The 53,371-nt window shown below is 63.7% G+C and carries 62 protein-coding genes and 2 pseudogenes (2 of these 64 cut by a window edge); 37 read left to right on the top strand and 27 right to left on the bottom strand.

The window, feature by feature from the left end:
- The 6 genes from KUL25_RS13685 to KUL25_RS13660 all read left to right on the top strand — a co-directional run.
- On the top strand, positions 1 to 311 hold the final stretch of the coding sequence (locus KUL25_RS13685; RefSeq protein ID WP_257893447.1) for a GMC family oxidoreductase. It extends 1,276 nt beyond the left edge of the window; the window shows 311 of its 1,587 coding nt (coding positions 1,277-1,587); its start codon lies beyond the left edge, outside the window; the stop codon is at positions 309 to 311.
- Positions 312 to 314: 3 nt separating this feature from the next.
- On the top strand, positions 315 to 1,478 hold the full coding sequence (locus KUL25_RS13680; RefSeq protein WP_257893446.1) for a dihydrodipicolinate synthase family protein: 1,164 nt from the start codon (positions 315 to 317) through the stop codon (positions 1,476 to 1,478).
- Positions 1,479 to 1,487: 9 nt separating this feature from the next.
- Positions 1,488 to 2,492, top strand: coding sequence for a LacI family DNA-binding transcriptional regulator (locus KUL25_RS13675; RefSeq protein WP_257893445.1), 1,005 nt, complete (start codon positions 1,488 to 1,490; stop codon positions 2,490 to 2,492).
- Positions 2,489 to 3,712 carry a glycerate kinase type-2 family protein gene (locus KUL25_RS13670; RefSeq protein WP_257893444.1) on the top strand — a complete coding sequence of 408 codons (1,224 nt, stop codon included), beginning with the start codon at positions 2,489 to 2,491 and terminating at the stop codon, positions 3,710 to 3,712. Before KUL25_RS13675 ends, KUL25_RS13670 begins: the two co-directional genes overlap by 4 nt.
- A 19-nt stretch (positions 3,713 to 3,731) precedes the next feature.
- Positions 3,732 to 4,040, top strand: coding sequence for a Dabb family protein (locus KUL25_RS13665; protein WP_257893443.1), 309 nt, complete (start codon positions 3,732 to 3,734; stop codon positions 4,038 to 4,040).
- 63 nt (positions 4,041 to 4,103) lie between these two features.
- Positions 4,104 to 5,027, top strand: a complete 924-nt coding sequence (locus KUL25_RS13660) for a hypothetical protein (RefSeq protein WP_257893442.1) — start codon at positions 4,104 to 4,106, stop codon at positions 5,025 to 5,027.
- Here the strand turns inward: KUL25_RS13660 and rbsK are convergent.
- Positions 4,970 to 5,920: a ribokinase gene (rbsK, locus tag KUL25_RS13655; protein WP_257893441.1), complete on the bottom strand. Its 951-nt coding sequence runs from the start codon at positions 5,918 to 5,920 to the stop codon at positions 4,970 to 4,972. The genes KUL25_RS13660 and rbsK overlap by 58 nt on opposite strands.
- A gap of 72 nt (positions 5,921 to 5,992) precedes the next feature.
- Between rbsK and KUL25_RS13650 the strand changes: the two genes are divergently transcribed.
- From KUL25_RS13650 to KUL25_RS13605, 10 genes are all read left to right on the top strand, one after another.
- Positions 5,993 to 6,811, top strand: coding sequence for a fumarylacetoacetate hydrolase family protein (locus KUL25_RS13650; RefSeq protein ID WP_257893440.1), 819 nt, complete (start codon positions 5,993 to 5,995; stop codon positions 6,809 to 6,811).
- 72 nt (positions 6,812 to 6,883) lie between these two features.
- The gene (locus tag KUL25_RS13645) at positions 6,884 to 7,684 is read left to right on the top strand and encodes a S49 family peptidase (protein WP_068359831.1); all 801 of its coding nucleotides are present in this window, start codon (positions 6,884 to 6,886) and stop codon (positions 7,682 to 7,684) included.
- Positions 7,684 to 7,881 carry a hypothetical protein gene (locus tag KUL25_RS13640; RefSeq protein ID WP_235602151.1) on the top strand — a complete coding sequence of 66 codons (198 nt, stop codon included), beginning with the start codon at positions 7,684 to 7,686 and terminating at the stop codon, positions 7,879 to 7,881. The genes KUL25_RS13645 and KUL25_RS13640 overlap by 1 nt, the downstream gene beginning before the upstream one ends.
- Entirely contained in the window at positions 7,874 to 8,827 is a 954-nt protein-coding gene (locus KUL25_RS13635; protein WP_257893439.1) for a calcium/sodium antiporter, read from the top strand. The genes KUL25_RS13640 and KUL25_RS13635 overlap by 8 nt, the downstream gene beginning before the upstream one ends.
- Positions 8,828 to 8,841: 14 nt before the next feature.
- Entirely contained in the window at positions 8,842 to 9,615 is a 774-nt protein-coding gene (locus tag KUL25_RS13630; RefSeq protein WP_257893438.1) for an SDR family oxidoreductase, read from the top strand.
- Between the two features lie 292 nt (positions 9,616 to 9,907).
- The gene (gene uvrC, locus KUL25_RS13625; protein WP_257893437.1) at positions 9,908 to 11,821 is read left to right on the top strand and encodes an excinuclease ABC subunit UvrC; all 1,914 of its coding nucleotides are present in this window, start codon (positions 9,908 to 9,910) and stop codon (positions 11,819 to 11,821) included.
- A gap of 120 nt (positions 11,822 to 11,941) precedes the next feature.
- A complete protein-coding gene (locus tag KUL25_RS13620) occupies positions 11,942 to 12,586 on the top strand; it encodes a hypothetical protein (RefSeq protein WP_257893436.1) in 645 nt (214 codons plus the stop codon).
- A gap of 204 nt (positions 12,587 to 12,790) precedes the next feature.
- Positions 12,791 to 13,468 (top strand): CDP-diacylglycerol--glycerol-3-phosphate 3-phosphatidyltransferase, encoded by a 678-nt coding sequence (gene pgsA, locus KUL25_RS13615; RefSeq protein ID WP_257893435.1) that lies wholly within the window; start codon positions 12,791 to 12,793, stop codon positions 13,466 to 13,468.
- A complete protein-coding gene (gene moaD, locus KUL25_RS13610) occupies positions 13,468 to 13,713 on the top strand; it encodes a molybdopterin converting factor subunit 1 (RefSeq protein ID WP_068359819.1) in 246 nt (81 codons plus the stop codon). Before pgsA ends, moaD begins: the two co-directional genes overlap by 1 nt.
- 5 nt (positions 13,714 to 13,718) lie before the next feature.
- The gene (locus KUL25_RS13605; protein ID WP_257893434.1) at positions 13,719 to 14,168 is read left to right on the top strand and encodes a molybdenum cofactor biosynthesis protein MoaE; all 450 of its coding nucleotides are present in this window, start codon (positions 13,719 to 13,721) and stop codon (positions 14,166 to 14,168) included.
- A gap of 60 nt (positions 14,169 to 14,228) precedes the next feature.
- On the opposite strand, the gene KUL25_RS13600 is transcribed toward KUL25_RS13605, so the two are convergent.
- From KUL25_RS13600 to ubiA, 3 genes are all read right to left on the bottom strand, one after another.
- The gene (locus KUL25_RS13600; protein ID WP_068359814.1) at positions 14,229 to 14,558 is read right to left on the bottom strand and encodes a hypothetical protein; all 330 of its coding nucleotides are present in this window, start codon (positions 14,556 to 14,558) and stop codon (positions 14,229 to 14,231) included.
- A 48-nt stretch (positions 14,559 to 14,606) separates the two neighbouring features.
- Entirely contained in the window at positions 14,607 to 16,565 is a 1,959-nt protein-coding gene (locus KUL25_RS13595; RefSeq protein WP_257893433.1) for an OmpA family protein, read from the bottom strand.
- A gap of 72 nt (positions 16,566 to 16,637) precedes the next feature.
- Positions 16,638 to 17,594 carry a 4-hydroxybenzoate octaprenyltransferase gene (gene ubiA / locus KUL25_RS13590; RefSeq protein ID WP_257893432.1) on the bottom strand — a complete coding sequence of 319 codons (957 nt, stop codon included), beginning with the start codon at positions 17,592 to 17,594 and terminating at the stop codon, positions 16,638 to 16,640.
- Positions 17,595 to 17,606: 12 nt separating this feature from the next.
- Here ubiA and KUL25_RS13585 point away from each other — a divergent pair, with 12 nt between their 5' ends.
- The 4 genes from KUL25_RS13585 to KUL25_RS13570 are packed head-to-tail and all read left to right on the top strand — an operon-like array spanning position 17,607 to position 21,083.
- A complete protein-coding gene (locus KUL25_RS13585) occupies positions 17,607 to 18,356 on the top strand; it encodes a 16S rRNA (uracil(1498)-N(3))-methyltransferase (protein WP_257893431.1) in 750 nt (249 codons plus the stop codon).
- A complete protein-coding gene (locus KUL25_RS13580) occupies positions 18,353 to 19,150 on the top strand; it encodes a hypothetical protein (protein ID WP_257893430.1) in 798 nt (265 codons plus the stop codon). Before KUL25_RS13585 ends, KUL25_RS13580 begins: the two co-directional genes overlap by 4 nt.
- A complete protein-coding gene (locus KUL25_RS13575) occupies positions 19,147 to 19,668 on the top strand; it encodes a hypothetical protein (protein ID WP_257893429.1) in 522 nt (173 codons plus the stop codon). The genes KUL25_RS13580 and KUL25_RS13575 overlap by 4 nt, the downstream gene beginning before the upstream one ends.
- Positions 19,669 to 19,712: 44 nt before the next feature.
- Complete coding sequence (locus KUL25_RS13570; protein WP_257893428.1) at positions 19,713 to 21,083, top strand: glutamate--cysteine ligase; 1,371 nt, start codon at positions 19,713 to 19,715, stop codon at positions 21,081 to 21,083.
- 84 nt (positions 21,084 to 21,167) lie between these two features.
- On the opposite strand, the gene KUL25_RS13565 is transcribed toward KUL25_RS13570, so the two are convergent.
- From KUL25_RS13565 to KUL25_RS13520, 10 genes are all read right to left on the bottom strand, one after another.
- Entirely contained in the window at positions 21,168 to 21,710 is a 543-nt protein-coding gene (locus KUL25_RS13565) for a DUF805 domain-containing protein (protein ID WP_257893427.1), read from the bottom strand.
- 202 nt (positions 21,711 to 21,912) lie between these two features.
- Positions 21,913 to 22,278, bottom strand: coding sequence for a DUF805 domain-containing protein (locus KUL25_RS13560; RefSeq protein ID WP_257893426.1), 366 nt, complete (start codon positions 22,276 to 22,278; stop codon positions 21,913 to 21,915).
- Between the two features lie 172 nt (positions 22,279 to 22,450).
- On the bottom strand, positions 22,451 to 23,059 hold the full coding sequence (gene plsY, locus KUL25_RS13555) for a glycerol-3-phosphate 1-O-acyltransferase PlsY (protein WP_257894865.1): 609 nt from the start codon (positions 23,057 to 23,059) through the stop codon (positions 22,451 to 22,453).
- A gap of 14 nt (positions 23,060 to 23,073) precedes the next feature.
- Positions 23,074 to 24,342 (bottom strand): dihydroorotase, encoded by a 1,269-nt coding sequence (gene pyrC, locus KUL25_RS13550; protein ID WP_257893425.1) that lies wholly within the window; start codon positions 24,340 to 24,342, stop codon positions 23,074 to 23,076.
- Positions 24,339 to 24,821, bottom strand: coding sequence for a hypothetical protein (locus KUL25_RS13545; RefSeq protein WP_257893424.1), 483 nt, complete (start codon positions 24,819 to 24,821; stop codon positions 24,339 to 24,341). Before KUL25_RS13545 ends, pyrC begins: the two co-directional genes overlap by 4 nt.
- Positions 24,821 to 25,324, bottom strand: coding sequence for a hypothetical protein (locus KUL25_RS13540; RefSeq protein WP_257893423.1), 504 nt, complete (start codon positions 25,322 to 25,324; stop codon positions 24,821 to 24,823). Before KUL25_RS13540 ends, KUL25_RS13545 begins: the two co-directional genes overlap by 1 nt.
- Complete coding sequence (locus tag KUL25_RS13535; protein ID WP_257893422.1) at positions 25,321 to 25,899, bottom strand: hypothetical protein; 579 nt, start codon at positions 25,897 to 25,899, stop codon at positions 25,321 to 25,323. Before KUL25_RS13535 ends, KUL25_RS13540 begins: the two co-directional genes overlap by 4 nt.
- The gene (locus tag KUL25_RS13530; RefSeq protein ID WP_257893421.1) at positions 25,896 to 26,846 is read right to left on the bottom strand and encodes an aspartate carbamoyltransferase catalytic subunit; all 951 of its coding nucleotides are present in this window, start codon (positions 26,844 to 26,846) and stop codon (positions 25,896 to 25,898) included. Before KUL25_RS13530 ends, KUL25_RS13535 begins: the two co-directional genes overlap by 4 nt.
- Positions 26,847 to 26,942: 96 nt before the next feature.
- A complete protein-coding gene (locus KUL25_RS13525) occupies positions 26,943 to 27,401 on the bottom strand; it encodes a hypothetical protein (RefSeq protein ID WP_257893420.1) in 459 nt (152 codons plus the stop codon).
- 39 nt (positions 27,402 to 27,440) lie between these two features.
- On the bottom strand, positions 27,441 to 27,881 hold the full coding sequence (locus KUL25_RS13520; protein ID WP_257893419.1) for a hypothetical protein: 441 nt from the start codon (positions 27,879 to 27,881) through the stop codon (positions 27,441 to 27,443).
- A gap of 63 nt (positions 27,882 to 27,944) precedes the next feature.
- Here KUL25_RS13520 and KUL25_RS13515 point away from each other — a divergent pair, with 63 nt between their 5' ends.
- The 6 genes and pseudogenes from KUL25_RS13515 to KUL25_RS13490 all read left to right on the top strand — a co-directional run bounded on the left by KUL25_RS13515 (position 27,945) and on the right by KUL25_RS13490 (position 35,201).
- On the top strand, positions 27,945 to 28,754 hold the full coding sequence (locus KUL25_RS13515; RefSeq protein WP_257893418.1) for a uracil-DNA glycosylase: 810 nt from the start codon (positions 27,945 to 27,947) through the stop codon (positions 28,752 to 28,754).
- The gene (locus tag KUL25_RS13510) at positions 28,751 to 29,326 is read left to right on the top strand and encodes a hypothetical protein (RefSeq protein WP_257893417.1); all 576 of its coding nucleotides are present in this window, start codon (positions 28,751 to 28,753) and stop codon (positions 29,324 to 29,326) included. Before KUL25_RS13515 ends, KUL25_RS13510 begins: the two co-directional genes overlap by 4 nt.
- 55 nt (positions 29,327 to 29,381) lie before the next feature.
- Positions 29,382 to 29,495: pseudogene (locus tag KUL25_RS13505) on the top strand (LysE family translocator); the annotation flags it as partial.
- A 229-nt stretch (positions 29,496 to 29,724) separates the two neighbouring features.
- The gene (moaB, locus tag KUL25_RS13500) at positions 29,725 to 30,267 is read left to right on the top strand and encodes a molybdenum cofactor biosynthesis protein B (RefSeq protein WP_257893416.1); all 543 of its coding nucleotides are present in this window, start codon (positions 29,725 to 29,727) and stop codon (positions 30,265 to 30,267) included.
- A gap of 80 nt (positions 30,268 to 30,347) precedes the next feature.
- Positions 30,348 to 31,805, top strand: coding sequence for an efflux RND transporter periplasmic adaptor subunit (locus KUL25_RS13495; protein ID WP_257893415.1), 1,458 nt, complete (start codon positions 30,348 to 30,350; stop codon positions 31,803 to 31,805).
- Positions 31,806 to 35,201 carry an efflux RND transporter permease subunit gene (locus tag KUL25_RS13490; RefSeq protein WP_257893414.1) on the top strand — a complete coding sequence of 1,132 codons (3,396 nt, stop codon included), beginning with the start codon at positions 31,806 to 31,808 and terminating at the stop codon, positions 35,199 to 35,201. It abuts the gene before it with no gap.
- A gap of 71 nt (positions 35,202 to 35,272) precedes the next feature.
- On the opposite strand, the gene KUL25_RS13485 is transcribed toward KUL25_RS13490, so the two are convergent.
- On the bottom strand, positions 35,273 to 36,082 hold the full coding sequence (locus tag KUL25_RS13485; RefSeq protein WP_257893413.1) for a protein-disulfide reductase DsbD domain-containing protein: 810 nt from the start codon (positions 36,080 to 36,082) through the stop codon (positions 35,273 to 35,275).
- A 107-nt stretch (positions 36,083 to 36,189) separates the two neighbouring features.
- Between KUL25_RS13485 and KUL25_RS13480 the strand changes: the two genes are divergently transcribed.
- Entirely contained in the window at positions 36,190 to 36,780 is a 591-nt protein-coding gene (locus KUL25_RS13480) for a YqgE/AlgH family protein (protein WP_257893412.1), read from the top strand.
- Here the strand turns inward: KUL25_RS13480 and KUL25_RS13475 are convergent.
- A complete protein-coding gene (locus tag KUL25_RS13475) occupies positions 36,777 to 37,700 on the bottom strand; it encodes an L-threonylcarbamoyladenylate synthase (protein WP_257893411.1) in 924 nt (307 codons plus the stop codon). The two genes, KUL25_RS13480 and KUL25_RS13475, sit on opposite strands and share 4 nt — an antisense overlap.
- 145 nt (positions 37,701 to 37,845) lie before the next feature.
- On the opposite strand from KUL25_RS13475, the gene KUL25_RS13470 reads away from it, so the two are divergent.
- The 4 genes from KUL25_RS13470 to KUL25_RS13455 all read left to right on the top strand — a co-directional run bounded on the left by KUL25_RS13470 (position 37,846) and on the right by KUL25_RS13455 (position 41,423).
- Entirely contained in the window at positions 37,846 to 39,522 is a 1,677-nt protein-coding gene (locus KUL25_RS13470; protein ID WP_257893410.1) for an acyl-CoA dehydrogenase, read from the top strand.
- 9 nt (positions 39,523 to 39,531) lie between these two features.
- Complete coding sequence (locus KUL25_RS13465; RefSeq protein WP_257893409.1) at positions 39,532 to 40,563, top strand: MBL fold metallo-hydrolase; 1,032 nt, start codon at positions 39,532 to 39,534, stop codon at positions 40,561 to 40,563.
- Positions 40,564 to 40,665: 102 nt separating this feature from the next.
- The gene (locus KUL25_RS13460) at positions 40,666 to 40,809 is read left to right on the top strand and encodes an aa3-type cytochrome c oxidase subunit IV (protein WP_068359768.1); all 144 of its coding nucleotides are present in this window, start codon (positions 40,666 to 40,668) and stop codon (positions 40,807 to 40,809) included.
- Positions 40,806 to 41,423: a hypothetical protein gene (locus tag KUL25_RS13455; protein WP_257893408.1), complete on the top strand. Its 618-nt coding sequence runs from the start codon at positions 40,806 to 40,808 to the stop codon at positions 41,421 to 41,423. Before KUL25_RS13460 ends, KUL25_RS13455 begins: the two co-directional genes overlap by 4 nt.
- A 126-nt stretch (positions 41,424 to 41,549) precedes the next feature.
- Here the strand turns inward: KUL25_RS13455 and rpsU are convergent, their stop codons facing one another.
- Positions 41,550 to 41,756, bottom strand: coding sequence for a 30S ribosomal protein S21 (rpsU, locus tag KUL25_RS13450; RefSeq protein WP_011457005.1), 207 nt, complete (start codon positions 41,754 to 41,756; stop codon positions 41,550 to 41,552).
- Positions 41,757 to 41,861: 105 nt separating this feature from the next.
- Between rpsU and KUL25_RS13445 the strand changes: the two genes are divergently transcribed.
- A complete protein-coding gene (locus KUL25_RS13445; protein ID WP_257893407.1) occupies positions 41,862 to 42,548 on the top strand; it encodes a COQ9 family protein in 687 nt (228 codons plus the stop codon).
- Positions 42,549 to 42,674: 126 nt separating this feature from the next.
- A complete protein-coding gene (locus KUL25_RS13440; RefSeq protein ID WP_257893406.1) occupies positions 42,675 to 43,658 on the top strand; it encodes an NAD(P)H-quinone oxidoreductase in 984 nt (327 codons plus the stop codon).
- Positions 43,659 to 44,047: 389 nt separating this feature from the next.
- Here the strand turns inward: KUL25_RS13440 and KUL25_RS13435 are convergent, their stop codons facing one another.
- Genes KUL25_RS13435 through KUL25_RS13425 form a run of 3 tightly spaced genes read right to left on the bottom strand, consistent with a single transcriptional unit; the run spans position 44,048 to position 46,576 of the window.
- Positions 44,048 to 44,659, bottom strand: coding sequence for a CDP-alcohol phosphatidyltransferase family protein (locus KUL25_RS13435; protein ID WP_257893405.1), 612 nt, complete (start codon positions 44,657 to 44,659; stop codon positions 44,048 to 44,050).
- A 48-nt stretch (positions 44,660 to 44,707) separates the two neighbouring features.
- The gene (locus KUL25_RS13430) at positions 44,708 to 45,868 is read right to left on the bottom strand and encodes an MFS transporter (protein ID WP_257893404.1); all 1,161 of its coding nucleotides are present in this window, start codon (positions 45,866 to 45,868) and stop codon (positions 44,708 to 44,710) included.
- A 6-nt stretch (positions 45,869 to 45,874) separates the two neighbouring features.
- Complete coding sequence (locus KUL25_RS13425; RefSeq protein ID WP_257893403.1) at positions 45,875 to 46,576, bottom strand: HAD family hydrolase; 702 nt, start codon at positions 46,574 to 46,576, stop codon at positions 45,875 to 45,877.
- Positions 46,577 to 46,672: 96 nt separating this feature from the next.
- On the opposite strand from KUL25_RS13425, the gene clpS reads away from it, so the two are divergent.
- From clpS to KUL25_RS13410, 3 genes are read left to right on the top strand one after another with little or no spacing between them, the layout of a single operon-like run.
- The gene (gene clpS, locus KUL25_RS13420; RefSeq protein ID WP_235602155.1) at positions 46,673 to 47,008 is read left to right on the top strand and encodes an ATP-dependent Clp protease adapter ClpS; all 336 of its coding nucleotides are present in this window, start codon (positions 46,673 to 46,675) and stop codon (positions 47,006 to 47,008) included.
- 30 nt (positions 47,009 to 47,038) lie between these two features.
- Complete coding sequence (locus tag KUL25_RS13415) at positions 47,039 to 48,052, top strand: class I SAM-dependent methyltransferase (RefSeq protein WP_257893402.1); 1,014 nt, start codon at positions 47,039 to 47,041, stop codon at positions 48,050 to 48,052.
- A gap of 32 nt (positions 48,053 to 48,084) precedes the next feature.
- Positions 48,085 to 48,894, top strand: a complete 810-nt coding sequence (locus KUL25_RS13410) for an SDR family NAD(P)-dependent oxidoreductase (protein WP_257893401.1) — start codon at positions 48,085 to 48,087, stop codon at positions 48,892 to 48,894.
- A gap of 9 nt (positions 48,895 to 48,903) precedes the next feature.
- On the opposite strand, the gene KUL25_RS13405 is transcribed toward KUL25_RS13410, so the two are convergent.
- The 4 genes and pseudogenes from KUL25_RS13405 to KUL25_RS13395 form a co-directional block, all read right to left on the bottom strand.
- Positions 48,904 to 49,239, bottom strand: a complete 336-nt coding sequence (locus KUL25_RS13405) for a DUF4453 domain-containing protein (RefSeq protein WP_257893400.1) — start codon at positions 49,237 to 49,239, stop codon at positions 48,904 to 48,906.
- A 28-nt stretch (positions 49,240 to 49,267) separates the two neighbouring features.
- Positions 49,268 to 49,489, bottom strand: a pseudogene (locus KUL25_RS21925) (YARHG domain-containing protein); the annotation flags it as partial.
- 46 nt (positions 49,490 to 49,535) lie between these two features.
- Positions 49,536 to 49,892, bottom strand: coding sequence for a hypothetical protein (locus KUL25_RS13400; protein ID WP_257893399.1), 357 nt, complete (start codon positions 49,890 to 49,892; stop codon positions 49,536 to 49,538).
- Positions 49,893 to 49,898: 6 nt separating this feature from the next.
- Positions 49,899 to 50,651 carry a DUF1013 domain-containing protein gene (locus tag KUL25_RS13395; protein ID WP_257893398.1) on the bottom strand — a complete coding sequence of 251 codons (753 nt, stop codon included), beginning with the start codon at positions 50,649 to 50,651 and terminating at the stop codon, positions 49,899 to 49,901.
- A gap of 169 nt (positions 50,652 to 50,820) precedes the next feature.
- On the opposite strand from KUL25_RS13395, the gene KUL25_RS13390 reads away from it, so the two are divergent.
- Positions 50,821 to 51,453, top strand: a complete 633-nt coding sequence (locus KUL25_RS13390; RefSeq protein ID WP_257893397.1) for a ribonuclease T2 family protein — start codon at positions 50,821 to 50,823, stop codon at positions 51,451 to 51,453.
- 386 nt (positions 51,454 to 51,839) lie between these two features.
- On the opposite strand, the gene recR is transcribed toward KUL25_RS13390, so the two are convergent.
- From recR to KUL25_RS13375, 3 genes are all read right to left on the bottom strand, one after another.
- The gene (recR, locus tag KUL25_RS13385; protein WP_257893396.1) at positions 51,840 to 52,439 is read right to left on the bottom strand and encodes a recombination mediator RecR; all 600 of its coding nucleotides are present in this window, start codon (positions 52,437 to 52,439) and stop codon (positions 51,840 to 51,842) included.
- Positions 52,440 to 52,455: 16 nt separating this feature from the next.
- Positions 52,456 to 52,800 (bottom strand): YbaB/EbfC family nucleoid-associated protein, encoded by a 345-nt coding sequence (locus KUL25_RS13380; protein ID WP_068359739.1) that lies wholly within the window; start codon positions 52,798 to 52,800, stop codon positions 52,456 to 52,458.
- Between the two features lie 72 nt (positions 52,801 to 52,872).
- Positions 52,873 to 53,371, bottom strand: partial view of a DNA polymerase III subunit gamma/tau gene (locus tag KUL25_RS13375; RefSeq protein ID WP_257893395.1) — the 3' portion only. 1,256 nt of this gene lie beyond the right edge of the window; only the last 499 of its 1,755 coding nucleotides appear in the window; its start codon lies off the right edge, out of view; the stop codon is at positions 52,873 to 52,875.

Below are 53,371 nucleotides of genomic sequence, written 5' to 3'. Positions count from 1 at the left end.
TTGGGCAGCAGGCCCTGTCTCACATGATCAAGGCCGAGCGTCTGCCCGGCCCGGATGTGCGCACGGATGAGGAGTATTTCAACTTCATCTGCCAGCATTCCAAGACCTCGCATCACTGCGCCGGAACCTGCGCCATGGGGGCGGGCGACAGCGCGGTCGTCACACCGCGCTTGGCATTCAACGGGGTCGAGGGGCTGCGCGTGGCCGACGCCTCCATCATGCCGCGCGTCGTGTCGTCCAACACCAATGCACCCACCATCATGATCGGCGAAAAGGCCGCCGATATGATCCGTGAAGACCAGGGGATTTAAGCCATGCGATTGCCAACCTACGCCGGAACTCTGGAAGACTACGCGCTGGTGGGAGAGCCTCTGACCCCACGCGCCCCGTCCGTGCCACTGACCCGCACCGCCTTCGCCGCCGCCCATGTCGTCAGCGATCCGCTGGCCGAACGTGACCCCTGGCAGGGGCGCCCCGCCGTGGATTGGGATGCCACGCTGAAGTTCCGCGAAGGCCTTTGGGATCAAGGGCTCGGCCTGGCAGAGGCGATGGATACCGCGCAGCGCGGCATGGGGGTGGATTGGCCCACGGCGAAGGAGTTGATCGAGCGGACGATGCGCGCCGCGAAGGCGCATCCGATGAAGCCCCGCGTGGCCTGCGGGGCCGGGACCGACCACATTCCGCTGGAAAAGCTGACCAGCCCGGCCGCGATCATCGCCGCCTACAAGACGCAGATGGAGGCGATCGAGGCCGCGGGCGGGCAGGTCATCTTGATGGCCACCCGCGCCTTGCCCGCGCTGAACGCGGGGCCGGAGGCATATTTCGAGGTCTATGACCACCTCATCACGCAGGCCGCAGCGCCGGTAATCCTGCATTGGTTGGGCGAGATGTTCGACCCCGCGCTGGCCGGATACTGGGGGGCATCGGACCTTGCCACGGTCAACGACCTCGTTCTGGACCTTGTGACCCGCCATTCCGACAAGATCGATGGCATCAAGATATCCCTTTTGGATCAATCACATGAGGAAGGCTTCCGCGCGCGCCTGCCCAAGGGCGTCCGTCTCTATACCGGGGATGATTTCAACTATGCGCCCCTGATCGAAGGGGACGGCCCCCATCATTCCCACGCGCTTCTGGGCATCTTTGCCGCCATCGCCCCCGCCGCGTCACAGGCGTTGGAGGCCCTCGCCCAAGGCGACCGGGAAACCTATCATGCGTTGCTGGCCCCCACCGTCCCGCTGAGCCGCGAGATCTTCAAAGCGCCCACGCAATACTACAAGGCGGGCATCGCGTTCCTGTCCTGGCTTAACGGCACGCAGTCGCATTTCATTATGCCGGGGGGCTTCCAATCGTCTCGCGAAATCAGCCACTTCGCGGAAGTCTTCCGCCTTGCGGATCAAGCGCGCCTGTTGACGGATCCGGGGCGCGCAACTGCCCGAATGGGCAACCTTCTGGCGCTTCACGGCATCGAGGGGTAAGCCTGAATAATGACCCGCCGCCCCACCATCCTGGATGTCGCCGCCCGTGCGGGCGTGTCGAAATCGACCGTGTCTCTCGTCTTGCAGAATTCCAAGCAAGTGAAGTCCGAGACGCGCGAAGCCGTGCGCGCCGCGATGGCCGAAATCGGCTACGTCTACAACCGTGCGGCAGCGCAGATGCGGTCACAATCGGCAGGGCTGGTGGGGTTGGTGATCAACGATCTGCGCAACCCGTTCTTCACCGAATTCGCGACGGTCCTACAGATGACACTGGCCGCGAAAGGCTATGCGACGGTGATCGCGAACAGCGACGAAGATGCTGATTTGCAAGCGAAATTGATGGGGTCCATGATTGAGCACGGCGTCTCGGCGCTGGTCGTTTCTCCGGCTTATGACGAAAGCGGCGATGCCTTTGACCAGGTGGAGCGCGCGGGCATTCCCGCGATGCAGGTCCTGCGCAAAACCGACCCGCGCACGGGCCTCTTTCCCTTCGCGTCCTTCGACTACGCGGCGGGATCCGCGCGCGCGACACGGCACCTGATGAACCAAGGAGCCAAGCGCATCGCGTTCGTTGGCGGCATGGAAGGCCGCGCGATCACGGAAGAGCGCAAGTCCGGCTACCTCGCCGAGATCAAGCGCGCAGGAGCGGAGCCGTTCACGCTGCATGGCCGTAGCTCACGCGGGTTTGGGGTGGAGGCGGTGCACGCCCTGTCCAAGGACGTCGACGCGGCCATATGTTTCAACGACTTGGTGGCCTTGGGGATGCTGTCGGGCTTTGCACGCGAAGGCGTGGAATTGGGCCGCGACTTCCGCCTCGTGGGATTTGATGACATCGAGGATTGTGCGCAGGTCTGGCCGCAACTCTCTTCGGTCGCCTGCGATATCGAGGGCTTTGCCAAGGGCGTGGCGGATGGTCTGTTGGCGTGGATGCAGGATGGCGTGACGCCGCCGCCCGAATATCGCGCCCCGGTGGATCTTGTGGCCCGGACCTCCAGCACGGGGCGAAACCCATGACGCCAGATGATTTTTTGCGAGGTCTGTTTGATCGCGCCGTAGCGGTTGCGGACCCGATGCAATCGCTCGCCAGCGCCTTGCCGCCAAAGCCCGAGGGCCGCGTCGTGGTGATCGGCGCGGGCAAGGCCAGCGCCCGCATGGCAGAGGCGGTGGAGGCAGAGTGGGGCCCCTGCGAGGGGCTGGTGATCACGCGATACGGCTACGCGCGACCCTGCCAAGGCATTGAAATCGTGGAGGCTTCGCATCCGGTCCCGGACACTGCGGGCGTGGCCGCGACGCAAAGGATGCTGGCACTGTTGGACACGGTGGGAGAGGGGGATTTCGTCCTCGCGCTGATCTCGGGCGGCGGATCGGCGCTGCTGTGCGCGCCGGTCGAGGGGGTAACTTTGGCCGAAAAACAGGACCTGACGGCTGGACTTCTGGCCTCGGGCGCGCCGATTGGCACGATCAACGGCATTCGAAAAGAGATATCCGCCGTGAAGGGCGGGCGGTTGGCGGCGGCGGCGTACCCGGCGCGGATGCTGGCGCTGATGATCTCTGACGTGCCCGGGGACGATCCCGGCGATATCGCCAGCGGGCCGACGGTCGGGCACAAGGGGAGTGCTGCCAGAGCGCTGAAGGCATTGGAAAAATGGGGTGTGACGCCTGCGCCGTCGATCAAGGCGTACTTGCAGAAGGGGGGCGACCCGGTGCTGCCGGATGACCCCCGGTTAACGCGAACAGAAAACGTGATCTACGCCGCTCCGTCGCAATCCCTGGAAGCGGCGGCGACCTTGGCGCGTGACGCCGGGTACGCCGTTGAAATGCTCGGAGATTCCATTGAGGGAGAGGCGCGGGATGTCGCGGCCGCCCATGCGGAAATTGCCATCAAGGCAGCCCCTGGCACGGTGATCCTTTCGGGCGGAGAGTTGACCGTAACGCGTCGGGGTGACGGTGTAGGTGGGCCCAACGCGGAATATGCTTTGGCTCTGGCTATCGCGTTGGACGGCCATGCAAATATCCACGCCATTGCTTGCGACACCGACGGCGTCGATGGCGCGGCAGAGGTTGCGGGGGCGGTGATCGGGCCGGATACGTTGGGCAAGGCGACCACGCTGACGCCACAGAATGCGCTGGCCACCAACGATGCGCACAGCTTTTTCGCCTTCATAGGTGATCAGGTCGTGACGGGGCCCACACTGACCAATGTGAATGACTTTCGCGCGATTTTGGTCACTTGAACCCGGAGGGGGTATACCAATGCTATATCACTTGGTGATGTTGGAGCCCGACGGGCCGGACGCAATGCCCGCGATCAAGGAGGCGATGGCGATCCTGGAAACCCTCGCGCCCGATCTTCCCGGCCTGAAAGAATTCCGCCATGGCCCCAACCGCGATTTTGAAAACAAGTCCGAGCGGTATCCCTACGGGTTTCTCTGCACCTTCACCGACAAGACCGCGCTGGACACCTATGCTGCCAACCCGACGCACCAGCGCGCGGGGGCGCTGTTGGTGGCGTCGTGCAAGAATGGCGCGGACGGGATCTTTGTCGTCGATCTGGAGGTCTGAGGCTGGCGCGATGTGCCGTTTGCGGGCAAGGTAACGCCCGAGCAGCAGATGCGGAAAACCGCCATGAGTGACCCCAAGTCCCTAGCGCTATTCTATGTCGCCGATGGCTATCGGCTGGAAAAGCAATCGTGGCTCCTGTCGGCCTCGCTTGCCAAGGCCCATGAGGGTGATGCGCGGGTCAGGCAAGTCGCCTATGCCACGGCTCCGAACCGCGCCGAGATGCGCGATATCACCCACGCGATCTATGAGGTCTGCGGGGTGGAATTGCGGACGCTGAGTGCGCCGCCGAAGTGGAAAAAGCCCTATCCTCACGGCAACAAGATCGTGGCCGCCTGCGATGACCGGGGCGCGACGCATTCGGTATTCCTCGACACGGATATGGCCTGCACGGCGTCCCTGGCGGAGTTCATGGACCTTGCGCCGGACACCTGCGCCGCCGCGCCTGAGGGGCGGCCCACATGGGGCGGCAAGAACGCCCGCTGGACAAGGGCCTATGCCCATTTCGACATGGAGGTGCCCAAGGAACGGGTCAAACTGCTGCGCGGGGCGAAACTGGAATACGTGCCCTATTTCAATGCAGGCCTTGTCGCGTTCCCCGAGGCCAAGCAGGACGATGGACGACGTTTCGGGGAACACTGGCTGGATACCGCGCTGGATTTTGACCTGAATTGCGCGATTGCCAACAAGCGCCCCTGGCTGGACCAGATCACCCTCCCGCTGACGATGAAGCGGTTTGGCTACAAGACGCGGGTACTGGACGAGCTACACAATTACTCGCTGTCACACCGGATGGATTACAGCCAGACACCGGACGCGGTGATCCTGCATTATCACCGGATGCGGTTCCTTTATCAGTCGCCGCAATGGCCGGACTTGCGCGACACGCTGGTCGACAAGATGCCAAGCGCGCACCGCGATGAATTGGACGCTCATATCAAGGATATCGAGTCGTCGCTTGACGCAGAAGACAGCAGCGCGTCGACCTGAGCGCGCGTCGGCATCGACGCGGCGGTGCCGTGTTTGGTGACGCAAAGCGCAGAGGTGGCGGTGGCGAACCGTAGCGCTTTTTCAATAGGATAGCCCTCAGCCAGTGCGGTGGCGAAGGCGCCGTTGAAGGCGTCGCCCGCCCCGGTGGTGTCGACGACGGGCCCTGCATCCATGGCCTTGGTGTGGATCGCGCGCGCCCCGTCCCAGAAAAGCGACCCGGCCTCGCCCAGGGTGATCACCACGCCCTTTCGCACCCCCACCGCAAGCAGCGCCTTTGCCGCGACAAGCGCCTCTTCCACCGACGTGACCGGCAAGCCGGAAAGTGCCTCGGCCTCTGTCTCATTCGGGGTCACGTAGTCGCAAAGCGCCAGCATGCCGTCGGGCAAGTCTGCTGCGGGCGCTGGGTTGAGGATCGTGGTGACGCCGCCCGCGCGCGCTAGTTCCAGAAAACGGACGGCGGCGTCCATCGGCTGTTCCAGCTGGGTCAGGGCGACCTTCGCGGCCGCGATGTCATTGCTGCGGGCTTCCACGTCCGTGGCGCTTAAATGCCCGGAAGCTCCCGGCGCGATGACGATGGCGTTGCGGCCCGACGTTTCCTCGATGAAGATCCCGGCCGATCCGGTGGGCACATCCGGGTCCTCCACCACAAGGGGCTGGACGCCTGCCTGCGCCCAGACATCGCGGCCCATCTTCCCGAAAGTATCAGCCCCGATCCGGCTGATGAACGCCACGTCGCCCCCCGCCTTCGCCGCTGCCACCGCCTGGTTGGAGCCTTTGCCGCCGGGGCCAAGTTGAAACCCGGTGCCCAAAAGTGTTTCACCGACCGCAGGCATCCGCGCTGTCCGGTAGGCAGCATCGGCGACGAAGACGCCCAGAATGATTATATCGGCCATGTGCTTCCCCCCTTGGCGTTCCCGCCAGAGCCAAGCATGATGCCCGCGATCAACGCAAGGGAGCCAACGGAAATGAAGTTTGTAAGATGGGGTGAGGCGGGCGCAGAGAAGCCCGGCGTTTTGGATGCAGACGGCAAGGTCCGCGATCTGAGCGGAGTTGTGGCCGATATCGATGGCACCACGCTGGCCACCATGCCCGAGATTACGCCCGAAACGCTGCCCTTGGCCGGTGACGTGCGCCTTGGGCCCTGCGTGGGCAGCGTGGGCAAGCTGGTGTGCGTGGGCCTGAATTATGCCGACCATGCCGCCGAGGGCGGATGGGATGTCCCGACGGAACCGGTACTGTTCATGAAAGCCACCACCTCGATCTCGGGTCCCAATGATCCGGTGATCCTGCCACCGGGCAGTGAAAAGACCGATTGGGAGGCGGAACTGGCCTTCGTCATCGGCACCCGCGCCAAGAACACCACCGACGGTGCCGCGCATATCGCAGGCTATTTCATCCTCAACGACATCAGTGAACGTGCGTGGCAGCAAGAGCATGGCGGCCAGTGGACCAAGGGCAAATCCCACGACACCTTTGCGCCGATGGGGCCATGGCTGGTGACACCTGACGAGTTGGGCGCGCCCACGGGGCGGGCCATCTGGCTGGAGGTGGATGGCAAGCGGATGCAGGACGGCACCACCGACACGATGATCTTCAAGCCGGATTTCATCGTCGAATACATCAGCCGTTTCATGACGTTGGAGCCCGGCGACGTGGTCACCACCGGCACGCCTCCCGGCGTCGGATTGGGCAAGAGCCCGCAGGTCTTCCTGCGTGCGGGGCAAGAGATGCGGCTGGGCATCGATGGCCTGGGCGAGCAGCGGCTTCCGGTGCAGGGGGCTTGATCCGCAACACTGGGGCTGAAAACATGGCAGCTTGCCTTGTTGCCAAGGCCCCAGCCGCCTACATCGCATTGCATGAAACGTTTTATCCCCTTCCTTTCCTCTGATCCCAAAGTTGCCGTGATCCGCCTTCAAGGCGCGATTGCGGCTAACGCGCGCGGGGGCATCAGCGATGCCACTTTCGCACCGGTAATCGAGAGGGCTTTTTCAAAGGGCAAACCCGCCGCCGTGGCGTTGGTGATCAATTCGCCCGGCGGCTCGCCGGTGCAATCGGCACTGGTCGCCGCGCGCGTCCGGCGGTTGGCCAAAGAGAAGGACGTGAAGGTCCACGCCTTCGTGGAGGATGTGGCGGCCTCGGGCGGGTACTGGCTGGCCTGCGCCGCCGATGACATTTGGGTCGACCCGTCCTCGATCGTGGGGTCCATCGGCGTGGTCTCGGCGGGTTTTGGTTTCGTGGAGGCCTTGGGCAAGCTGGGCGTCGAGCGTCGCGTTCATACCGCCGGCGAAAACAAGAGCATCCTTGACCCGTTCTCGCCGGAAAAGGCCGAGGATATCGAGCGGCTGAAAGCATTGCAGACGGATATTCACGCGTCGTTCATCGAGCATGTGAAGACGCACCGGGGCACGCGCCTGAAGGACGACCCCGAGATGTTTACCGGCGCTTTCTGGACCGGGGCCAGGGGTGTGGAGCTTGGCCTTGCCGATGGCATCGGCCACCTCGTGCCGAAGATGAAAGAACTCTACGGCGCGAAAGTGAAATTCGCGGCCTACGAGCCGAAGAAACCCCTGATCCCGCGCTTTGGGGCGCAGGTCTTGGCGGATCTGGACCAAAGCATGGAGGAGCGCGCGCTGTATGCGCGGTTCGGGCTGACGTGATGTTGAAGATCGTCACCCTTTTCCTGATCGGCATGGCGGTTCTGGCGATGTTCGGAAAGCTGCATTGGCTGGGCGGGCGCATTGGGCGCAACCGCCAGAACGGTGCGCTTCCGAAACCGCGTACCTGCCCCGACTGCGGGCGGATGAACCTGCGCGGCGGCAAGTGCCGTGTCTGCCGAGAGGGCGGGAATGATTGACGAATTCGGGTTTGCGGTCCTGGGGCTGGTGATCCTGCTTCTGGCCGGTGACGTATTGGTCAAGGGCGCGGTGAACCTTGCGCTGCGACTGGGCATCCCGGCGCTGATCGTATCGCTGACCATCGTGGCCTTCGGCACCTCGGCGCCTGAGTTGCTGATCTCGATCCAATCCATCCTCGACGGTGTGCCGGGCCTTGCGCTTGGCAACGTTGTGGGGTCGAACACCGCCAACGTGCTGCTGGTCCTCGGCATCCCCGCGTTGATGGCAGGCCTCGCCGCCACCAGCGACACCCGGCGTGAATACATGTTCATGATGGCCGCCACGGTCCTTTTCATTGCCCTCTCATTCATGGGGCCGCTGACCTGGTGGCACGGGATCATCTTGTTGGCGGGCCTCGCGTTCGTGTTGGGCGACGCCGTGCGCAAGGCCCGCGCGCACCGCAAGGCCGTGAACGGTGCGGTGGATGAACTGGACGAGTTGGAAGAGGCCGACCCGGACATGCCGTGGTGGAAGATCGGTCTTTACCTGGTGCTGGGTCTGGTTGGCCTGCCGCTGGGGGCGAGCCTGCTGATCGACAGCGCGACGGCGATTGCGACGGAATACGGCATCAGCGATGCGGTCATCGGCCTGACGCTGGTGGCGGTGGGCACATCGTTGCCGGAACTGGCCACCACGGTCATGGCCGCGCTGCGGCGTCAGGCGGACGTGGCGATCGGCAACGTGATCGGGTCGAACGTCTTCAACCTTCTGGCAATCATCGGTGTTGCGGTCTTCGTGGGGCCCATTCCCGTCGACCCGGAAATCCTGCGCTTTGATCTGTGGGTCATGCTGGCGGCGTCCCTTATTCTGGCGCCGTTCGTCTTTTTCCGCTGGGGCATGGGCCGCGTGGTCGGTCTGGCTTTCACTGCGCTTTATGTGGGCTATATCTTGCTGCTCTTGGCTTAGGGAGCTTCCGAGACATGACAGCATTGGTAACAGGGGCGGCCAAACGCCTGGGTCGCGCGATTGCGTTGGAACTGGCCGCCCAGGGTCACGACGTGGCGATCCATTACAACAGTAGCGCAGAGGCCGCCGAGGCCACCGCCGACGAGGCCCGCGCCTTGGGTGTGCGGGCCGTGGCGTTGCAAGCGGACCTGCTGGACGAGGACGCCGTGGCGGGCCTGATGCCCCGTGTCATCGACGCGCTCGGCCCGGTGCAGGTGCTGGTCAACAACGCCTCGGTCTTTGACTACGACAACATCGAAACCGCCACGCGGACCACGTGGGATGCCCACATGATGTCCAACCTGCGCGCGCCTTTCGTGCTGACCCAGGCCTTGGCGGCGCAGCTGCCAGACCCGGTGATGGATGAGGGCGCAGAGCCCGTGGCCCAGGGCCTTGTGGTGAACATGGTGGACCAGCGGGTTCGCAAATTGACGCCCGAGTTCATGACCTACACCCTTGCCAAGATGGGCCTGTGGACCTTCACCCAAACCGCCGCGCAGGCCCTTGCGCCGCGCTGCCGTGTCAATGCCATCGGCCCCGGCCCCACGATGCAGGGCGCCCGCCAATCGGCCAAACACTTCGCCGCACAGCGCGCCGCGACCGTTCTGGAGCGCGGCGCAGGCCCGGTCGAAATCGTGGAGGCGCTGCGGTATTTTCTGTCGGCAAAAGCGGTCACGGGGCAACTTTTGTGCGTGGATGGGGGCCAACATCTGACGTGGCAAACGCCGGATGTCCTGGGCGTAGAGTGATTTGGGATACTAGTGTTCTCCACCGGAGCCCCTATTTTGGTAACCTTCATGAAGATATCATTAATGGCACGACTTCAGAGATTAAGGACATGTTTTTACGGTTTAAAAACAAGGGCTTGAAGATTCGCCTAAAAAATAGGCAAATCGTAGAACCCCGCCTAAAACAAGGGAAAAACCGCAATGCCAAAGAGTTCTCCGCAGGGTTATCCACACAAACAGTGGAAAGCTAAGGGCTTGATCTGGACGCCGCCGCATTGCAGCAAGCAAAAGAATCACAAAACTGTCACATTCGATGGAAAATGAGACCGAAAAAACGGCTGACGCGGCCTCCGCAGAGCAGCGCAATGAGATCGCCGCGCCGGTAAAGCCGGGTCACGAGATAATTGCGGATTATGTCCGGACGCTCGACATGAGCCCCGGGGTCTACCGCATGCTCGATAGCCAGTCGCGGGTGCTCTACGTCGGCAAGGCCCGCGCCCTCAAGCGCCGCGTCGCCAATTACGCCAAACCCTCCGGCCACTCGCCGCGTATCGCGCGGATGATCCGCGACACCGCCTCGATGATGTTCCTCACCACCCGCACGGAAACCGAGGCGCTTCTGCTCGAACAAAACCTCATCAAGCAGCTCAAGCCCAAGTTCAACGTGCTGCTGCGCGACGACAAATCCTTCCCCAACATCCTCGTCTCCGACACCCACGCCTTTCCCCAGATCAAGAAGCACCGGGGCGCGAAGAAAGAGAAGGGCAGCTACTTCGGTCCCTTCGCCAGTGCGGGCGCCGTTAATCGATCCCTGAACCAGTTGCAGCGCGTGTTCCTTTTGCGCAATTGCACCGATGCGGTGTTCGAAAGCCGCACGCGTCCCTGTCTGCTTTATCAGATCAAGCGGTGTAGCGGGCCTTGCGTGGGCCACATCAGCGAAGCGGATTACGGTGCCTCGGTGAAGGACGCCGTGCGGTTCCTGAAAGGCGACAGCACCGATTTGCAACGTCAGTTGGCGGATGCCATGGCAGAGGCCTCGGAAGCCATGGAGTTCGAGCGCGCCGCCGCGCTCCGCGACCGGATCCGGGCGTTGACCAACGTGCAAAGCGCGCAAGGCATCAACCCGCAGGGCGTGAAAGAGGCCGACGTGATCGCGCTGCATATGGAAGGGGGGCAGGCCTGCGTGCAGGTGTTCTTCATCCGCGCCAACCAGAACTGGGGCAACCGCGATTTCTACCCGCGTGTGGGCCCCGACATCGAAGAGCCCGAGGTGCTGGAGGCGTTCCTGGGCCAGTTCTACGACACCAAGGAACCGCCCCGCCAACTCCTCCTGTCCCATCCCGTCGAATCCATGGACCTGATGGCCGACGCCCTCTCCGGCAAACGGGGGGCGAAGGTGGAAATCCTTGTGCCCCAGCGCGGCGAAAAGGCCGAGCTGGTGGACGGCGCGCGGCGCAACGCGCGCGAAAGCCTTGGGCGGCGGATGGCCGAGAACCAGGCGCAGGGCAAGCTGCTGGATGGCTTGGCAGGTGCCTTCGGGCTGGATGGCCCGCCCAAGCGCGTGGAGGTCTATGACAACAGCCACATTCAGGGCGCCCATGCCGTGGGCGCGATGATCGTGGCGGGGCCGGAAGGGTACCTGAAGTCCCAGTACCGCAAGTTCAACATCCGCGGCGACAGCCTGACCCCCGGCGATGACTTCGGGATGATGAAAGAGGTGCTCACCCGCCGTTTCGCCCGTCTGTTGAAGGAAGACCCGGACCGCGAAACCGAGGCCTGGCCGGATCTGCTGTTGATCGACGGCGGCGCGGGGCAGGTGTCAGCGGTGAAAGAGATCATGGATGAATTGGGCGTTGATGACGTGCCGTTCATCGGCGTGGCCAAGGGCATCGACCGCGATCAGGGCAAGGAAGAATTCTACGTGCCCGGCAAGTCTGTCTTCGCGTTGCAACGCAATGATCCGGTGCTCTATTTCGTGCAACGGATGCGTGACGAGGCACACCGCTTTGCCATCGGCGCACACCGCGCAAAACGCTCCAAGGCTGTCTCCGCCACACCGCTGGACGATGTGCCGGGCGTGGGCGCGGCGCGCAAGCGGGCGCTGCTGGCCCATTTCGGCAGCGCCAAGGCGGTGGCCCGCGCCAACCTGTCGGACCTGACGGCGGTGGATGGCGTCTCCGAAGGGTTGGCCCAGAAGATCTACGATTTCTTTCATGATCAAGCGTGAAGGCAGGCGTGAGGGCAAGCGTAGGGCAAGCGTAGGCATCAGGGGGCGGGTTTTCCGCCGCTTCCCACACGCCGCGTGGCGGGTAAACACTCTCAAGATCCCACAGCCAAGAAGCCGCCCATGAAACTTCAATCGCTCTTCTCCATTGTGATCTCTGTCGTCGTTGTCGGTGGCCTTGCTTTGAACGCGCTGCAAGAGCTGACCTCGGAAACCGAACTGACCGTGCGGGTGATCCTCAGCGAAAGTGATGAGGATATCACCCACCTCGCCCAGATCGAGGCGTTCGAGACCTACATCCCCCAACCCGGCGAGGATTTTGAACCCAATCAACGTTTTGGCCCGATCTTCCCCGTCGATGACCGCCCCAACGTGTTTCTTCTGGAAGGCAGCGTTCAGGCTGGGTTTACCGTCAGTTTCGGCGGCGTTGAGATGAACACGATCGCCACCCAAGGCGGCGGTGGCGGCGGAACCCTGGCGCGCACGCTGACCTTCCCCACCCTCTACGGCCTCGTGCGGCTGGATGTACAGAATGCGGGCGCGCAGCCCTTCGTGGTGCAGGCCGAAGGCACGCCGCCGCCCCGCGCGGTCTCGTCGCTCTACGTGACGCAAGAACAAGAGGTGCCCGCGGATGGCCAGATGGTCTTCCTGCTGCCCCAGGGCGAGTGGACATTTACAGCGTCGGACAACGCGGGCCAGCCCCTGTCCGTCGCCGTGCCGCGCGGCGCAAGCGTGGATGCCACGCTGGACCTGCACGCGGGGGGCTGATCGCCGGTCCGTGGCACGTTTTGGCCCTGCTCCAGTGGTTGCCAAAAGGTTAACAAATTTTCGATAAATGTTCCGTTTCAATGGTTTAGGTAGGGTGCTCAAGCTTGAGCACCCCTGCACACCCCCCAGCACCCGCCCTGCATGCCCCCCTGGGGCTTCCCATCCCCTCTGGCAAGTGTCCCGCACAAACGCTAGGTGTAGGCCATGCAATGGAACGTGCCCAATATCCTGACCCTCGTGCGCCTGATCGCGGCGCCGATGGTGGGGTTTGTCTTCCTCTTCCTGCCGCGCCCCTTCGCCGATTGGGTGGCCCTGTTTTTGTTCATGGGCGCGTCGATGACGGACTACCTCGACGGCCTTCTGGCGCGCAAATGGGGGCAGGAAAGCCGCTTCGGTGCGATGCTGGACCCAATCGCCGACAAGGCCATGGTGGTGATCGCGCTGGCCGTCCTGCTGGTCATCCTCAGCCTCGATCACGGCTGGTCCGCCCTCGTCCTCATCCCGGTGATCGTGATCCTGTTCCGAGAGATCTTCGTATCGGGCCTGCGCGAATTTCTAGGCGCGCACGCAGGCACGTTGCAGGTCACCAAGCTGGCGAAGTGGAAGACGACGTTGCAAATGGTCGCCATCGGCTTGCTGTTTTGCTGGGGCCTGTTCACCCATTACCTATGGGCGTTGACCATAGGTATGGATGCGACCCTGTTCGAAGCTATCCTGGCGGGCGACATCGCCGATGAATTCGGCCTGTTCTGGATCGAATTCGGTTCCTTCTGGAGCGGCATCGTCGGGCTCATCCTGCTGTGGCTCGCCGCCGTTTTGACCGCCGTCACCGGCCTCGACTATTTCATGAAAGCCCGCCCTTTCTTGCAGGAGGACCCCTGATGGATCTGCGCTACTTTGCCTGGCTTCGCGAACGGATCGGCACCGGCCATGAAGTGGTCGAAACCCAGGCCACCACGGTGGCCGAGTTGATCGAAGAACTGAAGACGCGCTCTGATGCCCATGCCTTTGCCCTGTCGGACCTGAAATCGGTGCGCGCGGCCGTCGACCAGCAGTTGGTGAGCTTTGACGCGTCCCTGGAGGGCGCGCGCGAAGTGGCGCTGTTCCCGCCGATGACCGGGGGCTGAGGCCCATGGCCGAGCACGTACACGTCCATGCCGAGCCGTTTGATCAGGGGGCCGCGTTGAACGCGTTCTCTGAAGCGGCGGCGGGCGCCGGTGCGATTGTCAGCTTCACCGGGGTCACCCGCGATGTGGCTGATGGAGATATGGTCGCCATGGAGATCGAGCACTACCCCGGCATGACGGAACGCGCGCTCAGTGATATCCGCGCCGAAGCGATGGAACGGTTCAAGCTGACAGACGCCATGGTCATCCACCGCCACGGACGGCTGGCGCCGGGCGAGGTCATCATGATGGTTGCCACCGCCTCGAAACATCGGGCGGATGCGTTCCAGGGGGCGGAGTTCCTGATGGATTACCTGAAGTCCCGGGCGCCGTTCTGGAAGCGTGAGATCACGGCGCGGGGCGCCGATTGGGTCGCTGCAAAAGATGAGGATGAGGCCGCCCTGGATCGGTGGTAAGCCCGCGTCGCGCGGAAAAAGCGCAGTCCCGCAAAGGCAACAGACGCCCAAAGCGGTCGTTCAGGTGTTCTGGTTGATCGATTCCACGTAGTTCCGAAGCTCTTCGGATTCCGTGCGGGCCTCTCGCAGTCCGTCCATGGCGGCGCGCAATTCCGCCTCGGTCTGGCTGAGTTGGTTGGTCAGCTCTCCCTCCCGCTGCTGCAGATAGGCAATCGCCTGATCCCGGGTTTCCTCGGCGTCGTGCAGGGCGCGCGCGAGGTTCTCCATCTCGCCCAGATCGGCCGAGGACACCTGGTTGAACCGTGTCACCAGCCAATGGGCCAACCACCCGAGGGCAAAAGCCACGAAAAGAATAATGGCGATGGCGATGATGAATTCGAGCCGGTTCATGGGGCCTTCGCTTTCTGCATTGAGGGCAACGCGCCCCCGGACTGTAATCTAGTTTCCATCCGGTGGCTCCGGACGGGGCAAGGGGGTGATTTCAAACGGCCAATCCGCGATGGCCCCTTGGGCGAGAATGCCTGCGCGCGTGCGGGGCTGGTCGTCGGCGTCGGCGGCCACCTCGGCCACCTCGGCGGTGGCCAGCAGCCGGAAGTCGATGCGGCGGTTCTGCTCGCGCCCGTCTTCGGTTTCGTTGTCGGCGATGGGTTGGCTTTCGCCATAGCCCTGCGCCGTCAGGTTCGAGACCAGCACACCGCGCGCCAGCAGCCCGTTCAGCACCGCATCGGCGCGCGCCTGGCTGAGGTTCAGGTTCATGTCCTCGCCCCCCTGCGCATCGGTATGCCCGCCGATCTCCATGCGCACATGCATGCAATCGGGCAGGATCTCGGCGATGCGGTCCAGCACTTCGCCGGCGGTTTGGTTGATCTCGGTCGAGCCGGGATCGAAGGTGATCTTGGTCTCGTCCTGAATCTCGCGGATGCGCGCTTCGCATTGCTCGGGCGTGGGTTGCGAGGCGACGGGGTCCAGCGCCTCGTCATAACGCACATCCATCTGGAAGTTCACGCCCGGCCCCAGATCCTCCGAGATCTGGCGGGTCAACGCAGAGATCATCTCGCTATCGCCGGTGCGCCCGGACAGGCGCAGGGTGTCAGGCTCGACCGTCAGGGTGCCGTCCTCCAGTTGCGACAGCGCGGTGAGGCCCGCCATGACGCGCACGGACCAGCCCTGCGGCAGGTCGGCAACTGCGCGGGTCGCGATATCGGTTCGCCCTGCCCCGAACGTGGCCGTCGCGAAGGCCTGGACCGAGGCGCCGACGGCCCCGCTGGGCAAGCGGCCCCGCAAGCGCACGCCATCTTCGGGGTGCAGCGTTGCCGTGAACCGCGCGGGCCCGGCGCTTTCCAACGTCTCCGGCTCGGGCAGAACGGCTTGCAGCGAGAAGACATCGGGCAGATCGGCGCCCAATTCTCCGACCACTGTGTCGAAAAGTTCCTGCGGCGTGCCTTGGGCCGCGATCAGGGTCACATCCGCGTCCGACAGTGTAACGCTGCCCTCGCCCAGTTCCGCAAGGGCCGCGATCGAGGTGGCGACGGCATCGCCCCAGGACGGCGACGGCACGCCAAGACCGATGGTGCAGGGCACGTTGCCGGTAATCCCGGCAGCTCGCGCGGCGGCGACGATCTGGTCGCGGGTCTCGGGGGTGTCGGCGGTGCAGGTCTCGAACCGGGCGCCACCGGCATCGCGCACGAAACGCAGGGTGAACGGCGTGATGACGGGACGCGGGGCAGAGATGTCGAGGACGATCTCGACGCCCGCCGGTTGGTTCTGTTGCAGGCGCGCGATGAATTCGGCGCGTTGCTCGCGGGTTTCGCCGACGGCCTCGATCTCGACGCGGTCCGCCAGAACTGTGACCTTGGCGCGCGGCAGGGTCTCCAGCGCGCGCAGCCCGTAGGCCAGCGCCGCCTCCCAGGTCTCGGGCGCCTCCAGGTCCGCCATTTCGACCATGTTCACCACGTCCGCCGATCCGGCGATATCGGCGATGGCTTCGGCCACGGCGAAGGCTTCGTCGCCCTGGGGGCCGGGGATCAGCCCGATCAGTTGGATGCCATCGCTGTTGCGCAACATATCGAGGGAAAAGCGCGGGGCCACGGTGGCGTCCAGGGCGGCGACTTCCAACCGGTTGATCACCCGGTCCGCGTCCACAATCGCGCTGGCGCGGGTCTGGGCGCGGAAACGGGACGCCTCATCCGGGGCGGTGCCGTCAAGAAACACCTGCAACCCGTTCGCCGAGACGTCCACCCAAGCGATCCCGTCAGCCTCCAGCGAGGTGACGATATCCTCGGTCGAGCGTCGCTCGATCGCCAGCGCGGCAACGATCGCCGTCACGATGGCCAAGCCGGCAGCCACCGCGAAAGAGACGGGGCCGACCAGGGTGGATATGCGGTCTTTATCTAACATGGACGTTGTGCGCGATCCCTGCTCGGGGCCTATATATAGTCGTGCAGTAACCCGTCCCGCGGGTGCTTTCAATCAAACGAGTGCGGCGACGGCAAAAAACAGCGTAGGGATCAGGCCCGCGTTCCGGTTCGACCGGAAGAGCCGCATGCAGGTGTCGGAATCGTCGATATCCAGCTGGATCAACTGCCACGCCAGATGCCACCCCATGGCCCAGACGCCAAGGATGCCGATCACCAGAGAAAGGGGGTTTTGCAGGGGCAAAAGCGCCACGACAGCGCCCGCGCCCAGTAGGCACACCGTCGCCATGAGGAACAGGCGAAGCCACCACTTGGTATGCCCGCCAAAGAGACGCGCGGTGGATTTGATGCCGATCAGCGCGTCATCCTCACGGTCCTGATGGGCGTAGATGGTATCGTAAAAGAGCGTCCAGGAGATGCCGCCGAGGTAAAGCAGGACCGGCGCAAGTGACAGGCTGCCGGTGTGGGCGGTCCATGCCAGAAGGGCGCCCCAGTTGAAGGCAAGGCCGAGGAATACCTGCGGCCACCACGTGAAGCGCTTGGCAAACGGGTAGATGCACACCAGCAGGCAGGAGGCCACGCCAAGGGCGATGGCGGCCCAGTTGAAAGTCAGCAGGATACACAGCGCGACCAAGGCCTGGATCACCATCCAGCCAAGGGCCCCTTTGACCGAAACTTGCCCCGAGGGAATGGGCCGAGAGGCGGTACGGGCGACGGCTCCGTCAAGGTCCCGGTCCGTGATGTCGTTCCAGGTACAGCCCGCGCCCCGCATCAGGAACGCGCCGACGGCGCATCCAGCGAAGATCCACGCATCAAAAAGCGCGGCCGTGGATGGCGCGCTGGCAATGGCCAGCATCAGGCCCCACCAACAGGGCAGAAGCAACAGCCAGGTGCCGATGGGGCGGTCGGCGCGCGACAGGCGCAGGTAGGGGCGGGTGGACCTGGGGGCAAGCGTGTCGACCCAATTGCCCGAGACGGCGTCCGCTACTTGCCCATCGCTTTGCGCACTCATACGTTCCGTTCCATGAATAGTCGTCCCAAAATTCGCCTCTTTGTAGATCACCCCTTGGGGGAGGCGCAAAGTGTGCCTGTGTCGCGGGACCACGCGAACTACCTGTTCAACGTGATGCGCCTTGGCGTGGGGGCGGAAGTGGCGCTGTTCAATGGCGTGGACGGAGAGTGGCGGGCAGAGGTTGCGGCCAAGGGCAAGCGGGGCGGCGTCCTGGTCTGTACCGAGCAGACGGCGGCCTTGCAGATGCCGCCCGACGTCTGGCTGCTGTTTGCGCCGATCAAGAAGGCACGCACGGATTTCATCGTCGAGAAGGCGGCGGAACTGGGGGCGGCGCGGATATGTCCGGTGCGCACGGCACGGACGAATTCTGAACGTGTCAGGCAGGACAAGTTGCAGGCCCACGCGATGGAAGCGGCAGAGCAATGCGGGGGCACATTCGTGCCTCCGGTTGATGAAATTGTATCGTTGGAAGCCTTGCTGGACCGGTGGGACGCGTCGCGGGCACTGGTGTTTGCCGATGAGGCGGCGGTCGGCCCCTCCTCCCTATCGCCCCTTGCGGGGCGAACGGTCCTCGCAGCGGCGCCGCCTCCGGCGGCGATTTTGATTGGGCCAGAAGGTGGGTTTTCGGACGCGGAGCGGGCGCGGTTGCATGCGATGCAGAACGTGCATGTGGTCAGCCTTGGGCCGCGCATTCTGCGCGCCGACACGGCTGCGGTTTCAGCGCTGACGCTATGGCAGGCAGCGGTTGGGGATTGGGGATGAGGCAGACACCGCCGCCTCGCCTCCATGTGATCCCGGCCACGAAATGCCACAAGGCTCTGGTGTTGCGTCGCGGGCCGACGATGCAGGTCGCCTCGTGCCTGTGGGACCGGGAAAGCGGCACGGTTGAGCTGGGTCAATGGCTGAAGGCGCGGATTTACGAACACCGCTCGGACCTGTCACCCGATGGCCGACACATGATCATTTATGCACGTCGCGGCGGCAAGAGCTGGACGGCGGTCAGCCGCGCGCCTTGGCTGAAGGCGCTGGCCTATTATCCGAAGAACGACACCTGGTTCGGTGGCGGCGCGTTTACGGACAAGGGCGATGTCTTTTTCAACGGTATGAGCATGTCGGAGCAATTCATCGATGGGCTGGCCGTGGCTGCGCCGGACGCGCTGCCCTCGGCGACGGACGGGTTCCACATGGGGGCGCTGTTCCCGTCGATGATGGCGGCACGGGGGTGGCGCATTGATGGGGGCATAGGGGAAGACACCCGGTTCAGCAAGCTGTTGCCGTGCGGGTGGACCCTGCACTTGAGGTTGGAGCGTGGATATCGCTTTGCCGGGACCATCTTTGATCATGTGTTCACGTTGGAGCGGGCCAAACAGGTCATCGACTGCGGAGAGTGGGAGTGGGCAGAGCCATGGGACAAAGGCATTCAATTCGCCCATGCCGGCGCACTGTGGTTTGTGCCGGTTTCCAAGGCCGGATTGGGGGAACCCCGGATGATCCATGATTTCACCGATATGGTTTTCGAGAACCGGGAAGCGCCCTACGAGGGGATCCAGGAATGAGCTTTTTTCGGCCAGAAGCCATGGCCGCCGTCGCGCGCTGGCGCGAGGTCATCGTCGCCGCGGTCATCATCGCCCTGGGCTTGTGGATCGCGGCCCGGCCCGGTGGAATGATCGTGACAGGTTTTGGATACGTTCTGATCGGCCTTGGCGCGGTGGCCATGGTGCCTGCCGTTCGCCGCGCGCGGTTCATCACCGGCGGCGACGGGCCCGGCGTGGTGCAGATCGACGAGGGCCGCATCCTTTTCATGGGGCCAGAGACGGGCGGGGCGATGGCTTTGGACGATCTGAGCGTGCTATCGGTGCGGCGCACGCGGAAGGGCGATACGGCTTGGGTGCTGGCGGATGCGACCCAGCTTCTGGTGATCCCGGTGGATGCCTCGGGCGCGGATGCGTTGTTCGATGCCTTTGCCGCGCTGCCGGGCCTCAACCTAGACCGGCTGATTGCCTCTGTGCAAAGCCGCGCAGAGGGCTCGCAACGGTTGTGGGCAAGAGACCGCCCGCAAGCCTTGACACGGTAAGCCCCACGGGCGACGGCTTGGGTCAGAAATCCAGGAGACCCTCCATGTCAATCCCTCAATCCGGTGGCGGCCCCATCGAGCATCACAGCCAATTGGCCGAGTATCTTTCGGATGGCTGCAAGCCCACGGCCGATTGGCGTATCGGGACCGAGCATGAAAAGTTCGGTTTTTGCCGTGATACCCAAATGCCGATCCCCTACGAGGGCGAACGTTCGGTCAAGGCGGTTTTGGAGGGTCTGCGCGACCGCTTCAACTGGACGCCCGTGATGGAGGGCGACAACATCATTGGGTTGGAGAAGGACGGCGCCAATGTCTCGCTGGAGCCCGGCGGGCAGCTGGAGCTGTCGGGCGCGCCATTGGAGACGGTCCACCAGACCTGTGACGAGGTGAATGATCACCTGCGCCAGGTGCGCGAAGTGGCTGACATCATTGGTGTGGACTTCATCGGCCTTGGCGCCGCACCGATCTGGCGGCACGAGGATATGCCGCTGATGCCGAAGGGCCGCTACAAGCTGATGGACGCCTATATGCAGAAGGTCGGCACCATGGGCCGGACCATGATGCGGCGGACCTGCACGGTTCAGGTGAACCTCGATTTCGCGTCCGAGGCGGATATGGTGCAGAAAATGCGCGTGGCAGTGGCGTTGCAGCCGGTCGCCACGGCGCTGTTTGCGAATTCGCCGTTTCTGGATGGCAACCCGAACGGCCACAAATCGTGGCGCTCGCGGGTGTGGCGCGACCTTGATCCGGATCGAACCGGAATGGTGCCGTTCATCTTCGACGAGGGCTTCGGGTTTGAGGCCTGGGTGGAATATGCGCTCGATGTGCCGATGTATTTCGTCTACCGCGATGGGGTCTATGTGGACGCGCTGGGGCAAAGCTTCCGCGACTTCCTGAAAGGGGAACTTCCCGCGTTGCCTGGTGAGAAACCGACGCTCAGCGATTGGGCCGATCATCTGACGACCCTGTTCCCCGAGGCGCGCCTGAAGAAGTTCATCGAGATGCGCGGCGCCGATGGCGGACCATGGCGCAGGCTGTGCGCGCTGCCAGCTTTCTGGGTGGGGTTGACCTACGATCAGGGCGCGTTGGACGCGGCATGGGACCTGTGCAAGGGCCTTGACGCGGCAACGCGCGACGAGATGCGGGTGCAGGCCTCGGTCCACGGGCTTCAGGCGGAAGCGGGCGGGGTGAAGATGCACGACCTCGCGCGTGAGGTTCTGGCGATCTCGGAGGCGGGGTTGGCGGCACGCGCCATGCCAGGTGCCGGAGGGTTGGTGCCCGATGAGACGCATTTCCTGAATGCGTTGAAGGACTCGGTCGAGACGGGACAGGTGCCCGCAGATGAGTTGTTGGAGAAATACTCGGGCGAATGGGCCGGGGATCTGAGCCGCATCTACGCCGAGTATTCCTACTAGAAACCCAAGGATTGGGCGGCCAGTGTGCGCTGGGGTTCCGGGCCAGGGCCCGGTCAACAGCGCGGGCGGGGGCCTGCGCTGCCGTCAGGCGTTCTGGATCGACGGCAGGACGTGGCGCTTGTAGTAGTCCTTGGCGGCGGCGCGGCGCGCCACTTCAGCGCGGTCGCGGTCTTCACCTGTCAGCTCGCCTGCGAAGGCGGGATGTGCTGGGGGAGCGCGCTTGCGGTCCGGGGCGCTATCGGGCCCGAAACGGTTGTTGCCGTGGGTGCCGGGGAGGCACATCAGCACAAACAGCCAGATCGGCCCGATCAGGGGCACCAACTGGATGAACCACCAGGCGCCGGAGCGGTTGGTATCGTGAAGCCTGCGGATCGTCACGGCAAGCTGAGGCAGCCAGAAGAGCACCAGGTTGGCGGCAAAGAGATACCCGATGTAGTACCGGATTTCTTCTGTGAATGCGGGGTTGGCGCGGCCTGTTTGCTGTACGGTTTGCCACTGGGCTGCGAACTCTGGGTTCGCGGCGAGGTATTGGATCGCCGCAAAGCTGGCCGCGACGCTGGCCAGGACGATCCAGAGCATGAACCACCAGTATTCTGCCCGCCGTGCACGACCGGAGAAGTTCAACATGTTGCCATAGCAACGAACGACGGCTTTTCCCAAACCCATACCAGAGGTCCTTATCACTCTTCGAAATTCTGTTGGGATCGGTTTCGCGCCGAATTGTGCCAATCGTGGGGCAGGGGCAGGACGATGTTGGGAAAACTCGAGACAAACGCAAAACGGCCCGCCGGGAAGGGCGGGCCGCTTGTCGTCGCTAGGGTACCGGAAATCAGGCGGTGGCGGGAACGTCGTAGGGATCTGCACCGTAGGCGTTGGGGCCGACCGTGCCGCGTTGCACGAACCAGTAGATATAGAGGATGATGCCGATCAGCGGGATCAGGATGATGAAGATCCACCAGCCAGAGCGGCCCGTGTCATGCATCCGGCGCACTGCCACGGCAAGGCCGGGGATCAGCAGGCCAAGCATCACGACGATCGAAACGATGGGCATGCCGATCGCGCCGTCAATGGTGGTGGCAGCCACGTTGCAGATGATCGTGAACAAGTAAAACCACCAGAACTCTGACCGGCGTGCACGGCCGTTGAAGTTGGCGAAATTGCTGAAGACGTGCTTCACAGCAGTCATGAAATCCATTTGGGTGTCCTTTCAGGGTCCGAACTTTTTTATCCGACGAGGGTGTTGCTAAGCGGTCTGAATATGCCACTCCCCTCGTTCCTCCGCACAATTGCGTGGGGTCGTTGCGAAATCAACGAAATTAACGCGTGGGTAAGGAAACCCGTAAGGCCTCAGGTTTTCCCGTAAGGCCTCAGGTTTTCTTGCCGATCCGCGGCTCGGTCCCGCGGGCGATGCGGCCGATGTTCGCGTGGTGGCGAATGAAGATCAGCGCGGCAAGGGCTGCGCAGAAGACCATCGTGTTGGGCTGACCCAAGAGCCACGCCGCCAAGGGGCTGAGGGCGGCCGCCACCAAGGCCGCCAGCGACGACATCCGGAATAGCGCCGCCGTCACGGCCCAACAGGCGCAGGCCGCCAGCCCGATGGGCCAGGCCAGCGCTATAAGCGTGCCCAGGAATGTTGCCACGCCCTTGCCGCCGTTGAAGCCCAGAAATACCGGGAAGCAATGGCCCAGAAACGCCGCGAACCCCGCCAGTTGCGCGGCGTCCTCGCCCAACAGCGCGCGCGCCACCAGCACCGCAGCGGCACCCTTACCCGCATCCAGCACCAGCGTCAGAAACGCAGCCACCTTGTTGCCGGTACGCAGCACATTCGTGGCTCCGATGTTGCCAGAACCCACCGCGCGCAGATCCCCAAGACCAAAGAGCCGCGCCATCACGATGCCAAAGGGCACCGACCCCAACCCATATGCGAGGAGGGCTGTCAGCCCGAGGAGCGGGGCGGCAGTCTCGATCACTGGCATCATGGGCACGGGGATCATGGGACCGCCTCGAAGACACGCGTGCCGCCGACCCAGGTGCGCAACACGCGCCCCTGCATCCGCGCCGCGTCAAACGGCGTGTTCTTGGACTTCGATTGCAGCGTCGCGCGGTCCAGCTGAAACGGCAGGTCCGGATCAAAGAGGATCAGGTCCGCCGGTGCGCCTTCTGCGAGCCGCCCGGAGGGTTGCCCGAAGCGCCTCGCGGGGTTCAGGGACATCGCCCGAAACAGCTCGGGCAGGGTCAATTGCCCCGAGTGCACCAGACGCATCGCGGCGGGCAGCAGCGTCTCCAAACCCACCGCGCCCGAAGCCGCAACCTCGAACGGCAGGCGCTTGCTTTCTTCGTCCTGGGGCGTGTGCATGGAACAGATGATATCGATTGTGCCGTCGCGCACGGCCTCCACCATGGCTTGGCGGTCGTCTTCGCTGCGCAGGGGGGGCTTGAGCTTGAAGAAGGTGCGGTAGTCGGCCACGTCGAATTCGTTCAGCGTCAGGTGGTGGATCGATACGCCCGCCGTCACGTCCAACGCGGCCTTGGCGCGCATCAGGGCGGGCAGGGCGGCAGCGGTGGAGATCTGGTCCGCGTGGTAGGCGACGCCCGTCATCTCCACCAACGCCAGATCCCTTTCCAGCCCCATCCGTTCAGCCATGGGGGACACAGTGGGAAGGCCCCGCAGCGAGGCGAATTTGCCCGAGGTCACCGCCGCGCCGTCGCTCAGGATCGGCTCTTGCGGGTGGCCCACGATCAGCGCGCCCAAGGACCGCGCATAAGTCATGCAGCGCGAAAGCACCTTGGTGTTAGTCGTGACCGCGTCGCCATCGGAAAAGGCCACGGCACCTGCGTCCCGCAGGAAGCCGATTTCGACCATCTCGCGACCTTCGCGGGCTCGGGTCAGCGCGGCCATGGGGGCCACGCGCACAAGGCTGTGGTCGCGCCCGCGCCGAGTGACGAAATCCAGCACTTCGGGCGTGTCGATCGGCGTCGTCGTATCTGGCCGGGTGACCATCGTAGTCACGCCTCCCGCTGCCGCCGCCAGCCCGGCAGTCCGAAAGCTTTCCTTATGCCGCTCTCCGGGCTCGCCCACCTTCACGCCGACATCCACGATGCCGGGCGCAAGGCAAAGCCCACCGCAATCCGTGCCGCCTGTCCGGGGGCCATCGCCCACCTCGGCGATCATCCCATCCTCGACCCGCAGCCAGCCGAGGATCTCGGTCCCTGCCTCGGGGTCAATCAGGCGCGCATTGGTCAGAAGCATATCATTCATGGCGTGTCTCTGTCCGTGCCGCCGCCCGAGATCAAGTCCCCCCGTGCGGCCTCGATCTGAGCGATGGCCTGTTCCGGCGCAGCCTGGTTCTTGATCAGATGCTTGTCGCCTGCCTGCGTGATGATCTGGACCATGCCCAAAATGGTGCGCACTTCCGCAATCTGACCCAGCTCGACCTCGCGCCCGCCGGGGCCAAGCAGACGCTGGTTCGTCAGGTCCCAATGTTGCTTCAGCTCATCGGACGCGAGGTAGAAGGCGCGCACCGCAATAGCAAACAGCCCCCCCACAGCCCCGGTCCAGACATGGGGGTTTCCGATCAGCCAAAGGATTGCCATGCCGATTGCCATGGCAATCGCCGCCATCCAGGCATTGGTGCGCCAATAGGTGGCGCGGTCGGGGTGGAATTGGGTCGTGACCTGCTCGCCACGCCGCAGGGCAGCGGAGGGGGTGTTTGCGGTGTAACTTTGTGTTGGATCCATCACCGCCACCCCACGAAGACGATGATCGCGGCAAGGATCGCCATGCCGATCAGCGCATAAAGCGCGATAGGCGGGCCAACTTCATGCCGAGGGGCCGCAGGGTTGGGCATCGGCGTGGTGCTGGCCTTGGGCAGGCTGGCGGTATTGTCGGCCCGCGCCAGCGGGAGCGACGCGATCAGCGTCGCCTGGGGGCCGGGGTTCGGGGGCGTGGCAAGGCCGTCTTCCGGCACCAGCAACACCGCACCGTCGAGCGCATCGAGCCGGGTGACAATGGCGCTTGGGATCGGGTCTTCCGGCGCAAAGGCAAGGTTGATGTAATCGCTCAACGCCATGTCGCTGAGGTCTTTGATCGGGAACAATTCGATTTCGTCGGTGTCGAGGCTGTCCACGCCAAGCCACGCAGCCAATGGCGGCAGGTCGGGGGTCAGACCTTGCTGGCGGGTGAGGTTGGTATGCGAGACCGCGACGGGCTCGTTCAGGGCGAAGATGTGGAGGTGGGTCATTGTTTTTCGAGATCCTGTTTTGCGGCAACCGCCACGCGGAGGGCAGTGTCGCCGTTTGTTGGCAGGCGAAAAATGACATCAGAGTTGAAAAACTGCGTCAAAGATAGCGGCGGACCGTCGAGAAATCCGAGCGTGCGACAGCGCCAGATAAATTTCGAGCTTGGGGTGAAAACCAAGATTGGGAAGAAGCGTCCGGACAGGAACACGTTTCGCATGTGTGTCAGTCTCGCTGAGTACTTTAACGAAGCCCTTCCGCAATCAATGATCAGAACACGGAAGCCGGTAATCGCGTATCGCTCGTTCTTTCGTAACCGCGGATCTGAGTAAAAACGGTTCCAGAGAAAAATCGCGACAATCAATGCCATAAAGAATGCGCCAGGCCCAAGCCCGGTTTCAGCTGAGAAGAATTGCCCTTCAAAGCCAAGCCCGTAGTGGAGAAAGGCGGCCCAAGCGAATGCAAAGGCATATGTGAGTTCTTGCCAGCAAAATGTGACAAACCGCCCATCTGGCCGCCCCTGCCAAAGCACCTCCTCACCTTCCTGCAAATGCGGTGTCCAGTCGTAGTCGCCTGTCACGCCGCCGCCCGCCGTTCACGCAAATTCTCGGCCAGCAGCTCCATCGCGGCCATGCGCACAGCGACGCCCATTTCCACCTGCTCCTGGATCACGCTTCGGTTGATGTCGTCGGCCAGAAGCCCGTCGATCTCCACGCCCCGGTTCATCGGGCCGGGGTGCATGATGATGGCGTCGTCCTTGGCGACCTTCAGCTTTTCCGCGTCCAGCCCGAAGCGGTGGTAGTATTCCCGCTCGGACGGGATGAAGGCGCCGTCCATACGTTCTTTTTGCAGGCGAAGCATCATGACGACGTCGCAGCCTGCCAGCCCCTCGGCCATGTCGTCATAGACCTCAACCCCCCAATCCGTGACGCCGGACGGCATCAGGGTCGGCGGGCCGATCAGGCGAATGCGGTTTTCCATCTTGCCTAGAAGCAGGATGTTGGACCGCGCCACGCGGCTATGGGCGATGTCGCCGCAAATCGCGATGTTCAGGCGGTGCAGGCGGCCCTTGGCGCGGCGGATCGTCAGCGCGTCCAGAAGCGCCTGCGTGGGGTGTTCATGCCGCCCGTCGCCTGCATTCAAGACGGCGCAATTCACCTTGTCGGCCAGCAATTTCACTGCGCCCGAGTGCGGATGGCGCACGACCAGCAAATCCGGGTGCATGGCGTTGAGGGTCAGGGCGGTGTCGATCAGCGTCTCGCCTTTTTTCACGGAAGACGTCTGCATCGCCATGTTCATCACGTCCGCACCAAGACGCTTTCCAGCGATCTCGAAGCTGGCCTGCGTGCGGGTAGAGTTCTCGAAGAACATGTTGATCTGGGTAAGGCCCTTGAGGGGCTGACCGTGGTCGCGCGATCCCCGCTCGGCCTCGGCATGGAGGTCGGCGCGGTCCAGAAGGGTGGTGATCTCGCCCTGCGAGAGGTCTTCGATACCCAGAAGGTGCTGCTTTTGGAAAGATGACGTCATTTCGGGCCTACCGTCCTTTGGGCTACTTGAGGCCGATAGGTTTCTGCCCCCGTATTGTGTCCGCTTATAGGAGGTGCGCCCGGGCCGCGTCCAGCACTAGGGCCGCGTGATTGTCGCGGTGATCTGCGCGGCGTCACGCATGCGGTGGCGGTATTTATATAGGTATCGCCCGACGCGGACCATGTAGCCGGTCAGAAGCCCGCTATCGACGATAATGCGATCGCTCCAGATTGCGCCGCCGTCTGTCGGAGTGACGCTGAGCGTGTGGTCCCATTGCTGGATCGCGCGCCCCTGTTCGCGGGACTGCATCAGGCGGGCGGCAGGGTCCAGCCGTTCGACGTGGATCTGGTAATGCGGGTTATGCATCCAGCCCCAGACAGTCACGTAGGTTTGGTAGCTTTTGCCGTCCTCGAACACGCCGTCGGGAAGACCCTTGTAGGTGGCGAGCCCCTCGGTCGCGCGGATCATGGCCGGGATGTCGATGGCTTCGGCGAAGACCGTATCGGCATCGCGGGGATAGAAGGCGGAAACGGTCAGGACGCGCGCGGTTTGCATGGGAGAGTGGATGGCAGGAACGACGCTCTGCGGCAAGGGTTATGGCCGTTCAAACTTAACACGGATATCGCGGGCGCGACGGCGGCGATGCCCCGCCTTCTGGATGTGGCGGGACAAGGCCCGCATCAGGCGGCCCGGTGGCGGGCCGAGCATGTCATAGCGGTCCACCCAAAGGCAGCTGTCGCCGTCGGGGACGATCCGGGTCAGGTGATGCATCTCATGCATGTTTGCGCTGACGGATCTGGCCCGCCATTCGCGCGCGGTTGCGTCAATGGAAAGGCTGGTGACATGTACCTCGGGAAATCGAAACCATGTCCATAGGACCGGCGTGAAGCTGTAGGTTTGCCCCTCGAAGGCATGGCCGCTTGGCAAACCATGATAGTCCACAAGGCCACCCAGATCCCGCCTGAGCATGTCGAAATCAAGCACCTCTGCAAAGAGGATATCGGGGTCTTTGCGGTAGCGGGCGGTGACGGTCATCACGATCATCCTTTCCCTATGCAACCCCTTTCCGCCGGGCGCAATCCAGCCTAGCTTGCGCCCATGCTGGACGACATTTCATATTGGGACGCCTTGGCCGCTTTGGAGTGGCAGGTGGAGCTTGGGGCTGATGAGGCGATGCTGGACGCGCCGCTGGATCGCTTCGATCTGCCCGCCCCCGTGGTCGTGCCAAAGCCCGCGCCCGTTGCGCGGAACATCGGGCCGAGCCAGGCGGCAGCGCCCGTAACGCGACAGGCCCCGTCCGGGCCGTCACAGGTCGACATCGTCGCGGCAGCGCGCCACTTGGCAGAGGGCGCGTCCTCCCTTGAAGCATTGGCGCATGCGATGCAGGACTTTGAGCATTGCGAATTGAAACGCGGGGCCCGCAATTTCGTGTTCTGCGACGGCGACGCCTCGGCCCAGGTAATGATCGTGGGCGAAGCGCCGGGGCGCGAGGAGGACAGCACCGGTAAGCCGTTTGTCGGTCGTGCCGGGCAACTTCTGGACCGCATGTTCGCCGCCATTGGGCTGGACCGCAACACAGAGGGGGCAGGCGGCCTCTACATCACCAACACGCTGCCGTGGCGGCCGCCGCAGAACCGCGACCCGAAGCCGGAAGAGTTGGCGATGATGGTGCCTTTTCTGCACCGCCATATCGAGTTGGCGGATCCTGACGTGCTGGTCCTGATGGGCAACCACGCCTGCGCGGGATTGCTGGGTAAGCGTGGGATCACGCGGATGCGTGGGACATGGGAAAAAGTTTCCGGGCGGCCCGCCATGCCCATGTTCCACCCCGCTTATCTGCTACGCAATCCGGCGGCAAAGCGAGAGGCCTGGGCAGATCTGCTGGCGATCAAAGCGCGATTGGGGTGACGCGGCTCCTGCCCCTCCTCGGCTCGGCGCTACTTGTTGCGCAAAGCCTTTTCGTAGCGTTGCCGGGTGGGGCGGATCCTTTGCGGATGCTCGATCTGGAGGCGCTGGCCGACCAAGCAGGCCCTTACGAGATGCGGATCGGTCAAGTGCGCGTCGGGCCGCTACCCGATGGCACGCTGGTGCAAATCCTGCGGTCTGGCGATATCGACCTGTGTGATCCGGGGCCTGGTCCGGCTTTCGGCTCTGCCGTTGTCGACGTCATGCAGGCGCAAATGCTTCTGCGCGAGTGCCCCCAGTTCAACACCCTCGCGCGGGCGGCGCGGTTGGACGCGCTGCGGGACCTTGCCTTGCCGCGCTATGCGGGACTGGTCGACGCCTCGCAACGCCGGGTGCGCCGGGCCTATGCCGCCGCGCTTGATGGGATGCAAACGCCTATGCTCTGCGACGATTTCGTCGCAACATGGATCAGCAATTGGACATCGCCGGAATTTGAGGAGACCCTGCGCCAATCGATGGAGCGGGATCGATATCCCGCTTATGCCTGCACCTGGATTGCACATGATGGAAACTGACTTCTTCAATGCCGGCATCAGCCGCCGCGACACGCTGGGCAGGGGCTTGGGATGATTGACCCGATCCGTCTTCGTGCCAGCGGCCTTGGCGCTGTACCTGTCGCCCGGTGCGGACATGATGTTTTGCCTTGCCCAAGGCATGCGCGGCGGCGCGCGGACCGCGATCTTGCGCGACGTGCCCTCGGCCATTTTCGGGGCGTTGGCCCTGCGCATCGGGTGGGAGGCCGCGCGGCCATGAAACGCACATATACGCTCGTCGCGAGGACCCTTGGTGCCATGACCCCAGCCGCCACCACCAATCTGTTGAACTTGGCGGGTCCTAATTCCCGTGCCGCCCGGCCCGACCTTGCCGTAGCGCCCAATATCCTTCCTGCCGTCCATAGTCCGGAGATACTTCCATGAGCCGTATAGACGAGACCCTAGAATTCATCCCATGCCGCATCGCGGTCCTTGCCGTCAGCGATACGCGCACGCTGGCCGAGGATACCTCGGGCGATGTGTTGCAACAACGGTTGACGGACGCGGGCCACAAATTGGCGGCGCGCCATATCCTGCGCGACGACCGCGCCGCCATCGCCGAGCAGCTGCGCCAATGGTGCGCCGATCCCGAGATCGACGTGATCCTGACCACCGGGGGCACCGGGCTGACCGGGCGCGACGTGACAGTGGAGGCGCATCGCGATGTTTACGAGAAGGAAATCGAGGCCTTCGGAACCGTGTTCACCCATGTCTCCCTTGCGAAAATCGGCACCTCGGCGGTGCAATCGCGTGCCACGGGCGGGGTGGCGAACGGGACATACCTGTTCGCGCTTCCCGGCAGCAGCGGCGCGTGCAAGGACGCCTGGGATGAAATTCTGTGCAAACAGCTCGATTATCGGCACCGTCCGTGCAACTTCGTGGAAATAATGCCGCGATTGAACGAACATAAGCGACGGAAATAACGGCTCTGTGCGTGCACCTTTACGTGGGCGCGTGTGCCGCTACATAGAATACATCGTGTAACCAAATCCAAGGACACCCAATGCGGTTCTTAGGGCGCGCCCTGATCGGCCTCTTTCTGACGGCATGTACTGTCGGGCTCCTTTCTTTTGCAGGCTATCTCACCTATGGCGCGCTGCAAACGCGGTGGGAAGATGCAGGTCGACCGCCGCCCACGCGCGAACGGGTTTTCGCGGCGGAAGTGGCCCCATTGGTCTTCGGAGAGGAAACGCCGGTTCTGACGGCCTTCGGTGAGATCCGATCGCGCCGCACCTTGGAATTGCGCGCGCCCGCAGAGGGCACCGTGATCGAACTGGCCGATGGGTTCGAGGATGGCGGGGCCGTCACCGCCGGACAGCTTCTGCTGCGCATCGACCCGGCCGAGGCTCAATCGGCGCGCGACACCGCCGCCGCTGATCTACGCGATGCCGAAAATGAGCTAGCCGAGGCCACCCGCGCGCTGGAACTGGCCGAAGAGGAAGTTACAGCTGCGCGCAACCAGGCCGAGATCCGGTCGCGGGCACTTTTGCGGGCGCGCGACCTGTTGGAGCGGGGCGTCGGCTCTCCTGCCGCTGTCGAGACGGCGGAACTGGCGGAAGCCACGGCGACCCAGCAAATCCTGTCGCAACGCCGCGCGCTGGCCAGCGCAGAGGCACGGGTGGACAGCGCGGGTACGGCCCTTGACCGCCGTCGGATCGCCTTGGCCGAGGCCGAGCGGCGCTTGGCCCAGACGGAACTACGGGCCGAGTTCAGCGGCGTGCTGACCGAGGTCGACGCCGCCGCAGGCCGCCTTGTGAACCGCAACGAGCGCCTTGCTGCCCTGATCGACGCCGACGCGTTGGAAGTCGCCTTCCGAATCTCGACCGCGCAGTACATCCGCCTTCTGGATGACGACGGCACGCTGCCCCAGCGGCCGGTGCGGGTGATCCTTGATGTCTTCGGCCTTGATGTGCAGGCCGATGCCACGCTGACCCGCGAAAGTGGCGCGGTGGAGGAGGGGCAATCGGGCCGCCTTCTGTTCGCACGCCTCGACGCTACGCGCGGTCTGCGTGTGGGTGATTTCGTGCGGGTTGAAGTGGATGAACCGACGCTGCCGTTCGTCGCGCGCCTGCCCTCGGCTGCCTTGGGCTCTGACGGACAGATCCTGCTGTTGGGCGAGGATAACGTGTTGGAGGCCGTCGATGTCGATCTGATGAACCGTCAGGGCGATGACGTGCTGATCCGGGCGCGCGGCCTTGAAGGCCGCGACGTCGTGTTGGCCCGTACACCGGTTCTGGGCGACGGCATCCGGGTGAACCCGATCCGGCCCGAAGCCGCCGATGCGCCCGAGGAACCCGATACCATCGCCCTCGACCCCGAGCGCCGCGCGCGGCTGATCGCCTTCGTGGAGGGCAACGGTTTCATCCCGGCGGATGTGCGTGAACGGATGCTGCGGCAGTTGAACGAAGAAGAGGTCCCGGCCCGTATGGTCAACCGGCTTGAAGCACGGATGGGCAGCTAGATGCGGGATCTCTCTCCCTCGGCTGGTGGTATCCTCAGCTATTTTACCCGGCACCGGACGGCGGCAAACCTGCTTCTGGTAGTGATGATCGTTTGCGGCCTGGCCGCCCTGCCTCAAATGCGGGCACAATTCTTCCCCGATGTCGTCTCGGATGACATCACCGTCGTGATGACGTGGGATGGGGCGGGCGCCGAAGATGTGGACACCGCCATCGTCGCGGTGCTGGAGCCTGCGCTGCTGCTGGTGCCCGGCGTCACCGGGTCCGAGGCAAGCTCACGCGAGGGTCGCGCCTCCATCGACCTGACGTTCGAGCCCGGCTGGGACATGTCGCGCGCCGCCGATGAGGTGCAACAGGCGCTGGATGCCGTGACCGATCTGCCCGCCGATGCGGAAGAAGGCTCTATCAGGCGCGGCAATTGGTTTGACAGGGTCACGGATGTGGTGATCACCGGCCCCGTCGCCACCGAACAGATCGGCCGCTTTGCCGATGAATTCGTCACCCGCCTGTTTCAGGCGGGCGTGACGAACACAACGATCCGGGGCATTGCAGCGCCTGAGACGACGGTGATCGTCCGTTCCGCCAACCTGATCCGCTACGACATTTCCATGGCCCAGATCGCGTCCGTTATCTCGGACGCCGCCGCCACGGCACCTGCGGGTGACGTGGACGCCGCCAACGCGCGCATCCGCACCGGCAGCGAGTCGCGCAGCGCCGAGGAAATCTCGGCCCTGACCCTGCGCATCAACGACGACGGCTCGGCCCTGACCGTGGGCGATGTGGCGCGCATCGAGGTGAACGGCATCGACCGGGATCGTGCCTATTTCGTGGGCGAGGATCCGGCCATCGTGATCCGCGTGGACCGTTCGGAAGAAGGTGACGCCTTGGCTATTCAGGCGGACGTCGAACGGGTCGCGGCGGCGTTGGAGGCGACACTGCCGTCGGGCACCCGGATCGACCTGATCAACACGCGGGCCGAGGCGATTTCAGGCCGCCTCAACATTCTCCTCGACAATGCGCTATTGGGCCTTGGCCTTGTCGTGGCGCTGCTGTTTCTGTTCCTGAACGCGCGCACCGCGTTCTGGGTGGCGATGGGCATTCCCGTTGCCATGACAGCGGCAATCGCGCTGATGTTCGTGGCGGGGATCACTATCAACATGATCTCGCTCTTTGCGTTGATCATCACGTTGGGGATCGTGGTGGACGACGCCATTGTGGTGGGCGAACACGCGGACTACCGCGCCCGCCATCTGGGTGAGCCGCCCGTCGTCGCCGCCGAAAACGCCGCGAAACGTATGGCCGCGCCGGTCTTTTCGGCCACCATCACGACTGTACTGGCCTTTGTGGGCCTTGTGGCCGTGGGCGGCACTTTCGGAAACCTGATCGCGGATATCCCCTTCACGGTGATCGTGGTCCTGCTGGCCAGCCTTGTGGAATGCTTCCTGATCCTGCCCAATCACATGGCCCACGCCTTGGCCCACTCGGCCAAGACCCATTGGTACGACCTGCCGTCGCGCGTGGTGAACATGGGCTTCGATTGGGTGAACCGTACGCTCTTTCGCCCCTTGATGCGTTTTGTCGTCTGGGCCCGCTACCCCGTGATGGCGGCGGTGATCGTCATTCTGACCACCCAGACCGCCCAGTACATTCGCGGTGACGTGGTGTTCCGCTTCTTCAACGCGCCCGAAACGGGCTCTGTCACCGGTAACTTCGCCATGGTCGACGGCGCTACGCGCGACGACAGCCTGGCCCAGATGGCCGAGTTGCAGCGCGCCGCCGAGGCCGTGGGCGCCGCTTTCGAGGCCGAGCATGGGCTGAACCCGCTGGCTTACGTCCTGGCCGAGGTCGGCGGTAATTCGGGTCGCCCTCTGGGCGGGACCGAGAACAAGGACACAGACCTTCTGGGGGCCTTGTCGATCGAGTTGATCGACGCCGATCTGCGCCCCTACTCCAGCTTCGCTTTCGCAAGCGCTCTTCAAGACGAAGTGCGCCAATTGCCTCTGGCGGAAACGCTCAGCTTCCGGGGGTGGCGTGGCGGGCCGGGGGGCGATGCCATTGACGTGCAGATCTTCGGCGCCACGACCGACGTGTTGAAATCCGCCTCCGAGGCGCTGCAAGCGGCGCTGTCTGTCTACCCCGAAGTCAGCGGCCTGGACGATTCCATGGCCTATGACCGTGAAGAGCTGTCGCTGGAATTGACCCCGCAAGGCGAAGCCCTGGGCTTCCAGATCGCCGATCTGGGTCGCACCCTACGCGATCGTCTGGGCGGGATCGAAGCCGCGACGTTCCCAGACGGCCCCCGGACCGCTTCGATCCGCGTCGAACTGCCGGAGGGTGAGCTGACGGCGGACTTCCTCGACCGCACGTTGCTGCGCTCTGGCAGTGGGCAATATGTGCCCTTGGCCGACATCGTGACGGTTGCCTCGCGGCAAGGCTTCTCGACCATCCAGCGCGAGAATGGCGTGCGCCTGATCTCGGTCTCGGGTGATTTGTCCGAGGACGATCCCGCCCGCGCCGAAGCGGTCATGACGGAATTGCGAGAGGTCATCATCCCGCAGATCGAAGAACGCTTCGGCGTTGCAACCCGCCTTTCTGGCCTGGCCGAGGAGGAAGACGCCTTCCTGACCGAGGCCGCAACGGGCTTTGTCCTCTGCCTCATCGGGATCTATCTGGTGCTGGCCTGGATTTTCGCCTCCTGGGCGCGGCCCATGGTGGTCATGGCGATCATTCCCTTCGGCCTTGTCGGCACGATTTTTGGCCATGTGGCGTGGGATGTGCCGCTCAGCATGTTCACGGTCGTAGGCCTGATCGGCATGACAGGAATCATCATCAACGATTCTATCGTGCTGGTCACAACCGTCGATGAATACGCCGAAACGCGGGGCCTTGTCCCCGCGATCATCGACGGCGCCTGCGACCGCCTGCGGCCGGTCCTGTTGACCACGCTGACCACCGTTCTGGGCCTGATGCCGCTGCTGTGGGAGACGTCGCAAGACGCGCAATTCCTCAAACCCACGGTCATCACTCTGGTCTATGGTCTGGGCTTCGGCATGGTCATCGTGTTGTTGGTGGTCCCGGCGCTTCTGGCCATGGGGCAGGACTTTGGCCAACAAATGCGTGGCTTCCGCCGGGCCTTGCGCCCCACCGCCCAGAGCCGGGGCTTCACCGTGGGCATCACCGCCCTCACCCTCGCCACCATTGCGACCTTCGCTGCCACGCTTGGCTCATTCATGGCGCAGGGCGCGATGTGGGGACCGTTCGCGGCCATCGGCAGCACGGCACCCGTGGCGCTTGTGGCGTTCATCGGCGGGACCACGGCCCTGTGCATTCTGGGTCTGGTTATCGGCATCATCGCCAATTCACTTGCCAAACCGCGCAGCGCAAGACCCGCCACCTAGGTGCCCCGCCTTTCATTGATGCGTGAAAATGCCTGGGGAGTCTGCGGGGGTAGCCCCTCAATCCGTGCGTCTCAGCCCGTGCAGCGGCTCAGTTCAATCGCCATCCGGCTGCCGATCACCGTGATCCTCAGGTCGCCCCGGTTCATCGCGAACGGTCCGTGGTCGGCCGGGATGACATCCGCAACCCCGGTGATCCAACCTCCTTGCCGTTCTGCGGTGGCCTCGGATACCCAGATCATGGGATCGCGATGTTCCACCACCAGCGCCTCGTTGTTGCCCGTATCGGGCACCTGTGCCCGGACGGTCACGCGCAAACCGTCGGCGATCGGCTCGATGGCGCAGGTCACAGCGCCCGCGCCTGCCTCTTCTGCCGTATAGGGGCGGTCCGAGAGGGCCGCCGCAATCGCGCCATCGCGGGTCTGCACGTCGGGCAAGGCCCCCGCCAGATCCACCGAGATCGGCATGCACACGTCCTGACACACGCCCAGATCCAGACGCCCGGCAATCTGCGCTGTTCCATCGGCATCAAGGGCGAATTCCACGGGCAGGATGACATCCCCATCATAGCCGATCGCGCGCAACCCGTTGGTGAAGAACACCCGCGGGCGCGGCCAGTGGATCGCCATGCCGGACACCCCATCGGCCTGGGTCAGGCGCAGAACCGTCGGCACGCCGCCGTCGCCCGGCGCGCGCCAATAGGTCTTCCAGCCGGGCGCCAGGCGGATACGGATCGCAGCCATGTGACGGTCGCCGTCAAGGCGATAGCCAGGCATCAGGCTGACCTCCACCACCTGATCGGCAGAAAAATACTGCGCCGAAGCGGGAAGGGCTGTCAGCATTGCAACGGCGGCTGCGCTTAGAAGGCGTGTCAGATACGTCATGATCTCTGGCCTATGAAGTTGCAGACGAAATGAAAAGTCACGATCCCGCGAACCCCCACCCTAGAAAGGCGATTGATTGATTCCTGCAACAGGCCCATGCTGCCGTTATGGCCATGCCGAACCTGTCCCACGACCTGACCGGAAAACTGCTGATCGCGATGCCAGGGATGGAGGATCCAAGGTTCGCGGGCGCAGTCATCTTCCTGTGCGTGCATTCCCCCAGTCGGGCCATGGGCTTGATCGTCAACAAGCCGATGGAAGAGGTCACCTTCGCCGAGTTGATGGAGCAACTCGATATTCCAAAACATGGCAGCACACCCGGACCCGTCCCCCAAGTGCCGGTCTGCTTCGGTGGCCCGGTAGAGATGCGGCGCGGCTTCGTGCTGCATTCCCCGGACTACGCCCCGCGCGGGGAAGAGGCCCTGCGTATCGATCCCCGATTCGCGATGACGGGCACGCTTGATATTCTTGAGGATATCGACAGTGGCAGGGGGCCGATGCGATCGCTATTGGCGCTTGGGTATGCGGGTTGGGGCGAGGGCCAGTTGGAGGCCGAGATCGCCCGTAACGATTGGCTTACCGCCGATGCCACGCCTGATCTGGTGTTCGATCAGAAGATGGAGCGGAAATGGGATGCGGCGGTGCAGAGCCTTGGCATCAACCCCCTTATGCTATCATCCGAGGCAGGTCACGCCTAACGCGCGGCGCGGCGCAAACGATCATTGATTGCCCGCCCCAAGCCTACCTCGGGTACGTCCGCCACGCGAATAACCTGCGCCCCCCGCGCGACAGCCAAAGCGTCTGCGGCGTGGAGTGTCGCGAACAGCCGCGCCGCGGCCTCCACAAGGTCGCCCCGTTCGGAAAGCGAGAAATCCCCCGCCGTCGTGCCGAAACCGATCATCACGTCGCCCGGTGCGGCAGCGCCCCCCAAGACAACTTTCGTGCGTGGCGCGTAATGCTTCTCCATCTGGCCGGGGGCCTCCACCCGTCCCGGGGTCAACTCGGCCACGACGGGACCCACGACGGATTCGACCGCTTCGCGTGAGACGCCCCCCTCTCGCAGCAGGCGCACGCCATCGGCACCGGGCGCAAGAATCGTCGATTCCAAGCCTACACCACAGGCCCCGCCATCCAGCACCGCATCCACGGCGTCGCCCAAACCGTCCACCACATGCTGCGCCAAGGTGGGGCTGATCTGCCCGGACGGGTTCGCCGATGGCGCCGCGACCGGTCCGCCGAAGGCCTCCAACACCGCGCGCGCCAGCGGGTGGGCGGGCACGCGCACCGCCAATGTGTCCAACCCACCCGACACCAGATCCGCCACGCGGCCCCGCGACGGCAGGACCAACGTCATCGGCCCCGGCCAGAAGGCAGCCGCCAATGCCCGCGCCGTGGTGCCCACCTCGGCCAACTCCGATGCCGCCTCCAACGACAGTACATGGACGATCAAAGGGTTGAACGTGGGCCTGCCCTTTGCCTCGAAGATCCGCGCCACGGCGGACCCGTTCATCGCATCGGCGGCGAGGCCGTAGACCGTCTCGGTCGGCAGCGCCAATAGTCCGCCCCCGCGCAACACCTCTGCGGCGCGCGCGATACCTGCGACATCATCGTGCAACATTTCGGGTCTACTGCGGGCCATCTCGTGACGTAACGTTGAAGTTGCTGAACCATTTGCCGGGGTCGCAGTATGCGCCCCAACACGATCACGGCCCTAGCGCGAAAATCCCTAGCGCGCAAACGGGCCAGCCTTGGGAGAGACGTCCATGCCCTACCGCGCGCCTGTATCCGACATCACCTTTTGCCTCGATCACGTCGTGGGCTTCGAGCGCGTGCAGTCCGCCCCGCTGTTCGAGGAGGCCACGACGGATGTCGTGCAAGCGATCCTGACCGAGGCGGGCCGCATCTGTGAAGAAGCCCTGGCGCCCCTGAACCGTGTCGGCGACACCCAGCCCGCCCGCCTGGAAAACGGCGTCGTGCGAACCTCTCCCGGTTTCGCGCAGGGCTACAAGGCCATCGCAGAGGCCGGTTTCGTCGCGATCAGCGCGGACCCCGCGTACGGCGGCATGGGGCTGCCCCTGACCGTGACCACGGCGGTGAATGAGATGATGGGCAGCGCCTGCCTGTCGCTAGAGCTGAACCCCCTGATGACCCAGGGCCAGATCGAGACGTTGGAGCATCACGCGAGCGACGCGATCAAGGACCTTTACCTGCCCAAGCTGACCACGGGGGAGTGGTGCGGCACCATGAACCTGACCGAACCGCAGGCAGGCTCGGACGTGGGGGCGCTGATTACCAAGGCCGAACCCAATAGCGACGGGACTTACGCGATCAGTGGCCAGAAGATCTACATTTCATGGGGCGATCACGACATGGCCGAGAACATCGTTCATCTGGTCCTCGCCCGTTTGCCCGATGCGCCAAAGGGCACCAAGGGGATCAGTCTTTTCCTCGTCCCGAAGAAGATCCCCGATGCGGAAGGCAATCCCGGCGTCGCCAATACCCTCAGCGTCGTCAGTCTTGAGCATAAGCTGGGACTCCACGGCTCACCCACCTGCGTCATGCAATACGACGGCGCGCAGGGCTGGCTGATTGGCGAAGAGAACAAGGGCATGGCCGCGATGTTCACCATGATGAACAACGCCCGTCTTGGCGTGGCGGTGCAGGGCCTCTCGGTCGCCGAGGGTGCCTATCAACACGCACTGGCTTTCGCGCTGGAGCGCAAGCAGGGCCGTTCGCCTGTTGACGGGGGCACCGGCACCATCGTCGACCACGCCGATGTGCGCCGCATGCTGATGGAGATGAAGGCCGAGATCTTCGCCAGCCGTGCCATGGCGCTGGACCTTGCGGTGACGCTGGACCTGGCAAAAGCGGGCGATACGCAGGCCGCTGCCCGCGCCGCCTTCCTGACCCCGATCGCCAAGGCCTATGGCACCGAGGTTGGCATCAAGGTTGCCAATACCGGCATCCAAATTCACGGCGGCATGGGCGTGATCGAGGAAACCGGCGCCGCCCAGTTCGCGCGCGACGTGCGCGTCAGCGCGATCTACGAGGGCACCAATGGCATTCAGGCGATGGATCTTGTGGGACGCAAATTGATGGACGGCGGTGCTGCGGCCTTCGCGCTTCTCGATGAGGTGGAAGCCACGGGCAATGAGGTGCTGACGCCCATGGCGCAGGCCCTGCGCAAGACCACAGAGGATATGTTGGCGCTGGATATGAACGAGCGGTTCGGCGGCGCAGTGCCCTATCTTATGGCGTTCGCTCGCGTGCTTGGGGCCGTCTATCACGTGAAGGCCGCCGCTTCCGGTGACAAGGCCCGCCATAGCCTTGCGCGGTTCCATGTTACACGCCTCTTGCCGGAGGCCCACGCGATGATGGCGCAGGCGCGGTGTGGGGCAGGGGGCCTCTATGATCTTTCCCCCGATGATCTGGCGGCGTAAGCCGCTGGTATGACACATCCTATTCGCACGCCGTTTCTCAATATCCCTGCCGATGGGGAGGCCGTGGAAGTTGCCCCCGGTGTCCTGTGGCTGCGCATTCCGCTGCCGATGGCGCTGGACCACGTCAATATTTACGCGCTTCGTGACGAGGATGGTTGGACGGTGGTGGACACCGGCGTGAACTCTCGCCGCACGATTGCGTTATGGGAGAAGATCCTTGACGGACCTCTTGGCGGAGCGCCGGTGACACGCTTGGTCGTCACCCACCACCATCCCGATCACGTGGGGCTTGCGGGCTGGTTCCAGGGCCGTGGTGCCGAGTTGCACATGACACGCACGGCGTGGCTCTTTTCGCGCATGTTGACGCTGGACGAGCAGGCGCAGGCCACGGACGAGCAGGTGCAGTTCTGGATCGACGCGGGAATGGACGCCGAGGTTCTGGCCGCCCGCCGCGCAGAGCGGCCGTTCAACTTCGCCGATATTGTCTACCCGATGCCCCTGGGGTTCACGCGCCTGCACGAGGATAGCACCATCAAGATGGGCGGGCGCACCTGGGATATCCGCTTTGGCCACGGCCATGCGCCGGACCACGCGACGTTCTGGAGCCGGGAGGGCGATCTGGTCATCGGTGGCGACCAGCTTCTGGCCACGATTTCCCCCAACATCGGCGTCTACGCGACCGAGCCGGGTGCCGACCCTCTGGGGGACTGGATGAATGCCTGCGAGGCATTGCAGCCCCACGCGCTTGAGACGCACTTGGTTCTGCCGGGCCACAAGCTGCCCTTCACCGGGTTGCCGTCGCGGATGCGGCAGTTGATCGACAACCATCACCGCGCCCTCGCGCGGTTGCGTGACCACATCGCCAAGGGTCCATGCAGCGCGGCAGAGTGTTTCCCGCCGCTGTTCAAGCGCAAGATAGACGGCGGGACCTATGGCCTTGCGCTGGTGGAGGCGGTGGCGCACCTCAACCACATGCACCAGTTGGGGCAGGTGACGCGGGCGCGGCGCGCTGACGGCGCCTGGGCCTACAGCCTGACATAAGTGTCGCGGCATTGAGCCACGTTCGCGTGGGGCTGACATGCTTCACGATCTGCGGTATTCGACGCGGAAGAGACTTGAAATCCCTGATCCGAGGATACGCAAATGGCCGACCAAGACGACTACAAACACGGTGAAATGGACACAAGCGAACAGGAAAAAGCGTTCGCTGGATTCATGAAAATGTCCACCAACGTGGCGATCGTCTGCATCGTCATCGTGATCGGCCTGGCGCTGTTTGCCACATGATCCGGCTGCTGCGGACCCTTGCGGTTGGCGTCATGGTGCTCACGCTGGCTGCCTGTGTGGGCGACGAAGTCTGGGCCCCTGACGACGCGGTGGCGCGCGCCACGTATGTGCCTCCGGGGGCGCCAACCGTCACGTTGATCACCTCGATCAATACGACGAGCAATGCAGGTGCGCATTCCGCCCTGTTGATCGACGGGGCGCAGCGTCTGCTGTTCGATCCCGCGGGCAACTGGCACAATCCCGGCGTGCCCGAGCGCAATGACGTGCTTTTTGGCATGAGCCAGCCTTATCTCGATATGTACATGGCGTTTCAATCCAACGGTGCATTCGAGGTTCGGACCCAGACGATTGACATCACCCCCGCCGTTGCACAGCAGTTGAGCCAGGCGGTGCAATCCTACGGTGCTGTCCCCCCGGCCTATTGCTCGCGCTCGATCACCGAGATTCTTGGCGCGACACCGGGGTTCACCTCGATCCAGCAGACGTTCTTCCCGCTCAACACGATGGAGCAATTCGCGCAATTGCCGGGTGTGCGCGAGGCAACGATCATCGGGACTACGGGTGACGAAGAAGACGCCAGCGACGCAGTTCTTGCCGCCCAACTGGCGAATTGACGCCCGTCTCGTCCGCATTGGTACAGCCATAAAAAACCCCCGACGGTGAGACCATCGGGGGTTCTTTGATTCTGAACGATTCGCATATGCGATCTGTCGGAGCGCCGTTGTCGGGCGGAGGAGTGCTTAAAGCATCCCTTCGCGCTGCAACTTTTTGCGCGCCAGCTTGCGGGCACGGCGGATGGCTTCAGCCTTCTCGCGTGCGCGCTTCTCCGAGGGTTTTTCGTAATGCTGCTTGAGCTTCATCTCACGAAAGACGCCTTCGCGCTGAAGTTTCTTCTTCAGGGCACGGAGCGCTTGATCGACATTGTTGTCGCGAACACTGACCTGCATGTGGTGTCACCACCTTTCTAGGTTAGAATTGCAAGGATCTGCAGGAAGTGGCCCTATAGCAATTGCCCCCTAAGTTGTCTAGCGACCTGCGAAAGGAGACGAGACATGACCGATATGAGTGATGCCATTCTGGATGCCGCGCGCATGCATGTGCCGTTCGACGGCTGGACCGAGGCGAGTTTCGTGGCCGCAGTGGCGGATGCGGGCGTGCCTATGGCTGACGCGCGGACCCTGTTTCCACGTGGGGCGGTCGATTTGGCGGTGGCGTTTCATCGTCGCGGGGATCAGGCCTTGGCAAAGGCCCTGTCGGCGACCGATCTGAGCGCGCTGCGGTTTCGCGAGCGCGTGGCCCATGCGGTGAAAGTGCGTCTCGATCTGGTCGAGGACGACAAAGAGGCCGTTCGGCGGGGCGCGACCCTTTTTGCGTTGCCTGTCTACGCGGCAGACGGGGCCAGGTTGGTGTGGGAGACGGCGGATGTGATCTGGACCGGCCTCGGCGACGGATCGCGCGATCTGAACTGGTACACCAAGCGCGCGACCTTGGCGGGGGTCTACTCGGCGACAGTGCTCTATTGGCTTGGAGATCAAACCGAAGGTCACACGGCCACGTGGGCGTTCCTGGACCGGCGCATCGGTGACGTGATGCGGATCGAAGAGATGAAGTCCAAGGTGCGCAGCAACGCGCTGCTGAAGCCATTCGCAGCCGGGTTGGACCGTTTCGCGGCCTCCGTTCGCGCGCCGCGCGGGGCGGGGCATGACGATCTGCCCGGGCGCTGGACGCCTCCGGCGTAATCACAACCATCGCCCTCCGGGCACGGTGTCGGGGCAGGCGTGGCCTTCGGCCGCGCCTTCGGCGCGGTTCAACCTTGTCATCGGGGCCGTTTCAGCATGATCTAGGCGAAAAGTGGAAGGTGAGACATGGAAGATACGATGCGCGCAGTGGAGATTTCCGAGCCCGGCGGCCCCGAGGTTTTGCGCCTGTGTGACCGGCCCGTGCCGGTGCCGGGGGCCGAGCAGATCGCGATCACCGTCGACCATGCGGGCGTGAACCGCCCCGACGCTCTCCAGCGGGCGGGCAGCTACGCGCCGCCGCCGGGTGCGTCCGATCTGCCGGGGTTGGAAGCCTCGGGCGTCGTTGCCGCAATCGGCCCCGGGGTCACCCGGTGGGCTGTGGGCGACAAGGTCTGCGCGCTTTTGCCGGGCGGAGGCTACGCGGAGAACGTCGTGACCCATCAAGACCACGCGCTGCCGGTGCCCAAGGGCCTGTCGATGGCCGAGGCCGCCGCCCTTCCAGAGACGTTTTTCACTGTCTGGAGCAATGTGTTCATGCGCGCAGGCCTTAAGGCAGGGCAGCGGTTTCTGGTTCATGGGGGCTCTAGCGGGATCGGCACGACGGCGATCCAACTGGCCCGTGCCATGGGCGCGCGGGTCTTTACGACTGCAGGGTCCGATGAGAAATGCGCCGCCTGCGTCGCATTGGGCGCAGAGCAGGCGATCAACTACCGCAGCGAGGACTTTGTCGCTGCCATGAAGGCTGTCGGTGGGGCGGATGTGATCCTGGACATGGTGGGGGGCGACTACCTGCCGCGCAACGTGAAGGCCCTGGCCGACGACGGGCATCTGCAACAGATTGCCTTCCTGAATGGCCCGAAGGTGGAGCTTAACTTTGCGCAACTGATGGTCCGGCGTCTGACGATTTCGGGATCCACGCTCAGGCCCCAGTCCGATGCGGCAAAGGCGGCGATTGCCGAGGAGCTGCGTACGCGGGTCTGGCCGCTGTTGGACGCGGGACGTGTCGCGCCGGTGATGGACCAGACGTTCCCCTTGGCGGAGGCGGCAAAGGCCCATGCGCGGATGGAATCGAGCGCGCACATCGGGAAAATAGTGTTGCAGGTCCGCTGACGCCTCCCTCTTGTCCGGGTTTGCCGGCGTCAATCTTACAACGCGCACCGGCTTGGCGTTTGGAGGGCATGAACTTGCCCTACGTGCTGGCAGAAGCGTGGGGCACCGCAAACCTTGGCGCCCTGGCCGCCACCCATCCCCCGTCGATGTTGGCGGTCTACGCGCCCGCGATCTATTTCGCGGGATCGTTTTCAAAGGCAATGCCGGTGCGGCACCCCTTTTTATCCAATGCCTCGGGGCGCTGGTCCAGTTCCAGCTCAACAATACGCTGTGGCCCGTTGCACGGCCCAAGGACACCTGGATTTTCGTCGCGGCAGCGGTGGCCGTGGTCTGGCTGAACCGTGCCAAAATGATGCGGCGAGGTGACAGCATCACGCGTTTTGTCCCGCTCAGGGGTCCGACAGGACAGACCAGCCCGCCAGATACCGTGTCGTGCTGGTGACAAGGCACACGGCCGCAAAAGCCCACGCGATCCAGGGGAACGCTGTGGGGAATAGGCAAAAGGCCGCAAAGACGATGATGGTCTCGGCCCCCTCGGCAAGGCCGCCAAGGTAGTAGATGCCCTTGGTCGGATAGTCCTTTGCCTGCAAACCGCGCCGCTCGGCAATGACCGAAAAGGCAAGGAATGACGTTCCGGTCAGCACGAAACTGGCGATCAGCACAGCGCCGGGCAGGCCGTTGGCGGCGGGGTCGGCGAAGATGAAACCGATGGGAAAGACCGCGTAGAAGACGAAATCCAACGCGATGTCGAGAAAGGCCCCCCGGTCAGTCGGGGTGGTCAGGCGGGCGACGGCACCGTCCAGCCCATCGGCAAGGCGGTTCAGGGCGAGGCCAATCAGCGCAAGTCCGTAAAAGCCGAAAGCTGCCGCAAGTGCCGCAAGAAGCCCGATCCCACAGCCCACCAGCGTAATGTGATCCGCGCGCACACCGCGTGTCACCAGCCAGTTGGCCGGTGGCGCCATCAGGGCGCGTTGCAGAGGCAGAAGGCGGGCATCGATCATGCTCAGCGTCTTGGCGCGAAGCCCCCGGGTCGTCAATGCACGGAACCGTTAGCGTCGCAGCAACATCCCAAGCGTGAGCGTCGCCAGAAGGGGCACGCAAGTGGCCAGCGCCAGAAGACGCAGCGTGCCGAGGGGGCCAAACGCCTCGATCAGTGCGCCGCCTGCAAGTGGCGCTACGGCGGCGGCGATCAGAACAGGGCGCGCCAGCCGCGCCGTGGCACTGGGATAGGCGCGCGCGCCGTAGATTTGCAGCACCATGGTGCCCCGCGCGATGGACCACAGACCCGCGCCCGTGCCGTAGGCTACCATGCAGACGCTCGTGGGGATGTCTTGCCAAAGGCCGACAAGGCCCAGGCAGATCAAGGCGCTTGATCCGAATTGCGTGATGATCGGGTGATGCCGCCCGCGCCCTGCCAACTCAACCAACCGCGCGGCGACTTGTGAGGGGCCGATCATCGCACCAAGGGCGACAGCAGCGGCGACGCTCAGCCCGCCGGCGGTGAGCAGGGTGATGAGGTGGACCGAAATGACGCCGAGGATCAGTGCAAGGCTGACGCCCCAAAGCGCCATACACACGAAGGGCAGGTCGAGCCGAGGCGCGGCACCGGAGGGTGGCCCCGCGGTCTCAACTCGGGGTTTCGGCGACGCGGGCAGGCCGAAACGGCAAAGTGGCAGCGTCACGCAAAGGTGTAGTGCTGCGTAGACCCCGCAGGTGCCGCGCCAGCCCACGACGTCAACCAGATAGGCCGACAGGGGCCAGCAGATCGTGCTGGCCAGCCCGCCAAGCAGCGTGAGCGTGGTGATCGCAGACCGTGCCTTGTCGCCGAAAAGCATGCCAAGGGTAGAGAATGCGGCTTCGTAAAGGCTCGCCGCCATGCCGCACCCCAGCACGATCCAGGCGGCGAAATAGAACGGGAGGGATGGGGCAGCGGCCAAGCCAAGCAGGCCCACGATCAACAGGGCCACACCCGCCATCATCACGTCGCGCCCACCGCGCGCCGTGATCTCGCGCCCGACCATGCGCGCGGCAAGGCCTGAGGTCAGCAACCCCAGGGAAACGCCGCCCGTCACCGCGACCCGCGGCCACCCGGTGGCCTGCACGATCGGATCCCCCAAAACGGCCAAGAGATAGAATGTGCTGCCCCATGTCAGGATCTGCACCAGTCCCAAGGCGGGAACGATGTGCTTTCGGGGCCGGGGCACTGTCACGGGGCGCTACTCAAGCTGATCAATCAGGCGCACCAGCCCGCCCAGATCCGGCAATTCGTGAAACCTTGGGTGCCCCTCTGGCGTTTCCGCATGCTCCAACGCCCAAGTCAGCCCGTGGGGCACATACACCGCATGGGCCCCCACATCGAGCGCGGGGCGGATATCGGACTTCATCGAATTGCCCACCATCATCGCGTGTCTCGGACCCGTTCCATGGGCGGAAAACGCCCGGTCATAGGTGCGGGGCTGTTTCTCGGACACGATTTCTACGGCCGAGAACAACTCTCCCAATCCGCTAGCCGCCAGCTTCTGTTCCTGATGCAAAAGGTCGCCCTTAGTGATCAGCACCAGCGGATAGCGATCCGAGAGGGAGGCCAAGGTCTCTTCCACATGGGGCAGCAAATGGATGGGGTGGCGAAGCATCTCTTGGCCCATCGCAAGGATCTGCGCGACGACTTGGCCGTCCACGCGGCCTTCGGTGACTTCGATCGCCGTCTCGATCATCGACAGCATGAAGCCTTTGATGCCAAAGCCGTAGTGACCGATGTTCTTCTTTTCCAGTTCCAGCAGGCGGTCGCGCAGATGCGTGTCCTCCGCGAAATCCGCCAGCAATTCGGCGAACTTGTCCTCGGTCAGCCGAAAGAACGACTCATTCTGCCACAGCGTGTCGTCGGCATCGAAACCGATCACGCTTAACCCTTCGTCCATATCACCCTCTTTTCGGAATCGATTGCAGTCTTATATAGTGCCGCCTATGCAACGGCCTTGAAACCGGGACCAGATCTGATGACGACACCTTGGACGATGATGGCAGAAGACCCTGACGACGTCGACGGCGGCGATGGCGACGTCTCTCTGGCGACGAAGACCAAGACGAAAACGCAGCGGCCGCCGATGTATAAAGTGATGCTGCTCAACGACGACTACACGCCGATGGAATTCGTGGTGCATGTGCTGGAGCGTTTCTTTGGCATTACCCATGCCGCCGCGGTCGAGATCATGTTGGTTGTCCACAAGAAGGGCCTTGCGGTCGTGGGCGTCTTCAGCCACGAGATCGCGGAAACCAAGGTGGCGCAGGTGATGGACTTCGCCCGTCGCAACCAGCATCCCCTGCAATGCACGATGGAGAAGGAGGAGTAAGCCTCCTCCGTCCGTTCCGAAAGCAAACCCATGACCCCCGACAGATGGACCCTCGCGATTGACGGCGGTGACCTTGCGCTGCCCGATGGTGCCGTGCTGGTCATGCAGGCCCGCGCCGACAGCGATTTTTCTTCGTTTGGCGATGACGTGACCTGTGTGCAGGGTTTTGCGCCCGATCACGACAGGCTGGCCGCGCGGGGCGACAACGTCGTGGTGGAGGCCGAGGGCAGCTTCACCAACGCCCTGGTCCAGATCACCAAATCACGCGTCGGGACGCTTTCGGCAATTGCCGAGGCGCTGGGGCATCTGCCGCCGGGGGGCTTGCTGATGGTCGATGGCCAGAAGGAAGAGGGGATCGAGGCGGTCGTCAAGCAGCTTAGACTGCTGTTCGAGGTCGATCACGTCTTCTCCAAATCCCACGGCAAACTGGCCTGGCTGCGCCGTACCGATGCGATCCCGCCGCAGGTCGTCGACTGGATCACGGCGCCCGAAGAAGGGGACCATGGCTACATGACGGTCCCCGGTGGCTTCAGTGTGGAAGGGCCCGACCGAGGGTCCGAGATCCTCGTGGCACTGGTGCCGGCGTTGAAAGGCCGCGTTGCGGATTTCGGGGCCGGATGGGGCTACATCGCCGGAGAGATCCTGGCCGAGCAGGACACCATCGAGACCTTCGATCTGATCGAGGCCGACCACGCCATGCTTGAGGCCGCGCAGCATAACATCGACGACCCACGCGCCCGCTTCCATTGGGCTGATGTCGCCCGGTTCGAGCCCGACGCCCCCTATGATGCGATCGTGTGCAATCCGCCTTTCCATGTCGGCCGCCGGGCCGACCCCGGCCTTGGCCGCGCCTTCATCCAGGCCGCCGCCCGCCACCTGACACCCCGGGGGCGCTTTTTCATGGTGGCCAATCGCCATTTGCCCTATGAGGACACGCTCAAAACCTGCTTCGGCACCGGCTCCATGCTGGGAGAGCTGGAGGGCTACAAAATCTACGAGGCGGCAAAGCCCCTTGGGCAGTCGCCCCGCAAATCAAAGCGCTAAGCGCCCCTTTCACGCATCGAAGGATCGATCCCATGGGCCTTTCCATCCAAGGCAAGACGGCCATTGTCACCGGCGCCGCCAACGGCGTTGGCCTTGCGATTGCACGTCATTTCATTGACCGCGGGGCGAATGTGATGTTCGCAGACCGCGACAAGGACCGGCTCAAGGACGAGTGCGGAGAGACCGAGGGCAGTGGCGAGAGCATCGAGTATTTCTCGGGCGATCTGCGCGAGCGTCTGACGGTCGAGAACCTGATCTCGGCCACCATCGATGCCTATGACCGCGTCGATATTCTGGTGAATGCATCGCGTCAGGTGATGACAACGGACCCGCTGGATCCCTCCGACACATCGGTCGAGGCGATGCTGGAGCAGAACCTGTTTCCCGCCCTTCGCCTGTCCCAGGCGGTGGCCAAGCGGATGATCGCGCAGGCCGAAGAGGATGGGCAGGAAGAGGGGCCGATTGGCTCTATCGTCAATATTTCTTCCATCGCCGCGCGGCGCACCCATCCTGACCTGATGGGGTACTCCATCGCCACGGCAGCGCTGGACCAAGCCACGCGCAGCTTGGCCCTGGCCCTCGCGCCGAACCGCATCCGGGTGAATGGCGTCGCCTTCGGCTCGGTCATGTCTGCAAGCTTGAAGGACTCGCTCAACGAGACGGATGGACTGCGACAGGAGATCCGGGAATGCACGCCCATGGGCCGCATTGCTTCGGCCCGTGAAGTCACGGCGGCGGTGCAGTTTCTGGCCTCTGACGGGGCAGGCTTCGTGACCGGAGAGGTGATAACCGTCGATGGAGGGCGCACGCTTCTGGACGCGGTGACAACGGCGGCCCACTGAACGAAGGGACTATCCAGCCGAAAAGCTACAAACGTCACCCATGTTGCGGGGCGTATCCTGGTTCCATCCATGGGTCACAAAGGTACCCTCTTCATCTGAGACCTCAAGATACTCCCACTCACCGCGCAGGCCTTGGTGCGCCAGTGAGAACGAATTCCCCGGCTCAATGGAACCAAGTACGGCCATATTGCTGGAAATCCCGGTGCGTAGCGGGATCGGCGGGCCAGAATAACCGCCGCAACCATGCTCCGTATCCGCGCGCACGGGGATCGTGAAGAGTTCCATCACCTGGGCGTGAAACTGTTGGGCACGGGGGGGCGAGATGGTTTGCCCCGATGTCAACACGGCACCGGGCCCGTGCCTCCGCTTCTCGCGCCATACGCACGATCTCGGCGTCCAGAGGGGTAAGGCGAATGTCGCCTTCCATACAGTCGGAATTGTCGAAAACGGCTTGCCCCAGCGGCGTGCCGAAACACTGCCCGGCACGGTCCATGATCGTATTGCGGCTAAGCCATAGCTCTTGGCAGAACGCTGAATTCTGGGCCGAGACGGGGCTGGCGACAACGGCCAGCGCAAGTAGGGAAGTTAAACGCATCATGGCGCAATCCTAGAAGGTCTTCGCCCCGGAAGTCCCCAAAGGGCTAGCGCCGCTCCACGACCAGGTCGCGGAACCAGAAGCGCCGCCCGTCCGAGGTCATCAACCGCCGCCCGTGGAACCGCGCGGTCACGATCCCTTGGGCCTGCGTGCTTTGCGCGAAGTCACGCCGCCATGCGCCAAGGCGCTTGCTCTGCCAGGTGATCGCGTGGAAAACCTCGCCGTCCGGCGTGGTCAAGCAACAAGCGTTCTCTACCGCGACCCCGTCGGTCGAGCGTCGCGTCTCTACGCCAGTGAAGAGCTTTTGGAAAATGGCTTTACGGTCAGCCCCGTCCGGGACCAGAAAGAACGCCGTCTGCCGGTTGCTGGCGTACCATACTCCAGGCAGACGGGGCTCCATCATCGGGCTTCAGCTTTCGTCATCATCCTCGTCTTCATCACTGCTTGCTGGCAGGTTGAAGAAGGTTTCGGCATCTGGCGTTTCTTCGGGCTTGTCGTCTTCATCGAGGGTCGACAGCGTGAAGGTCTCCAACCCCGCGATCGCGGACGGTACGGCCGGCTCCGGTTCCATCCCGAGAGAGGTCTGGGTCGAGACCAGCTTGCGCCGTTCATCATCGGTCATTGCAGCGCCTTCGGCCAGCTTCTTGGCGTTGGCCTTCTGTACGGCGGCGTCCAACTCGGACTGCTTGCACAGGCCAAGGGCCACGGGGTCGATTGGCTGGATGTTGTTGATGTTCCAGTGGGTCCGCTCGCGGATGGCCTGGATCGTGGGCTTCGTGGTGCCCACCAGCTTGGAAACCTGACCGTCGCTCAGTTCCGGGTGAAACTTCACCAGCCACAGGATCGAGGCCGGGCGATCCTGGCGCTTGGACAACGGCGTGTAGCGGGGCCCCCGGCGCTTCTCTTCGCCGACAGCGGCGGAGTAGAACTTCAGCTTCAACTTGTGGTTGGGGTCTTTCTCGGCCGCGTCGATCTCTTCCTGGGTCAGTTGGTTGTTGACGAGCGGGTCAAAGCCCTTCACGCCCGTCGCCACATCGCCATCGGCGATGCCCTGGACTTCCAGCTCGTGCAGGCCGCAAAAATCGCCGATCTGCTTGAAGCTCAGCGTAGTGTTGTCAACCAGCCAGACGGCGGTGGCTTTGGTCATGATCGGTTTGTTCATCTCGGGTCCTTCCGGGTGCGCCTGAGCACGGGGAACAGGGCCGGTGGAAGCGGCTGCAAAGCGGGGCCTTGCGGTTCCTCGATTTCAGGAAAATCACGGGTTATATAGGCGGGAACAGGCGCAGAGGGAAGCCTCAAGTCGCAAAGACCTATGGAAAACTGAGAATCAGATGAAACGATGGTTATTGGCACTGATCTGCGCCGCGGGGATGGCGCAGGCCGACGGAGAGCCCGCGGGCGTGTTCGATTACTACGTCATGGCGCTCAGCTGGACGCCGACCTGGTGCACCCTGGAGGGCGATGAACGCGGCTCGCCTCAATGTGGCGACGGGCAGGGCTTTGGCTTCACGCTACACGGGCTGTGGCCGCAATATGAAAGCGGCTGGCCCGCCTATTGTCCCACGGTGATGCGTGCGCCCTCGCGCGGGATGACCGGCGATATGGTGGACATCATGGGCACATCCGGCCTTGCGTGGCACCAGTGGCGCAAACATGGCGTGTGCTCAGGGCTGGAAGCGCGGGACTACTTCGCGCTTTCGCGGCTTGCCTATGAGAGTGTCGAGCGCCCTGACCTGTTGCGACGCTTGACGTCCGAGGTCCGCGTGGCGGCCTCGGTGATCGAAGAGGCGTTTCTTGAAGTGAACCCCCAGCTAGAGCCCGACATGCTGACCGTCACATGCCGTGCCAACCGCATTCAGGAAGTGCGCATCTGCCTGACCCGCGAGTTGGAGCCGCGCACTTGCGGTGCCGACGTGATCCGCGATTGCCGCTCGCCGGATGCGCTCTTCTCACCGATCCGCTAAGGCCCATCCGGCGAAGGGGGCTGTCTGCCCCCCACGCATCTTCTTCACGAAAATGATCGCCCCCCCAGAGGCTTTCAAGCAAGATTGAGGGGTGGCATTAACTGGGCGTTAAGCACAATCAGTGACCGTAGAGGCGTGCCGATAGGTGGAGACCGAATCGACATGCAAGGTGAAAGCTTCCATCCGCCGAAGAAGCAGGCCACGTTTGAGCCCCGGTCGTCGGATGGAGGTGGCCACTTGAACCTTGCATACTTGTGCTTTCATCTTGCCAAAAAAACTCAACCCCAGAGAGACCAACACGCGCTTGCTTCAGTCAGCTGCACGCCCATGGCAACACGCGCCAAATGAAAGATGTAATGCAGCGTAGCTGCGCTATTTTATTGAGGTCACAGGCTTTTGCGGGCGCGCAACGCGGCGGAAATCGTCCCATCGTCAAGGTAATCCAGCTCGCCGCCGATCGGCACGCCTTGGGCCAGCGACGACAGGCTGACGCCCGTCGCGGCCAGTTCGTCCGCAATATAGTGGGCGGTGGTCTGTCCATCGACGGTGGCATTCAGGGCCAGGATCACCTCGGTGATCCCCTCATCGGCCATGCGGGCGCGTAGCTTCGGGATGCGCAGGTCCTCGGGGCCCACATCGTCGAGCGCCGACAACGTTCCCCCCAGCACGTGATAGCGCCCCTTGAAGGCCTGCCCCCGCTCCATCGCCCAAAGGTCCGCGACGTCCTCCACCACGCAGATCTCTCCGGTGGCACGGCGCACATCCATGCAGATGTCGCAAAGGTCTTCGGTGCCGATGTTGCCACAGTTCACGCATTCTCGCGCGGTTTCTGCGACGCGGGCCATGGTCTCGGCCAAGGGCCGCATCAAGGCGCCGCGCTTCTTGATCAGGGTCAGCACGGCACGCCGCGCAGACCGGGGCCCAAGACCCGGAAGCCGGGCCATGATCCCGATCAAGTCTTCGATATCTTTAGGGGTGTCTGCCAAGCCCTTGGCCGAGACTCTAGAAGGGCATCTTCATGCCCGCGGGCAGGCCGAGCTCTTCCGTCATTCGCTGCATTTCTTCGTTGTGCTTGTCCTGCGCCTTGGATTGCGCATCCTTGATCGCGGCCAGGATCAGGTCCTCGACCACTTCTTTTTCGTCCTGGTTGAAGATTGACGGGTCGATGTCCAGCGCCGTCAACTCGCCCTTGGCTGTCGCCGTGGCCTTGACCAAACCCGCGCCGCTTTCGCCCTGCACGGTCATCGTGTTCAGGCTTTCCTGAACCTCGGCCATCTTGCCCTGCAGTTCCTGCGCTTGCTTCATCATCTTGGCCATGTCGCCAATGCCGCCCAAACCCTTCAACATAACTTTCAACTCCTATCTGGTTGCCGCTACAGATACGTGCGGGAGGGGGCGCGGACAAGGCCGTGCCCCGCTTCATTCGTCCTCAAATGGATCCCAATCATCCGCTTCTTCGGGGATCTCCTCCAACGCCGTGGCGGCTGCTTCCTGCTCCAGATCCGCATGGCTGCGGATCTCGGCGATCCGCGCTTGCGGGAAGCGGGCCAGCACGGCTTGCATCAGCGGGTGCTTCGTGACCTCTGCCTCCACTTCCCTTGCGGCAGCTTGTTCCTGTTCCTGGATCGTTGCGGCACCGCCGCTTGACGTGACCGAGATCCCCCAGCGCACCCCCGTGGCCGTGTGCAACATGCGCCCGAGCCGCTGGATCAGGTCGCGTGGCGCGGCGTCGGTCACCTCTACCTCCAGCCGTCCGGGTGCGTAGGATACAAGACGCAGAGCGGTTTTCACTTCGATCAGCAGCTTGATGTCACGGGCCGACTCAATCAACGCAACAAGAGATTCGAAGGTCGGGTAGGCGGACAAGTCCGGTCCCGTCTGCATCGCCACAGCCGCTTGAGGTCCACCGCCCCCCATC

Source organism: Gymnodinialimonas phycosphaerae, from assembly GCF_019195455.1.
GTDB classification, from domain to species: domain Bacteria; phylum Pseudomonadota; class Alphaproteobacteria; order Rhodobacterales; family Rhodobacteraceae; genus Gymnodinialimonas; species Gymnodinialimonas phycosphaerae.
This window is presented reverse-complemented; position numbering and strand designations above follow the sequence as displayed.

What these genes read in the sequence shown, in the direction of transcription:
- KUL25_RS13680 (WP_257893446.1), top strand. Translation starts at nt 315, where the DNA reads ATGCGATTGCCAACCTACGCCGGAACTCTGGAAGACTACGCGCTGGTG.
- KUL25_RS13675 (WP_257893445.1), top strand. Translation starts at nt 1,488, where the DNA reads ATGACCCGCCGCCCCACCATCCTGGATGTCGCCGCCCGTGCGGGCGTG.
- KUL25_RS13670 (WP_257893444.1), top strand. Translation starts at nt 2,489, where the DNA reads ATGACGCCAGATGATTTTTTGCGAGGTCTGTTTGATCGCGCCGTAGCG.
- KUL25_RS13665 (WP_257893443.1), top strand. Translation starts at nt 3,732, where the DNA reads ATGCTATATCACTTGGTGATGTTGGAGCCCGACGGGCCGGACGCAATG.
- KUL25_RS13660 (WP_257893442.1), top strand. Translation starts at nt 4,104, where the DNA reads ATGAGTGACCCCAAGTCCCTAGCGCTATTCTATGTCGCCGATGGCTAT.
- rbsK (WP_257893441.1), bottom strand. Translation starts at nt 5,920, where the DNA reads ATGGCCGATATAATCATTCTGGGCGTCTTCGTCGCCGATGCTGCCTAC.
- KUL25_RS13650 (WP_257893440.1), top strand. Translation starts at nt 5,993, where the DNA reads ATGAAGTTTGTAAGATGGGGTGAGGCGGGCGCAGAGAAGCCCGGCGTT.
- KUL25_RS13645 (WP_068359831.1), top strand. Translation starts at nt 6,884, where the DNA reads ATGAAACGTTTTATCCCCTTCCTTTCCTCTGATCCCAAAGTTGCCGTG.
- KUL25_RS13640 (WP_235602151.1), top strand. Translation starts at nt 7,684, where the DNA reads ATGTTGAAGATCGTCACCCTTTTCCTGATCGGCATGGCGGTTCTGGCG.
- KUL25_RS13635 (WP_257893439.1), top strand. Translation starts at nt 7,874, where the DNA reads ATGATTGACGAATTCGGGTTTGCGGTCCTGGGGCTGGTGATCCTGCTT.
- KUL25_RS13630 (WP_257893438.1), top strand. Translation starts at nt 8,842, where the DNA reads ATGACAGCATTGGTAACAGGGGCGGCCAAACGCCTGGGTCGCGCGATT.
- uvrC (WP_257893437.1), top strand. Translation starts at nt 9,908, where the DNA reads ATGGAAAATGAGACCGAAAAAACGGCTGACGCGGCCTCCGCAGAGCAG.
- KUL25_RS13620 (WP_257893436.1), top strand. Translation starts at nt 11,942, where the DNA reads ATGAAACTTCAATCGCTCTTCTCCATTGTGATCTCTGTCGTCGTTGTC.
- pgsA (WP_257893435.1), top strand. Translation starts at nt 12,791, where the DNA reads ATGCAATGGAACGTGCCCAATATCCTGACCCTCGTGCGCCTGATCGCG.
- moaD (WP_068359819.1), top strand. Translation starts at nt 13,468, where the DNA reads ATGGATCTGCGCTACTTTGCCTGGCTTCGCGAACGGATCGGCACCGGC.
- KUL25_RS13605 (WP_257893434.1), top strand. Translation starts at nt 13,719, where the DNA reads ATGGCCGAGCACGTACACGTCCATGCCGAGCCGTTTGATCAGGGGGCC.
- KUL25_RS13600 (WP_068359814.1), bottom strand. Translation starts at nt 14,558, where the DNA reads ATGAACCGGCTCGAATTCATCATCGCCATCGCCATTATTCTTTTCGTG.
- KUL25_RS13595 (WP_257893433.1), bottom strand. Translation starts at nt 16,565, where the DNA reads ATGTTAGATAAAGACCGCATATCCACCCTGGTCGGCCCCGTCTCTTTC.
- ubiA (WP_257893432.1), bottom strand. Translation starts at nt 17,594, where the DNA reads ATGAGTGCGCAAAGCGATGGGCAAGTAGCGGACGCCGTCTCGGGCAAT.
- KUL25_RS13585 (WP_257893431.1), top strand. Translation starts at nt 17,607, where the DNA reads ATGAATAGTCGTCCCAAAATTCGCCTCTTTGTAGATCACCCCTTGGGG.
- KUL25_RS13580 (WP_257893430.1), top strand. Translation starts at nt 18,353, where the DNA reads ATGAGGCAGACACCGCCGCCTCGCCTCCATGTGATCCCGGCCACGAAA.
- KUL25_RS13575 (WP_257893429.1), top strand. Translation starts at nt 19,147, where the DNA reads ATGAGCTTTTTTCGGCCAGAAGCCATGGCCGCCGTCGCGCGCTGGCGC.
- KUL25_RS13570 (WP_257893428.1), top strand. Translation starts at nt 19,713, where the DNA reads ATGTCAATCCCTCAATCCGGTGGCGGCCCCATCGAGCATCACAGCCAA.
- KUL25_RS13565 (WP_257893427.1), bottom strand. Translation starts at nt 21,710, where the DNA reads ATGTTGAACTTCTCCGGTCGTGCACGGCGGGCAGAATACTGGTGGTTC.
- KUL25_RS13560 (WP_257893426.1), bottom strand. Translation starts at nt 22,278, where the DNA reads ATGGATTTCATGACTGCTGTGAAGCACGTCTTCAGCAATTTCGCCAAC.
- plsY (WP_257894865.1), bottom strand. Translation starts at nt 23,059, where the DNA reads ATGCCAGTGATCGAGACTGCCGCCCCGCTCCTCGGGCTGACAGCCCTC.
- pyrC (WP_257893425.1), bottom strand. Translation starts at nt 24,342, where the DNA reads ATGAATGATATGCTTCTGACCAATGCGCGCCTGATTGACCCCGAGGCA.
- KUL25_RS13545 (WP_257893424.1), bottom strand. Translation starts at nt 24,821, where the DNA reads ATGGATCCAACACAAAGTTACACCGCAAACACCCCCTCCGCTGCCCTG.
- KUL25_RS13540 (WP_257893423.1), bottom strand. Translation starts at nt 25,324, where the DNA reads ATGACCCACCTCCACATCTTCGCCCTGAACGAGCCCGTCGCGGTCTCG.
- KUL25_RS13530 (WP_257893421.1), bottom strand. Translation starts at nt 26,846, where the DNA reads ATGACGTCATCTTTCCAAAAGCAGCACCTTCTGGGTATCGAAGACCTC.
- KUL25_RS13525 (WP_257893420.1), bottom strand. Translation starts at nt 27,401, where the DNA reads ATGCAAACCGCGCGCGTCCTGACCGTTTCCGCCTTCTATCCCCGCGAT.
- KUL25_RS13520 (WP_257893419.1), bottom strand. Translation starts at nt 27,881, where the DNA reads ATGACCGTCACCGCCCGCTACCGCAAAGACCCCGATATCCTCTTTGCA.
- KUL25_RS13515 (WP_257893418.1), top strand. Translation starts at nt 27,945, where the DNA reads ATGCTGGACGACATTTCATATTGGGACGCCTTGGCCGCTTTGGAGTGG.
- moaB (WP_257893416.1), top strand. Translation starts at nt 29,725, where the DNA reads ATGAGCCGTATAGACGAGACCCTAGAATTCATCCCATGCCGCATCGCG.
- KUL25_RS13495 (WP_257893415.1), top strand. Translation starts at nt 30,348, where the DNA reads ATGCGGTTCTTAGGGCGCGCCCTGATCGGCCTCTTTCTGACGGCATGT.
- KUL25_RS13490 (WP_257893414.1), top strand. Translation starts at nt 31,806, where the DNA reads ATGCGGGATCTCTCTCCCTCGGCTGGTGGTATCCTCAGCTATTTTACC.
- KUL25_RS13485 (WP_257893413.1), bottom strand. Translation starts at nt 36,082, where the DNA reads ATGACGTATCTGACACGCCTTCTAAGCGCAGCCGCCGTTGCAATGCTG.
- KUL25_RS13480 (WP_257893412.1), top strand. Translation starts at nt 36,190, where the DNA reads ATGGCCATGCCGAACCTGTCCCACGACCTGACCGGAAAACTGCTGATC.
- KUL25_RS13475 (WP_257893411.1), bottom strand. Translation starts at nt 37,700, where the DNA reads ATGTTGCACGATGATGTCGCAGGTATCGCGCGCGCCGCAGAGGTGTTG.
- KUL25_RS13470 (WP_257893410.1), top strand. Translation starts at nt 37,846, where the DNA reads ATGCCCTACCGCGCGCCTGTATCCGACATCACCTTTTGCCTCGATCAC.
- KUL25_RS13465 (WP_257893409.1), top strand. Translation starts at nt 39,532, where the DNA reads ATGACACATCCTATTCGCACGCCGTTTCTCAATATCCCTGCCGATGGG.
- KUL25_RS13460 (WP_068359768.1), top strand. Translation starts at nt 40,666, where the DNA reads ATGGCCGACCAAGACGACTACAAACACGGTGAAATGGACACAAGCGAA.
- KUL25_RS13455 (WP_257893408.1), top strand. Translation starts at nt 40,806, where the DNA reads ATGATCCGGCTGCTGCGGACCCTTGCGGTTGGCGTCATGGTGCTCACG.
- rpsU (WP_011457005.1), bottom strand. Translation starts at nt 41,756, where the DNA reads ATGCAGGTCAGTGTTCGCGACAACAATGTCGATCAAGCGCTCCGTGCC.
- KUL25_RS13445 (WP_257893407.1), top strand. Translation starts at nt 41,862, where the DNA reads ATGACCGATATGAGTGATGCCATTCTGGATGCCGCGCGCATGCATGTG.
- KUL25_RS13440 (WP_257893406.1), top strand. Translation starts at nt 42,675, where the DNA reads ATGGAAGATACGATGCGCGCAGTGGAGATTTCCGAGCCCGGCGGCCCC.
- KUL25_RS13435 (WP_257893405.1), bottom strand. Translation starts at nt 44,659, where the DNA reads ATGATCGATGCCCGCCTTCTGCCTCTGCAACGCGCCCTGATGGCGCCA.
- KUL25_RS13425 (WP_257893403.1), bottom strand. Translation starts at nt 46,576, where the DNA reads ATGGACGAAGGGTTAAGCGTGATCGGTTTCGATGCCGACGACACGCTG.
- clpS (WP_235602155.1), top strand. Translation starts at nt 46,673, where the DNA reads ATGATGGCAGAAGACCCTGACGACGTCGACGGCGGCGATGGCGACGTC.
- KUL25_RS13415 (WP_257893402.1), top strand. Translation starts at nt 47,039, where the DNA reads ATGACCCCCGACAGATGGACCCTCGCGATTGACGGCGGTGACCTTGCG.
- KUL25_RS13410 (WP_257893401.1), top strand. Translation starts at nt 48,085, where the DNA reads ATGGGCCTTTCCATCCAAGGCAAGACGGCCATTGTCACCGGCGCCGCC.
- KUL25_RS13400 (WP_257893399.1), bottom strand. Translation starts at nt 49,892, where the DNA reads ATGATGGAGCCCCGTCTGCCTGGAGTATGGTACGCCAGCAACCGGCAG.
- KUL25_RS13395 (WP_257893398.1), bottom strand. Translation starts at nt 50,651, where the DNA reads ATGAACAAACCGATCATGACCAAAGCCACCGCCGTCTGGCTGGTTGAC.
- KUL25_RS13390 (WP_257893397.1), top strand. Translation starts at nt 50,821, where the DNA reads ATGAAACGATGGTTATTGGCACTGATCTGCGCCGCGGGGATGGCGCAG.
- KUL25_RS13380 (WP_068359739.1), bottom strand. Translation starts at nt 52,800, where the DNA reads ATGTTGAAGGGTTTGGGCGGCATTGGCGACATGGCCAAGATGATGAAG.